Source organism: Pseudomonas sp. VD-NE ins (genome assembly GCF_031882575.1).
GTDB lineage: Bacteria > Pseudomonadota > Gammaproteobacteria > Pseudomonadales > Pseudomonadaceae > Aquipseudomonas > Aquipseudomonas fluorescens_BZ.
On sequence record NZ_CP134772.1, the window covers coordinates 1,916,319 to 1,973,563 of the forward strand.

The 57,245-nt window shown below is 59.2% G+C and carries 49 protein-coding genes and 4 tRNA genes (2 of these 53 cut by a window edge); 30 read left to right on the top strand and 23 right to left on the bottom strand.

Annotated features, from left to right (window positions below):
- The 10 genes from cobD to RMV17_RS08510 all read left to right on the top strand — a co-directional run.
- A protein-coding gene (gene cobD / locus RMV17_RS08465; RefSeq protein WP_311886247.1) for a threonine-phosphate decarboxylase CobD crosses the window boundary here: on the top strand, window positions 1–923 show its 3' portion. It extends 70 nt beyond the left edge of the window; the window shows 923 of its 993 coding nt (coding positions 71–993); the start codon falls outside the window, past its left edge; it ends in the stop codon at window positions 921–923.
- Window positions 920–2,371, top strand: a complete 1,452-nt coding sequence (locus RMV17_RS08470) for a cobyric acid synthase (RefSeq protein ID WP_311886248.1) — start codon at window positions 920–922, stop codon at window positions 2,369–2,371. Before cobD ends, RMV17_RS08470 begins: the two co-directional genes overlap by 4 nt.
- 147 nt (window positions 2,372–2,518) lie before the next feature.
- Window positions 2,519–3,040: a bifunctional adenosylcobinamide kinase/adenosylcobinamide-phosphate guanylyltransferase gene (cobU, locus tag RMV17_RS08475; RefSeq protein ID WP_311886249.1), complete on the top strand. Its 522-nt coding sequence runs from the start codon at window positions 2,519–2,521 to the stop codon at window positions 3,038–3,040.
- Window positions 3,037–4,092, top strand: a complete 1,056-nt coding sequence (gene cobT, locus RMV17_RS08480) for a nicotinate-nucleotide--dimethylbenzimidazole phosphoribosyltransferase (protein ID WP_311886250.1) — start codon at window positions 3,037–3,039, stop codon at window positions 4,090–4,092. The genes cobU and cobT overlap by 4 nt, the downstream gene beginning before the upstream one ends.
- Window positions 4,089–4,664, top strand: coding sequence for an alpha-ribazole phosphatase family protein (cobC, locus tag RMV17_RS08485; protein ID WP_108227179.1), 576 nt, complete (start codon window positions 4,089–4,091; stop codon window positions 4,662–4,664). Before cobT ends, cobC begins: the two co-directional genes overlap by 4 nt.
- A 1-nt stretch (window position 4,665) precedes the next feature.
- The gene (locus tag RMV17_RS08490) at window positions 4,666–5,397 is read left to right on the top strand and encodes an adenosylcobinamide-GDP ribazoletransferase (protein ID WP_311886251.1); all 732 of its coding nucleotides are present in this window, start codon (window positions 4,666–4,668) and stop codon (window positions 5,395–5,397) included.
- Window positions 5,398–5,596: 199 nt separating this feature from the next.
- Entirely contained in the window at window positions 5,597–6,001 is a 405-nt protein-coding gene (locus RMV17_RS08495) for a MarR family winged helix-turn-helix transcriptional regulator (protein ID WP_007919794.1), read from the top strand.
- A 53-nt stretch (window positions 6,002–6,054) separates the two neighbouring features.
- Complete coding sequence (locus RMV17_RS08500; RefSeq protein ID WP_311886252.1) at window positions 6,055–7,263, top strand: MFS transporter; 1,209 nt, start codon at window positions 6,055–6,057, stop codon at window positions 7,261–7,263.
- The gene (locus RMV17_RS08505) at window positions 7,260–7,385 is read left to right on the top strand and encodes a hypothetical protein (protein WP_311886253.1); all 126 of its coding nucleotides are present in this window, start codon (window positions 7,260–7,262) and stop codon (window positions 7,383–7,385) included. The genes RMV17_RS08500 and RMV17_RS08505 overlap by 4 nt, the downstream gene beginning before the upstream one ends.
- 55 nt (window positions 7,386–7,440) lie before the next feature.
- Complete coding sequence (locus tag RMV17_RS08510) at window positions 7,441–8,001, top strand: glutathione peroxidase (protein ID WP_007919788.1); 561 nt, start codon at window positions 7,441–7,443, stop codon at window positions 7,999–8,001.
- Window positions 8,002–8,200: 199 nt separating this feature from the next.
- Here the strand turns inward: RMV17_RS08510 and RMV17_RS08515 are convergent, their stop codons facing one another.
- From RMV17_RS08515 to RMV17_RS08525, 3 genes are all read right to left on the bottom strand, one after another.
- Window positions 8,201–9,472, bottom strand: coding sequence for an OmpP1/FadL family transporter (locus tag RMV17_RS08515; protein ID WP_034156220.1), 1,272 nt, complete (start codon window positions 9,470–9,472; stop codon window positions 8,201–8,203).
- Window positions 9,473–9,618: 146 nt separating this feature from the next.
- Complete coding sequence (locus RMV17_RS08520) at window positions 9,619–10,101, bottom strand: hypothetical protein (RefSeq protein WP_034156219.1); 483 nt, start codon at window positions 10,099–10,101, stop codon at window positions 9,619–9,621.
- 274 nt (window positions 10,102–10,375) lie between these two features.
- Complete coding sequence (locus tag RMV17_RS08525) at window positions 10,376–10,600, bottom strand: hypothetical protein (protein WP_034156218.1); 225 nt, start codon at window positions 10,598–10,600, stop codon at window positions 10,376–10,378.
- Window positions 10,601–11,563: 963 nt separating this feature from the next.
- On the opposite strand from RMV17_RS08525, the gene RMV17_RS08530 reads away from it, so the two are divergent.
- Window positions 11,564–11,887 carry a sel1 repeat family protein gene (locus RMV17_RS08530; protein ID WP_108227177.1) on the top strand — a complete coding sequence of 108 codons (324 nt, stop codon included), beginning with the start codon at window positions 11,564–11,566 and terminating at the stop codon, window positions 11,885–11,887.
- Between the two features lie 175 nt (window positions 11,888–12,062).
- Window positions 12,063–13,427, top strand: a complete 1,365-nt coding sequence (rmuC, locus tag RMV17_RS08535; RefSeq protein ID WP_162483043.1) for a DNA recombination protein RmuC — start codon at window positions 12,063–12,065, stop codon at window positions 13,425–13,427.
- A gap of 110 nt (window positions 13,428–13,537) precedes the next feature.
- Here the strand turns inward: rmuC and RMV17_RS08540 are convergent, their stop codons facing one another.
- Complete coding sequence (locus RMV17_RS08540; protein WP_108227175.1) at window positions 13,538–17,008, bottom strand: PAS domain-containing hybrid sensor histidine kinase/response regulator; 3,471 nt, start codon at window positions 17,006–17,008, stop codon at window positions 13,538–13,540.
- A 247-nt stretch (window positions 17,009–17,255) separates the two neighbouring features.
- Entirely contained in the window at window positions 17,256–17,798 is a 543-nt protein-coding gene (locus tag RMV17_RS08545; RefSeq protein ID WP_311886254.1) for a TetR/AcrR family transcriptional regulator, read from the bottom strand.
- Window positions 17,799–17,889: 91 nt separating this feature from the next.
- Here RMV17_RS08545 and RMV17_RS08550 point away from each other — a divergent pair, with 91 nt between their 5' ends.
- From RMV17_RS08550 to RMV17_RS08565, 4 genes are all read left to right on the top strand, one after another.
- On the top strand, window positions 17,890–19,077 hold the full coding sequence (locus tag RMV17_RS08550) for an MFS transporter (protein WP_311886255.1): 1,188 nt from the start codon (window positions 17,890–17,892) through the stop codon (window positions 19,075–19,077).
- 51 nt (window positions 19,078–19,128) lie between these two features.
- On the top strand, window positions 19,129–19,440 hold the full coding sequence (locus tag RMV17_RS08555) for a cupin domain-containing protein (protein ID WP_108227172.1): 312 nt from the start codon (window positions 19,129–19,131) through the stop codon (window positions 19,438–19,440).
- A gap of 105 nt (window positions 19,441–19,545) precedes the next feature.
- Window positions 19,546–20,697: a TDT family transporter gene (locus RMV17_RS08560; protein ID WP_108227189.1), complete on the top strand. Its 1,152-nt coding sequence runs from the start codon at window positions 19,546–19,548 to the stop codon at window positions 20,695–20,697.
- 99 nt (window positions 20,698–20,796) lie between these two features.
- Window positions 20,797–22,671, top strand: a complete 1,875-nt coding sequence (locus RMV17_RS08565; RefSeq protein WP_311886256.1) for an MFS transporter — start codon at window positions 20,797–20,799, stop codon at window positions 22,669–22,671.
- A gap of 120 nt (window positions 22,672–22,791) precedes the next feature.
- On the opposite strand, the gene sugE is transcribed toward RMV17_RS08565, so the two are convergent.
- From sugE to rdgC, 3 genes are all read right to left on the bottom strand, one after another.
- Complete coding sequence (sugE, locus tag RMV17_RS08570) at window positions 22,792–23,106, bottom strand: quaternary ammonium compound efflux SMR transporter SugE (protein ID WP_003223093.1); 315 nt, start codon at window positions 23,104–23,106, stop codon at window positions 22,792–22,794.
- 119 nt (window positions 23,107–23,225) lie between these two features.
- Window positions 23,226–24,191, bottom strand: a complete 966-nt coding sequence (locus RMV17_RS08575) for a bile acid:sodium symporter family protein (protein ID WP_034156210.1) — start codon at window positions 24,189–24,191, stop codon at window positions 23,226–23,228.
- Window positions 24,192–24,352: 161 nt separating this feature from the next.
- Complete coding sequence (gene rdgC / locus RMV17_RS08580; protein WP_007919763.1) at window positions 24,353–25,273, bottom strand: recombination-associated protein RdgC; 921 nt, start codon at window positions 25,271–25,273, stop codon at window positions 24,353–24,355.
- Window positions 25,274–25,432: 159 nt separating this feature from the next.
- On the opposite strand from rdgC, the gene RMV17_RS08585 reads away from it, so the two are divergent.
- The 5 genes from RMV17_RS08585 (at window position 25,433) to RMV17_RS08605 (ending at window position 27,546) form a co-directional block, all read left to right on the top strand.
- Window positions 25,433–25,508 (top strand) — tRNA-Val (locus RMV17_RS08585).
- 19 nt (window positions 25,509–25,527) lie between these two features.
- A tRNA-Asp gene (locus RMV17_RS08590) sits at window positions 25,528–25,604 on the top strand.
- Window positions 25,605–25,795: 191 nt separating this feature from the next.
- Window positions 25,796–25,871, top strand: a tRNA-Val gene (locus tag RMV17_RS08595).
- Window positions 25,872–25,890: 19 nt separating this feature from the next.
- A tRNA-Asp gene (locus tag RMV17_RS08600) sits at window positions 25,891–25,967 on the top strand.
- A gap of 205 nt (window positions 25,968–26,172) precedes the next feature.
- Entirely contained in the window at window positions 26,173–27,546 is a 1,374-nt protein-coding gene (locus RMV17_RS08605; RefSeq protein WP_311886257.1) for a hypothetical protein, read from the top strand.
- Here the strand turns inward: RMV17_RS08605 and RMV17_RS08610 are convergent, their stop codons facing one another.
- Entirely contained in the window at window positions 27,547–28,710 is a 1,164-nt protein-coding gene (locus RMV17_RS08610; protein ID WP_311886258.1) for a catalase family protein, read from the bottom strand. It lies immediately after the preceding gene.
- A complete protein-coding gene (locus tag RMV17_RS08615; protein WP_311886259.1) occupies window positions 28,707–30,515 on the bottom strand; it encodes a di-heme-cytochrome C peroxidase in 1,809 nt (602 codons plus the stop codon). The genes RMV17_RS08610 and RMV17_RS08615 overlap by 4 nt, the downstream gene beginning before the upstream one ends.
- A 269-nt stretch (window positions 30,516–30,784) precedes the next feature.
- On the opposite strand from RMV17_RS08615, the gene RMV17_RS08620 reads away from it, so the two are divergent.
- From RMV17_RS08620 to RMV17_RS08650, 7 genes are all read left to right on the top strand, one after another.
- A complete protein-coding gene (locus RMV17_RS08620) occupies window positions 30,785–31,501 on the top strand; it encodes an FKBP-type peptidyl-prolyl cis-trans isomerase (protein WP_034156206.1) in 717 nt (238 codons plus the stop codon).
- 294 nt (window positions 31,502–31,795) lie between these two features.
- The gene (locus tag RMV17_RS08625; protein ID WP_007919749.1) at window positions 31,796–32,251 is read left to right on the top strand and encodes a YkvA family protein; all 456 of its coding nucleotides are present in this window, start codon (window positions 31,796–31,798) and stop codon (window positions 32,249–32,251) included.
- Between the two features lie 113 nt (window positions 32,252–32,364).
- Window positions 32,365–32,706: a helix-turn-helix transcriptional regulator gene (locus RMV17_RS08630; protein ID WP_311886260.1), complete on the top strand. Its 342-nt coding sequence runs from the start codon at window positions 32,365–32,367 to the stop codon at window positions 32,704–32,706.
- Entirely contained in the window at window positions 32,703–33,074 is a 372-nt protein-coding gene (locus tag RMV17_RS08635) for a hypothetical protein (RefSeq protein WP_003223109.1), read from the top strand. Before RMV17_RS08630 ends, RMV17_RS08635 begins: the two co-directional genes overlap by 4 nt.
- A complete protein-coding gene (locus tag RMV17_RS08640) occupies window positions 33,075–33,482 on the top strand; it encodes a sel1 repeat family protein (RefSeq protein WP_311886261.1) in 408 nt (135 codons plus the stop codon).
- 238 nt (window positions 33,483–33,720) lie between these two features.
- Window positions 33,721–38,490: an RHS repeat-associated core domain-containing protein gene (locus RMV17_RS08645; protein WP_311886262.1), complete on the top strand. Its 4,770-nt coding sequence runs from the start codon at window positions 33,721–33,723 to the stop codon at window positions 38,488–38,490.
- Window positions 38,487–38,846 carry a hypothetical protein gene (locus RMV17_RS08650; protein WP_311886263.1) on the top strand — a complete coding sequence of 120 codons (360 nt, stop codon included), beginning with the start codon at window positions 38,487–38,489 and terminating at the stop codon, window positions 38,844–38,846. The genes RMV17_RS08645 and RMV17_RS08650 overlap by 4 nt, the downstream gene beginning before the upstream one ends.
- Window positions 38,847–38,903: 57 nt before the next feature.
- On the opposite strand, the gene RMV17_RS08655 is transcribed toward RMV17_RS08650, so the two are convergent.
- Window positions 38,904–40,694 carry a bifunctional diguanylate cyclase/phosphodiesterase gene (locus RMV17_RS08655; protein WP_108226918.1) on the bottom strand — a complete coding sequence of 597 codons (1,791 nt, stop codon included), beginning with the start codon at window positions 40,692–40,694 and terminating at the stop codon, window positions 38,904–38,906.
- Window positions 40,695–40,828: 134 nt separating this feature from the next.
- The gene (locus tag RMV17_RS08660) at window positions 40,829–42,913 is read right to left on the bottom strand and encodes a carboxy terminal-processing peptidase (RefSeq protein WP_311886264.1); all 2,085 of its coding nucleotides are present in this window, start codon (window positions 42,911–42,913) and stop codon (window positions 40,829–40,831) included.
- Window positions 42,914–43,051: 138 nt separating this feature from the next.
- Here RMV17_RS08660 and RMV17_RS08665 point away from each other — a divergent pair, with 138 nt between their 5' ends.
- On the top strand, window positions 43,052–44,014 hold the full coding sequence (locus RMV17_RS08665) for a zinc-binding dehydrogenase (protein ID WP_311886265.1): 963 nt from the start codon (window positions 43,052–43,054) through the stop codon (window positions 44,012–44,014).
- 144 nt (window positions 44,015–44,158) lie between these two features.
- On the opposite strand, the gene RMV17_RS08670 is transcribed toward RMV17_RS08665, so the two are convergent.
- From RMV17_RS08670 to RMV17_RS08695, 6 genes are all read right to left on the bottom strand, one after another.
- Window positions 44,159–44,812, bottom strand: a complete 654-nt coding sequence (locus RMV17_RS08670) for an HAD family hydrolase (protein ID WP_311886266.1) — start codon at window positions 44,810–44,812, stop codon at window positions 44,159–44,161.
- 111 nt (window positions 44,813–44,923) lie between these two features.
- Window positions 44,924–45,913, bottom strand: a complete 990-nt coding sequence (locus RMV17_RS08675; RefSeq protein WP_007916331.1) for an ABC transporter ATP-binding protein — start codon at window positions 45,911–45,913, stop codon at window positions 44,924–44,926.
- A complete protein-coding gene (locus RMV17_RS08680; protein ID WP_108226914.1) occupies window positions 45,910–46,710 on the bottom strand; it encodes an ABC transporter permease in 801 nt (266 codons plus the stop codon). The genes RMV17_RS08675 and RMV17_RS08680 overlap by 4 nt, the downstream gene beginning before the upstream one ends.
- Window positions 46,697–47,533 carry an ABC transporter permease subunit gene (locus RMV17_RS08685; protein ID WP_172604543.1) on the bottom strand — a complete coding sequence of 279 codons (837 nt, stop codon included), beginning with the start codon at window positions 47,531–47,533 and terminating at the stop codon, window positions 46,697–46,699. The genes RMV17_RS08680 and RMV17_RS08685 overlap by 14 nt, the downstream gene beginning before the upstream one ends.
- Window positions 47,534–47,538: 5 nt before the next feature.
- Complete coding sequence (locus tag RMV17_RS08690) at window positions 47,539–48,345, bottom strand: alkaline phosphatase family protein (RefSeq protein WP_311886267.1); 807 nt, start codon at window positions 48,343–48,345, stop codon at window positions 47,539–47,541.
- Window positions 48,346–48,526: 181 nt separating this feature from the next.
- A complete protein-coding gene (locus tag RMV17_RS08695; protein ID WP_007916337.1) occupies window positions 48,527–49,594 on the bottom strand; it encodes an ABC transporter substrate-binding protein in 1,068 nt (355 codons plus the stop codon).
- 351 nt (window positions 49,595–49,945) lie between these two features.
- On the opposite strand from RMV17_RS08695, the gene RMV17_RS08700 reads away from it, so the two are divergent.
- On the top strand, window positions 49,946–50,659 hold the full coding sequence (locus RMV17_RS08700) for a UTRA domain-containing protein (protein ID WP_034156558.1): 714 nt from the start codon (window positions 49,946–49,948) through the stop codon (window positions 50,657–50,659).
- A 564-nt stretch (window positions 50,660–51,223) separates the two neighbouring features.
- Here RMV17_RS08700 and RMV17_RS08705 read toward each other — a convergent pair.
- From RMV17_RS08705 to RMV17_RS08725, 5 genes are all read right to left on the bottom strand, one after another.
- Complete coding sequence (locus tag RMV17_RS08705) at window positions 51,224–52,558, bottom strand: amidohydrolase (protein WP_311886268.1); 1,335 nt, start codon at window positions 52,556–52,558, stop codon at window positions 51,224–51,226.
- Window positions 52,559–52,622: 64 nt separating this feature from the next.
- A complete protein-coding gene (locus RMV17_RS08710; RefSeq protein WP_108226908.1) occupies window positions 52,623–54,776 on the bottom strand; it encodes a mechanosensitive ion channel family protein in 2,154 nt (717 codons plus the stop codon).
- Between the two features lie 77 nt (window positions 54,777–54,853).
- On the bottom strand, window positions 54,854–55,030 hold the full coding sequence (locus tag RMV17_RS08715; RefSeq protein ID WP_016982863.1) for a hypothetical protein: 177 nt from the start codon (window positions 55,028–55,030) through the stop codon (window positions 54,854–54,856).
- A 166-nt stretch (window positions 55,031–55,196) separates the two neighbouring features.
- Window positions 55,197–56,486, bottom strand: a complete 1,290-nt coding sequence (locus tag RMV17_RS08720; protein ID WP_311886269.1) for a M18 family aminopeptidase — start codon at window positions 56,484–56,486, stop codon at window positions 55,197–55,199.
- Between the two features lie 180 nt (window positions 56,487–56,666).
- Window positions 56,667–57,245 carry the 3' portion of an RluA family pseudouridine synthase gene (locus RMV17_RS08725; RefSeq protein ID WP_311886270.1) on the bottom strand. Its footprint extends 57 nt past the window's final position, so the window shows 579 of its 636 coding nt (coding positions 58–636); its start codon lies off the right edge, out of view; its stop codon occupies window positions 56,667–56,669.

A 57,245-nucleotide genomic window follows, 5' to 3' on the forward strand; every position in this document is an offset into this window, starting at 1 on the left:
ACCTGTCCAGCGGTCTGGCGCCGTGGCCATTCCCGATCCCGGACATCCCGCTGCGCGCCTGGGCGCGTTTGCCGGAAACCGATGACGGTCTGGAGCAAGCCGCGTGCGATTACTACGGTGCCGTGCAAGTGCTGCCGGTGGCCGGTTCGCAGATGGCCATCCAGTTGTTGCCGCGTTTGCGCCGGGCCGGCAAGGTCGGTGTGTTGTCGCCGTGTTATGCCGAACATGCCGAAGCGTGGCGCCGCAGTGGTTATATCGTGCGCGAGGTGCTGGAGCAGGAAGTCGAGTTCTTTCTCGACAGTCTCGACGTGCTGGTGGTGGTCAATCCGAACAATCCGACCGGCCTGAGCCTGACCCCGGCGCGCCTGCTTGACTGGCATGCGCGGCTCGCCCGGCGCGGTGGCTGGCTGGTGGTCGATGAAGCCTTTATGGACAACACGCCGCAACTGAGCCTGGCCCCGCATGCCCATCAAGTCGGGCTGATCGTGTTGCGTTCGTTCGGCAAGTTTTTCGGTCTGGCCGGGGTACGTCTGGGCTTTGTCCTGGCCGAGCGCAAGTTGCTCAAGCTGCTCGCCGAACAGGTCGGGCCTTGGGCGGTGAGCGGGCCGACGCGGGTGCTCGGGCAAGCGTGTCTGCAAGACACCGAAGGGCACACACGCCAACGGATTCGCAGCGATGAGGCCAGTGAACGGCTGGCAGCGTTGCTGGAACGCTACGGTTTCAAGCCGCAGGGCGGTTGCGCGCTGTTCCAGTGGCTGATCACCGAGCATGCCGAAACGCTGCACGCATTCATGGCCCGTCGCGGCATCCTCCTGCGCCTCTTCACCCACAACAGCAGTCTGCGCTTTGGCCTGCCTGCCGATGCCGCTGAAGAAGCGCGTCTCGAACGCGCTTTAAACGCTTTCGCCAAGGACCACCCATGACCACCCTGATGGTACAAGGCACCACTTCCGACGCCGGTAAAAGCACACTGGTGACGGCACTGTGCCGCTGGGCGACCCGCCAGGGCGTGGCGGTCGTACCGTTCAAACCGCAGAACATGGCGCTCAACAGCGCGGTGACCGCCGATGGCGGTGAGATCGGCCGTGCGCAAGCCGTGCAGGCGCAAGCGGCGTTTCTTGAACCGCACACTGACATGAACCCGGTGCTGCTCAAGCCCAACAGCGATACCGGCGCGCAAGTGATCATCCATGGTCGCGCGGTGACGTCGATGAATGCCGTGGCGTATCACGACTACAAAGCCATCGCGATGAAAGCGGTGCTCGCGTCCCACGAACGGCTCAGCGCGGCGTATCCGCTGGTGATGGTTGAAGGTGCAGGCTCGCCGGCCGAGATCAATCTGCGCGCCGGCGACATCGCCAACATGGGCTTTGCCGAAGCGGTGGATTGCCCGGTTTTGCTGATTGCCGACATCAATCGCGGCGGGGTTTTCGCGCATCTGGTCGGCACGCTGGAGTTGCTGTCGCCGAGTGAACAGGCGCGGGTAAAGGGTTTCATCATCAACCGTTTTCGCGGTGACATCGCCTTGCTGCAACCGGGCCTCGACTGGCTGGAACAACGTACCGGAAAACCGGTGGTGGGCGTGCTGCCGTACGTGATGGATCTGCATCTGGAGGCCGAGGACGGCATCGATCAGCGCCAGACCGACAAAGCCGAACAAGTTCTGAAAGTGGTGGTGCCGGTGCTGCCGCGCATCAGCAACCACACCGACTTCGATCCGCTGCGTTTACATCCGCAGGTCGATCTGCAATTTGTCGGCCCGGGGCAAGTGATTCCTGCTGCTGACCTGATCATCCTGCCGGGCTCGAAAAGCGTGCGCAGTGATCTGGCTTATCTGCGCGCCAATGGCTGGGATACGGCGATCTCTCGGCACTTGCGTTACGGCGGCAAAGTGCTGGGGATTTGCGGCGGTCTGCAGATGCTCGGCGAGCAGGTGCATGATCCGCTCGGTCTTGAAGGTGCGCCGGGCACGAGTGCCGGTTTGGGCTTGCTGGCGTTCGAAACAACGCTCGAAGCCGAGAAGCAGTTGCGCAATGTACGCGGACGGCTGGCGCTGGAAGATGCCGAGGTCAGCGGTTATGAAATTCATGCGGGCGTGACCAGCGGACCGGCGCTGGAGAATGCGGCGGTGCATCTGAATGATGGCCGTTGCGACGGTGCACAGAGTGCTGACGGACAAGTGTTCGGCACTTATCTGCATGGTCTGTTTGAATCGCCGGCGGCGAGTGCGGCGTTGCTGCGCTGGGCCGGGTTGAGCGATGTGCAGACGGTGGATTATCACGGCTTGCGCGAGCGCGATATCGAACGGCTGGCGGATCTGGTGGAGAAGCATCTGGATACTGATCTGTTGTGTCAGCTCTGTGGGATTTGAGGTGCCTGTGCTGGCCTCTTCGCGAGCAAGCTCGCTCCCACAATTACCGGTTGGCTTTAGATTCTGTTTACACCCCATAACCCTGTGGGAGCGAGCTTGCTCGCGAAGGGGCCAATTGCCTCAACACATAACTCTGTGGATAAACCCATGCTCCAACTGATCCTCGGCGGCGCCCGCTCCGGCAAAAGTCGTCTGGCCGAAAAGCTCGCCAGCGATAGCGGCCTGGCCGTGACCTACATCGCCACCAGCCAGCCCCTCGATGGCGAGATGAACGACCGCGTCGCCCACCACCGCGCCCGCCGTCCCGCGGACTGGGCACTCATCGAAGAACCCTTGGAACTTGCCCGCGTCCTGCGCGAAAGTGCCAGCGCCGAGTGTTGCCTGCTGGTTGATTGCCTGACCCTGTGGCTGACCAATCTGCTGATGCTCGATGACGCCGAGCGTCTCGCCGCCGAGCGCGAAGCCTTGCTCGAATGCCTGGCCTTGCTGCCGGGAGAAATCATTTTTGTCAGCAACGAGACCGGAATGGGTGTCGTGCCGCTGGGCGAATTGACTCGCCGCTACGTCGATGAAGCCGGTTGGCTGCATCAAGCTCTGGCCGAGCGCTGTCAGCGTGTTGTCCTGACCGTCGCCGGCCTGCCCCTGACTCTGAAAGGACCTGCGTTATGACTCAAACCTGGTGGCTGAACCCGTGCAAACCGGTCGATCTCAACGTCGTTGAACAAGCGGCGGCGCGGCAGCAGCAACTGACCAAGCCGGCCGGTTCGCTGGGGCGTCTGGAATCGGTCGCGGTGCAACTGGCCGGCCTGCAAGGCCAGGTCAAACCGACGCTCTCGCAAGTCTGGATCGCAATTTTTGCCGGTGATCACGGTGTGGTCGCGGAAGGTGTTTCGGCTTTCCCGCAGGAAGTCACCGGGCAGATGCTGCTCAACTTCGTCAGCGGCGGTGCGGCGATCAGCGTGCTGGCGCGGCAGCTCGGTGCACAACTGGAAGTGGTCGATCTGGGCACAGTAAATCCCTCGCTGAACCTGCCCGGTGTGCGCCACTTGAATATCGGCGCGGGCACGGCGAACTTTGCTCAGGGTGCGGCAATGTCTCAGGCCCAGGGCGAACTGGCGTTGCAGGGCGGTCGCGACAGTCTGTTGCGAGCGAAAGCGGCGGGCGCGCAGTTGTTCATCGGTGGCGAAATGGGCATTGGCAACACCACGGCCGCCAGTGCGCTGGCCTGCGCCTTGCTCGATTGCCCGGTGGCGCATCTGACCGGCCCCGGCACCGGGCTGAATGCCGAAGGTGTCAGCCATAAAGCGCAAGTGATCGAACGCGCGCTGGCATTGCACGCCGCACAGCGTGGCGATGTGTTGCAGACCCTGTTCAATCTGGGTGGTTTTGAAATCGCCGCGCTGGTCGGTGCGTATCTGGCAGCGGCGCAAGAAGGCGTTGCGGTGCTGGTCGACGGCTTTATCTGCACAGTCGCGGCGCTGGTTGCGGTGCGTTTGAATCCGGCATGTCGCGAGTGGCTGTTGTTCGGTCACCGTGGTGCCGAGCCGGGGCATCGCCATGTGCTGGAAACCCTGAATGCCGAGCCGTTGTTGGAGCTTGGCCTGCGTCTGGGCGAGGGCAGTGGCGCCGCGTTGGCGGTGCCGTTGTTGCGTCTGGCCTGTGATCTGCACGGGCAGATGGCGACATTCGCCGAAGCAGCGGTGGCGGATCGTCCGGCATGACCCTGCGCCTGGATTTGCTGCGCCATGGCGAAACTGAATTGGGCGGTGGCTTGCGTGGCAGCCTCGATGATGCGCTGACCGAAAACGGCTGGGCGCAGATGCGTGCGGCAGTGGTCGAGGGCGGGCCGTGGGATCGGATCGTCAGCTCGCCGTTGCAACGTTGCGCGCGGTTTGCCGCAGAGCTGGGTGAGCAACTGAGCCTGTCAGTGCATCTGGATAAGGATCTGCAGGAACTGCATTTCGGTGCGTGGGAAGGGCAGAGCGCGGCAGCGTTGATGGAGACCGATGCTGAAGCGCTGGGGTTGTTCTGGGCCGATCCGTATTCGTTTACGCCGCCGCAGGGTGAACCGCTCAGCGAGTTTTCTTCTCGAGTGCTGGCGGCCGTTGCGCGCCTGCACAGTGCTTACGCCGGTGAGCGGGTGTTGCTGATCAGTCATGGCGGCGTGATGCGTTTGTTGCTGGCGCAAGCACGCGGCTTGCCACGCGAGCAGTTGCTCAATGTCGAGGTCGCTCACGGCGCGCTGTTTGCACTGACGGTCGATGCGGATGGTTCACTCAAGGAAGGTCACTGACATGTTGCCGCTGTGGATCGCCCTGCAATTTCTCAGCAGCCTGCCGATTCGTTTGCCGGGGATGCCCGAGCCGGAACAGCTGGGGCGGTCACTGCTGTTTTATCCGTTGGTGGGGCTGCTGTTTGGCTTGATCCTGTGGGCGTTGAATCTGGCGTTGGCGGGCGCGCCGTTGTTGCTGCATGCGGCGCTGTTGCTGACGGTGTGGGTGTTGCTCAGCGGCGCACTTCACCTGGATGGTCTTGCCGACAGCGCCGATGCCTGGCTCGGCGGTTTTGGTGATCGCGAGCGTACGCTGACGATCATGAAGGACCCGCGCAGTGGGCCGATTGCGGTGGTCACGCTGGTGTTGGTGTTGTTGCTCAAGTTTGCTGCGTTGTTGGCGTTGATCGAGCAGGGACATGGGCTGGCGTTGATCATCGTGCCATTGCTCGGGCGGGCGGCGTTGCTCGGGTTGTTTCTGACCACGCCGTATGTGCGGGCTGGTGGGTTGGGGCAGGCGTTGGCGGATCATTTGCCGCGCAAGGCTGGATGGTGGGTCTTGGGCGTCAGTGCATTGGTCTGCTTGCTGATTGCCGGGTTCAGTGCCGTCGTTGCGCTGGTGATCGCTGTCGGTGTGTTTGTCTGGTTGCGGCAGGTGATGATGCGGCGGTTGGGCGGGACGACGGGCGATACGGCGGGGGCGTTGCTGGAATTGCTGGAGATGGTGGTGCTGGTTGGATTGGTTTTGGTCTGAGAGATTGTCGCTGGATGCTGGCCCTATCGCTGGCAAGCCAGCTCCCACAGGTTTTGCAGTGGATCGTAGATTTTTTGGGCGTTATTGAACCCTGTGGGAGCTGGCTTGCCAGCGATGGCGGTGTATCAGGCGCCACAAATGTTATGGGTAAACCCATCTGTAACTTGATTTAACACAGTCGCGGGTATATACACGCATCATGCTTCCTTCTCAGTGTTTGTGCACTAACCTGCGTCGTGCCGCTCGTGGCGTCAGCAGGCATTACGACGGCGCTCTCGACGGCTTCGGGATCAACGTTGCCCAGTATTCTTTGCTGTGCAATCTGCAGCGTCTGGATCAACCGAGCATTTCTGAACTGGCCGAAGCCATGGGCCTGGACCGCAGCACCCTCGGGCGCAACTTGCGGGTGCTGGAAGGTGAGGGGCTGGTGGCGCTGGCCGAGGGCGAGGACATGCGTAACCGCATCGTCAAGCTTACCGAGACTGGCGTGCAACGCCTGGCAGCAGCACTGCCAGCCTGGGAAGCGGCGCAGCAGCGGTTGATTGACCGACTGGGTGCCGAGAAGCGTGAAACCTTGCTCAGATTGCTGGATGAACTGGCCTGAGGCCGGTTTTTTCCAAACTCAAGCGGGTATATACCCGCAAGCGGAGAATAACAATGACATCGATGTGGCGTACGTGCGGTTGGGTGTTGGTCGGAAGTGCGCTGATTTTGGCATTGTCATTGGGTGTGCGGCACGGTTTCGGCTTGTTCCTGTCACCGATGAGTGCGCAGTTCGGCTGGGGACGTGAGGTGTTCGCCTTTGCCATTGCCTTGCAGAACCTGATCTGGGGCCTGGCGCAGCCGTTTACCGGCGCATTGGCTGACCGCTTCGGCGCGGCAAAAGTAGTACTCGTCGGTGGGGTGCTCTACGCGGTGGGTCTGGTGTGTATGGGCCTGTCTGATTCGGCGGTGACGCTGTCGCTGAGCGCTGGTCTGCTGATCGGTATCGGACTTTCCGGTACTTCGTTCTCGGTGATCCTTGGCGTCGTCGGGCGTGCGGTGCCGCCAGAGAAACGCAGCATGGGCATGGGCATTGCCAGCGCCGCCGGTTCGTTCGGTCAGTTCGCCATGTTGCCGGGCACTCTCGGCCTGATCGGCTGGCTTGGCTGGTCGGCGGCGTTGCTGGTGTTGGGCTTGCTGGTGGCGCTGATCGTGCCGCTGGTGAGCATGCTCAAAGACAAGCCGTTACCGTTGCTTGGCCATGAACAAACCCTGTCCGAAGCCCTGCGCGAAGCTTGCTCGCATTCCGGCTTCTGGTTGTTGGCGTTCGGCTTTTTCGTTTGCGGTTTTCAAGTGGTGTTTATCGGCGTTCACTTGCCGGCCTATCTGGTCGATCAGCATCTTCCCGCCAGTGTTGGCACTACGGTGCTGGCGTTGATCGGGCTGTTCAATATCTTCGGCACCTACACCGCCGGCTGGCTCGGCGGGCGAATGTCCAAGCCACGCTTGCTGACCGCGTTGTATCTGCTACGCGCAGTGGTGATCGTGCTGTTCCTGTGGCTGCCGGTGACGACTACCTCGGCGTACCTGTTCGGCATGGCCATGGGGTTCCTGTGGCTGTCGACGGTGCCGTTGACCAACGGTACGGTGGCGACCTTGTTCGGGGTGCGAAACCTGTCCATGCTCGGTGGCATCGTGTTCCTCTTCCATCAGTTGGGATCGTTCCTTGGTGGCTGGCTGGGCGGGGTGGTGTATGACCGAACCGGGAGTTACGACTTGATCTGGCAAGTGGCTGTTCTTTTGAGTCTGCTGGCGGCGGCGTTGAACTGGCCGGTGCGCGAGCGCCCGGTCGCGCGTCTGCAGGCCGCAGCGGGCGCCGCATGAGCCGATTCTGGCCACGATTGGCCATCACCGCACTCGGCGGCGCCGCCTTGCTGGCGCTGGTGTGGTGGGGCTGGCAGCAGGGCGGCCTGGCCTTGATGCAGTTGGGCATGAGCATTTGCTAGAAGCGGGCATGACGAGTAACGTCGAATTCTGAACGACTGCTCAAGGATGCTCGACATGCTGATGCGCTGGTGTGCTGTTCCCGCGTTGCTGATGGCGTTGACTGGTTTGGCCCAGGCCGCCGACTGTCCCGAATTGCTGCAAGGCTCGCTGCCCAAGTTGCGAGCCAAGGAATCCATCGATCTGTGCAAACAGTACGCCGATAAACCGTTGGTGGTGGTCAACACCGCAAGCTTTTGCGGTTTTGCCCCTCAGTTCGAGGGCCTTGAGGCGCTGCATAAGCGCTACGAAGGGCAAGGGCTGGAAATGCTCGGAGTGCCTTCCAATGACTTCAAGCAAGAGTCCAAGGACAGCGCCGAAACCGCCAAGGTCTGTTACGCCAATTACGGCGTGACGTTCGCCATGACCGAGCCGCAGAAAGTCCGTGGCGATGACGCGACGCATCTGTTCCAGGTGCTGGCCGCGCAGAGCAGCGCGCCGAAGTGGAATTTCTACAAGTATGTGGTTGATCGCCAGGGCAAGGTCATCGCCAATTTCTCCAGCCTGACCAAGCCGGATGATCCGGAGTTTATCGCTGCGATTGAAAAGGCTATTGCCTCGAAACCGCTGAAGCCTTGAATCCGTAGGCCGGCGATGATTTTGTAGGAGCTGCGGCACGCTGCGATCTTTTGATTTGAAAAAACAAGATCAAAAGATCGCAGCCTCGTTGCACTCGACAGCTCCTACAGGTCGCACAAATTTCAGGCACAAAAAAGCCCCGCCTCTGTAAAGAGAGCGGGGCTTTTTGTGGGCGAGGGGTTTGCCTCGCCATGCAGCATCAGAAGCGGTAGGTCGCGCCGACACCGAAACCGTTTGCCGAGTTTTCATACTTGGCGTCGTAGGTCTGGCCGCGATCGTTTTCGTTGCGGATCTTCACCGACTCTTCTTTCAGGTACGAGTAAGCGACGTCGATGGTCAGGTCTTCGGTCGGGCTCCAGCCGGCACCGATGCTGAAGATGGTCCGGTCGCCGGTAGGAATACGTGGCGAGCGGTCGACGTTGTTGGTCGGCGACTGGTCGAAGGTCAGACCGGTACGCAGTACCCATTCCTTGTTCAACTGATACGAAGTACCCACGGCGTAAGCCCAGGAGTCGTGCCAGTTCTGGTCTTCGGTGATTTCACCGAACTGACCGGCCAGCAAAGGCTGCACACCAGAGTTCTTGACGGTGATTTTTTCCAGCTGGCTCCAGCGGGTCCAGGTCGAACCGGCATACACGTTCCAGCGATCGTTGATCGCCTGGGTGACCGAGAAGTCGATGGATTCAGGCGTGGTGATCTTCAGCGAAGCGTCGTACTTCTGGTTGGCGCCCAGACCGATGGCACCGAGCACACCGTAGTTGACCTTGGTGTTGCCTTCGAGCTTGTAGTCGACTTTCGAGTGGTAAGTCAGACCCAGGCGTGTGGTGTCAGTGGCTTGTACCAGCACACCGATGTTGTAGCCCAGCGCGGTGTCGTCACCCTTGATCTTGACCTTGCCATCCGGCGCGGCCTGAGTGATCGACAGGTTGGATTCCAGCGTACCGTCGATGCGGTTGATGGTCGGACCAAAACCGATCGACACCTTGTCGTTGAAGGCGTAACTGACGGTTGGCTGGAAGGTGATCACTTGTACTTCGGACTTGCTACCGAAGTAACGGCCGGCAAAACCTTTTTCGTAGTCGGTAATCAGGCCGAACGGCACGTAGACGCCGAGGCCGAATGCCCAATGATCATCGATTGGTTTGACGTAGAAGCCCATAGGTACGGAGGTGAAGGGCACCATGTCGCCTTTGTTGCTGCCGCCGTTAGGGCTGGAGCTGGCATCGCTGATATCGGTTTTTGCATCGAGGAATGCAACACCGCCAGTGACTTGTTCGCGCTTGAGGCGCGACATGCCGGCAGGGTTGCCATAAACAGTGCTTGCGTCGTCGGCAGAAGAAGATCGCCCAGCGTAACCAGTGCCCATCCCGCTGATACTGTGTTCGTTGATGGCAAAGCCAGCTGCGAAGATCTGGGTGGATGCCATGGTAACGGCGAGGCTAAGGGTGGTTTTGAGCATGACTTTTTTCATTATTAGAACTCCTGGTGATCACCGGGGCGAAAATTACCAACATTTTCGTCCCAGCGCTATAGTCCGTATGCCTTGAGTTAGAGCGGTTTTGTAGGACAATCCGACCAGAATCGCGACCTGTTGGCAGATCTTCTGAAACCAGTGGGTCAGCACGCGACCTGATTCACCGTTGAAACACAGGTGTGCCAGGCGTAAGTGAAGTCGCGCAGGCGACCTTGAGGTTGAAAGGTCTGACGCCAGATGCGCGCCATTCCCAGCAAATCGTTGCAATCGGGGAGGGTGGGGTTTTGTTCTTCTACCAGCAGCCACGCAATTGCCGTGGCGTAACGCAGATTGACCGTCAGTTCCAGGTGCGGACCAGTCAGGAAAGCATGCTGACTGGCAAGGCCGCGGACCAGGCTGGCACGTTCCGGATCGAGTGCCAGGTAATCATCCCAAAGGGCTTGATGGCGATGCTCGGCGATACGGTAGAGGCCATGGCCACGGCGGTCATGCAGGGCGGAACCCAGGGCTGACTGACTGGCGGCGATGCCCAGCAGCAGAGATTCGGCAGTCGCGCTGTGGCGTCCCAAGTAGATCAGCGTAGGACGGATCACGTAGCGGCACAGTTCGCTGGCAGCGATACCCATAAAACCCTCGGATCTTGTTATGAATGGCGAGTCCTGAAGGGGTGCTTGGCAGCTGTGGATCGGTTCAGGCTCGCCGCAAGCAGATCACGCCGCTTGAGTTGAAGTGTAGTGTCATATTCGCGACGTAAAGGCCTGTTTTTAAAATATTTCCGGCTTCGAGTTATAACCGTTATATCCGTTGGTACTTAAGCGCCAACGGCTAAAAGTGAAACATCAGGCAATAAAAAGCCCCGCATTTGGTGCGGGGCTTTTGCTTTTGCAGCCTTTTCGGCTCTCAGGCAATCAATGCCTGACGGGTACGGTCGATCACGGCCTGCAGCGGTTCGGCGCTGGAGTACTGATCGGGGTACAGACGCTCGCTGTGGCGGGCGATACCGTGTTCGTTGACCAGTGTGAAGCTGAAGCAGCCTTTGCGAGCGGCCATGATCAGGCAGTTCATTGGTGCAAAAGCGTTGGTTAGGGTGCGAATGGCATCCTGAGTATGGATTTGAGTAGACATAGTTATTAGGTGTTCCTACAAATGACACGGATAAGAACCGTGCAACGTTAAAACGTTCCAGTAACGTCGACCACCATTGGTCGAACGAAGAACCCGACTGGAACAAAGCAGCCAGTTTGAAGCGCTGATAATTTGGCGCGCTTGGGCTGGCAGGTAGGTACTTAGGAGGGCAGGCATCACAACGAGGGCAAAGGTTCTGGGCCCGGGGTGAAGATCCTGATCAATTTGCAGGTTGGTTCGGTCAGAGTAAGTGGTCTTCGCAACACCCTTCGCATCATTCGAAGGCAGTGTCGTCGCAAGGTTTACCTGGAAACCATCGAGGGGTCGTTCCCGCTTTTTTCGGTAGGGCTTCTTGGTAGAAGGCTGACCGTGGGGATGTGTTCGACCGGAATTGACTTTCAGCTTGGTACTAACGCCGCGGATAGTAACGGATCGAAATGGCTAAAGCAAACTTCGTGTAGAAAAAGATTGCAGTCAGAGATTGAGTCTGCTTGGCCTGTTTGCTCAATTGCCCACAATTGGCGCATTGTTCGACCGTCGGTCGGTGAGGATTTGCTTATCAAGCCCCGCGCCAGACCGGTTTATCCCCAGACCGGTTACCAAAATGACCCGAAAACGCGCATCGATATAACCAGGTAACAGGTACTTGTGCACATTAGTTGCGCAAGCTGTAACGGCACTGTCATATCAATCCTGACCCCGATGGCTGCCTGCATCGAAAGTTTAAGTCAATGAAAAACATCGCTTTTTTTTGTTGGTGAAAAAATCGTCAGTTTGACTGCGGGCCCCATTCCATAAGGCTTTGCGAGGGTTGGAGGACGGTTGTCCACTGAGTTATCCACAGCTTCTGTGGATTGTCCCGAGCGCTTGCTCTAGGACGGGCGTGCCGGGTTGTTTTTCGACTTTACCTGTAAGAAAAAGAGAGTAGAGTGGCGCGCCTTCCGATTCGTCCCACAGTGCTTTATGAAGTTTCGCTCAGTATCAGACTCTGTTACCTCACAACCTTCTCCTGTTACCCCGCCCAAGCGATTTACCGTTCGCGTCGCCGAGTGGTTGCTCGACAGCCCGCGCCTGAGCGACAGTCATAATGCCAAGCACCTCGCTGGGCGCCTGCTCAAACAGCCGGCGCGTGATGGCGTCGTGGCTGCACAAAGCCGTCTCGGCCAATTGATGTGCCGCGAGTGCGGTAACGCACGGGATCGTCGCATCGGTCAGGATCTGCTGCGCCAGGCCGCCCGTGCCGGCGATCGTCGTGCGCAGCGGGAACTCGGTCTGCTCGAAGACTGAGCTGTCCAAGACCTGACACCTTGGTTAACCTTCAGGCTTTATAAGATCGGCGGGAGTGGCTATGGCGATGGACTTGACCAGCGTATTGCTGGGGCTTGCAGGGGCGGGATTGCCACTGCTGGCGCTGGCCTGGCAACTGCAACGCCGGGCGAGCAACAACCAGGCCGAGGTCGCCCTGCTCGAAGAGCGGCTGGCCATGGCCCAACTGGCGCAGGACGGGCTCAACGCGCAGCTTGATGCCAGCCGCGACGAAATCGCCGACCTCGGTCAGGCCAATGCCGCGAAGCAGGCTGATCTTGCCGCCCTGCGCCGCGAAGTCGAGTTGCTGCAAATCGAGCGCGACGACGCCCGCGATGCCTCCCACGCCTGGAACCTCGAACGCGCAAACAAAGAAGCCGAACTGCGCCGCCTCGATGCTCAGGCGGCCTCGCTGAACGCGGAGTTACGCGAGCAACAGGAAAGCCATCAGCAGCGCCTCAACGACCTGCAAGGCTCGCGCGATGAACTGCGTGCGCAGTTTGCCGAACTCGCCGGGAAGATCTTCGATGAGCGCGAGCAGCGCTTTGCCGAGACCAGTCAGCAACGTCTTGGGCAGTTGCTCGACCCGCTCAAGGAACGTATTCAGTCCTTCGAAAAACGTGTCGAAGAAAGTTATCAGGCCGAGGCCCGTGAGCGTTTCTCGCTGGCCAAGGAGCTGGAGCGCTTGCAGGCGCTCAATCTGCGTCTGAGCGACGAAGCCACTAACCTGACCCGAGCCCTCAAAGGCCAGAAAACCCAAGGCAACTGGGGCGAGCTGATTCTCGAGCGAGTGCTTGAGCATGCCGGTCTGGAGAAGGGCCGCGAGTACCAGACGCAGGTCAACCTCAAAGGCCCGGACGGCGAGCGCTTCCAGCCTGACGTGATCATTTACCTGCCGGGCGACAAGCAAGTGGTGGTGGACTCCAAGGTGAGTCTCACCGCCTATCAGCAATACGTGGCTGCCGACGACGACACCCTCGGACAGATCGCGATCAAGCAGCATGTGCTGTCATTGCGCAATCACGTCAAAGGCCTGGCCGGCAAGGATTACAAGCGCCTGGAAGGCCTGCACAGCCTCGATTTCGTTTTGCTGTTTGTGCCGATCGAAGCGGCGTTTTCGGCGGCATTGCAGGCTGAGCCATCACTGTTTCAGGACGCCTTCGACCGCAATATCGTCATCGTCAGCCCGACCACGTTGCTGGCGACTTTGCGCGTGATCGACAGCCTGTGGAAGCAGGAACGCCAAAGCCAGAACGCCCGGGAAATCGCCGAGCGCGCTGGCTGGCTGTACGACAAGTTCGTGCTGTTCATTCAGGATCTGGACGAGGTCGGCAATCGCCTGCAGCAACTGGATAAAGCCTACAGCTCAGCGCGTAACAAGCTGACAGAGGGGCGCGGTAATCTGGTCAGTCGCAGTGAACAGCTCAAGTTGCTCGGTGCTCGGGCGAGCAAGAGTTTGCCAGCGGACTTGCTGGAGCGGGCGATGACCGATGTCGATGGGTTGGTCGAGCTGCCGGAATAACCCGAAAAGCTTCGTCGGATCGCCGCCCGGAGCAAGCTCGCTCCCACATTGGAATGCATTTCAAACTGTGGGAGCGAGCTTGCTCGCGAAGGCGCCAGTGACGTCACCACCTACAACGGCAAATACCGACTCAACAACGCCCGCAACGCCGCCGGCTTCACCGGTTTCGGCAGATAATCCAGCCCCGCCGCATGCACCTGCGCAACCATCTCCGGTCGCCCGTCAGCACTGATCACCACCCCTGGCACCGGCTCGCCCAGGCTTGTACGCAACCACGCCATCAGCTCAGTCCCGGTATCGCCGTGGTCGAGGTGATAGTCGACCAACGCCAGTTGCGGTCGCACGCCGTCACTTAACAGCGCTGCACATTCTTCGCGATTGCGCGCTGTCCATACCTGACAACCCCAGCGACTGAGCAGGCTGTTCATGCCGATCAGAATGCTGTCTTCATTGTCGATGCACAGCACCCGCGCGCCGCTTGGCAACTTGCCATTTATTTCGGCGGCAGCACTTGCCGGCTGAGCCTGCGAGCGGGCCAACGGTACGCTGACGCTGAACACGCTGCCGCGCCCGGGCCATGAGCGCACGCGCAGCGTATGACCCAGCACGCGACACAGACCATCGGCAATCGCTAAACCCAGGCCAAGGCCTTTTTCAGCACGGGTCTGATGACTGTCGAGGCGCTTGAACTCCTCGAAAATCACCTGTTGTTTGTCTTCTGGAATACCCGGCCCGCGATCCCACACCTCCAGACACAATTCGCCGCCGCGTCGCCGCACGCCCAACAGCACCGGGCCTTTGGCGTAGCGAAAAGCGTTAGTCAGGAAGTTCTGCAAAATGCGCCGGAGCAATTTGATGTCGCTGTCGATGCGCAGATGGCTGCCGCGCACACGGAAGGTCAAACCCTGTTCCTGCGCCAGTGCCTTGAATTCCGCGCCGAGTGTGTCAAACAGTTCATTGACCGCAAACGCCTTGCGATCCGGGTTGATCTTGCCGTTTTCCAGGCGGGAAATGTCCAGCAGATCGCTGATCAGATCCTCGGCCGAGCGCAGCGAACTGTCGAGGTGTTGCACCAGTTTCTGCGCTTCGCTGCTCAGGCCGTCGTCCTGATGCGAGAGGGCAGCGGAGAACAGGCGCGCGGCGTTCAGCGGTTGCATCAAGTCATGGCTGACCGCCGCGAGGAAACGGGTTTTCGACTGGTTGGCAGCTTCGGCGGTGCCCTTGGCTTCGGTCAGGGCGACGTTGAGTTGCGACAACTCCTGAGTGCGCTCGCTGACCCGTTGTTCCAGGCCTTCGTTGGCCTCGGTCAGCGCTTGTTCGGCTTCGCGGAACGCGGTGATGTCGGTGAAACTCATGACGAAGCCGCCGCCGGGCATCGGATTGCCGATCAACTCGATCACCCGGCCATTGGGGAACAGCCGTTCAGAGGTGTGCGCGCGGCCCTGGCGCATCCAGTGCAAACGGCGGGCGACGTGGACTTCGGCTTCGCCGGGCCCGCACAAGCCGCGCTCGGCGTTGTAGCGAATGATGTCGGCAATCGGCCGGCCGACGCTGATCAAACCGTCCGGGTAGTTGAACAGTTCCAGATAGCGACGGTTCCAGGCCACCAGTTTCAGCGACTGGTCGACCACGCTGATGCCCTGGGTGATGTTCTCGATAGCGCCTTGCAAAAGGGCGCGGTTGAACTGCAGCACTTCCGAAGCTTCGTCAGCGATTCGGACTACATCCTCCAGTTGCATTTCCCGACCTTCGATGGCGGCTTTTACTACAGCACGCGTCGAAGATGCGCCGAGCACACCGGCCAACAAACGCTCGGTGTGGGCGATCCATTCGCCGTCGGCATTCTGGTTCGGGTTAAAGCCCTTGCCCTGACGATAAGCGAAACGGATAAAGCTCTGGCGCGCACGTTCCTCACCGACAAAGCGCGCGGCCAGTTGCAGCAAATCGTCGATCTGCACCGCAAGCATCGAGCGCGCGCTCGGCCGTGCACTGATTTCCTGACCGATAAAACGCCCGGCCTGCCAGTGTTCCGACACCCGCGTGCGCGACAGCACCGAGACCCAGGCGAACAGTGTGAAATTACCGGCCAGCGACAGCACCACACCTTGGGTCAGTGGGGTAATCGGCAGGTTCAGCGGATTGCTGTGCAGCCACGCCAGCCCCGGAAAACTGCTCAGCGACCAACCGAGACTGTGCGCGGCAATCGGTAGGATCAGCGTGTAGAACCAGAGGAAAGTGCCCGCAGCCAAACCGGCGAAAACACCACGGCGGTTGGCCTGTTTCCAGTACAAGGCGCCGAGCATGGCCGGTGCCAGTTGGGTCACCGCCGCAAAGGCAATCTGGCCGATGGTCGCCAGGCTAGCGGTCGAGCCGAGCAAGCGATAGCTGACGTACGCCAGTAACAGAATCACCACGATGCTGACGCGGCGCACCGAGAGCATCCACTGGCGGAACACTTCGAACGGACGCTCGGCGTTATTGCGCCGCAGCAGCCACGGCAACAGCATGTCGTTGGAGACCATGGTCGATAACGCCACGCTGGCAACAATCACCATGCCGGTCGCCGCGGAGGCGCCACCGATAAAGGCCAGCACCGCCAGCGCCGGATGCGCTTGGGCCAACGGCAGGCTGATCACGAACGAGTCGGGCAAGACGTCGCTTGGCAGCATCATCTGACCAGCCAGCGCGATGGGCACGACAAACAGTGCGGCCAGCGCCAGATAGGCGGGAAACACCCATTTGGCCAGACGCAGATCCTGCGGATCGATGTTCTCCACCACCGTCACATGGAACTGTCGTGGCAGGCAGATGATCGCCATCATCGCCACGCCGGTCTGCACCACCATCGACGGCCAGTTAATGGTTTCTTTCCAGTACTCTTCAAGCCGCGGCGCGAGCATCGCCTGATTGAACAGGTCATCGAAACCGTCATACAGGCCAAACGTCACGAAGGCGCCGACGGCGAGAAAGGCAAACAGTTTGACCAGTGATTCGAAGGCAATCGCCAGCACCATGCCACGGTGATGCTCGGTGGCGTCGAGATTGCGCGTGCCGAAGACGATGGTGAACAGCGCCAGCACCAGTGACACGATCAGCGCGGTGTCTTGGGCACGGGTGCCCATGGCGTCGGCGCCGGCGCCGATCAGCAGGTTTACGCCAAGGACAATGCCTTTGAGTTGCAGGGCGATGTAGGGCAGGACGCCGACCAGACAGATCAGCGCAACGACCACCGCCAGCGATTGCGATTTGCCGTAGCGCGCGGCGATAAAGTCAGCGATGGAGGTGATGTTCTCCTGTTTGCTGATCATCACCATTTTCTGTAGGACCCACGGCGCGCCCACCAGCAGCAGGATCGGCCCGAGGTAAATTGGCAGGAATGACCACAGTTGTTCCGCTGCCTGGCCAACGGCGCCGAAGAACGTCCAGCTGGTGCAGTAAACCGCCAGCGACAGGCTGTACACCCAGGCACGCATGCGCGGCGGCAACGGCGCGCTGCGCCGGTCGCCGTAGAAGGCGATGGCGAACATGATGGCCATATAGGCCAGGGCGACGGCGGCGATCAGCCCGGTGGACAACGACATGCAACACTCCCGACAGAAGACTCCCCGGCACTCCTGCCCGGGCGGACAGTCTCGCATGCGCGGGGCGGTTAGTCAGTGTCGACCAAGGTCGTGGCGTGGCGGGGTGTCGCAGGAGGGGAACCGGGTGGTTTCTGGGGTGACCGGTCGGGCCTCATCGCTGGCAAGCCAGCTCTCACATTATTCACGGCGCCCACAAAATTTGGGTTCACTGGAGATCATTGTGGGAGCTGGCTTGCCAGCGATGGCGTCAGTCCTGCTGCAACGCGATATCAATCAACCTGTGCAATTCTTCCACTTCCAGTGCCGCCGCCGAAAACAGAATCCGAAACACCACCGGCGCGACCACCAGATTGATCAACCGATCGACACTCGGCGCCGTCTCATCAGGATGCCGCTCAATGATCGTCTGCAACTGCGCACCAATGATCGTCACGCAATACCCCGGCGTAGCACTGGCCTGCACGTCGCGCATCATGTTGCGCCCAGGCTCCGAGCTCATTTCATCGAGATATTGCTCGGCCCACGCACGAATATCGCTGCGCAAACTGCCGGTTTGCGCCGGCTCGCTGTCCGGTCGCATGCGGGCGAGGGCGACGTCGGCCAATAACGCCGAAAGATCACCCCAACGCCGATAAATCGTCGACGGCGTCACCCCTGCACGCGCGGCGATTTGCGGGACGGTCACGCTCGAGCGCTCCTGTTCCTGCAAAAGCGCGCGGACTGCCGAATGAATTGCATCTTGCACCCGGGCACTGCGGCCGCCGGGGCGTAAACCTTCTTTAATAGCCATGGCGCAGACCTTAACACAAAGAATTTGCTTTAAGCGCGAGGCGGTAGCACACTCCGCAAAAGCAAAAAATTAGCTTTTGCGGAGTGTGCACATGACCAGCCTTGCTTCCAACCGATCCGGCCTGTGGTTTCTGGCGATCACCTTACTCGGTTTTCTCGCTGCATCCACAGCGCCGACGCCTTTGTATCACCTGTATCAGGATCAACTGCACTTCTCGGCTGCGGTGCTGACGCTGATCTTCGGTGTCTACGCCCTCAGCCTGTTGGCGGCGCTATTAACCGTCGGCTCGCTGTCCGATCACCTCGGACGCAAGCCGGTGATCTTCACCGCCGTGCTGCTCAACGCGTTGGCGATGCTGCTGTTTATCTACGCCGACAGCGTGGCGTGGCTGATCAGCGCGCGTGTTCTGCAAGGGTTTGCTACCGGCATGGCCACCGCTGTTTTAAGCGCGACGTTGCTCGACACTGATCGTCAGCAAGGGCCGTTGATCAACAGTGTGGCGCCGTTGCTCGGCATGGCATTGGGCGGCATGGGTTGCGGTTTGTTGGCCGAATTTGCGCCAGCACCGTTGCGGCTGACCTATTGGCTGCTGCTCGCACTGTTTGTATTGCAGGGCATTTATGTATGGCGCTTGCCGGAAAGCGTTACGCCGCAAGCCGGAGCGTGGGCATCGTTGCGGCCGACTTTGCATGTGCCGGTGCAGGCCCGATCTACGCTGTGGCGAGTGTTGCCGCTGAACACCGCAACCTGGGCGCTCGGTGGTTTCTATGCCTCCCTCGCGCCATCGCTGGTGCGCACCGCCACCGGTTCGACTTCCAATCTGATCGGCGGCGCAACCGTGGCAGCCTTGACGGTGACCGGAGCATTGATGATTTTCACGCTGCGCAATCGTCCCGCGACAAGGGCATTGCAGTTAGGCGCGAGCCTGTTGCCTATCGGTCTTGTGCTGATTCTGCTGGGGGTGCATAGCGCCAGTCTGCCGCTGTTTTTCCTCGGTACGCTGGTGGCCGGTTGCGGCTTTGGTTCGGGATTTCTCGGCGCCGTGCGCAGCCTCGTGCCGCTGGCTTTGCCTCACGAGCGGGCGGGGTTGATGGCGGCGTATTACGTGCTCAGTTATCTGGCGTTCTGCCTGCCGGCGTTGCTCGCCGGGCACTTGTCGCGCAGCTACGGTTTGTTGGCAACCACTGATGGTTACGGAGCGATTTTGATCGTGCTGGCCGTCGGCGCGTTGTTGCTCAGCCTGCGTCCTGCGCCGGCCAAAGTGTGCAGCGCTCCATAATCGCAGCTGTTTCGGTTAGCCTTGGCCAGCCTTCTTTTCACGGATCGACTCATGAAGATTATTCGCAGCAAGACCTTCACCGCCGAGCGCGCCTGGGGTGCGCTGGACATCGCCAACATGAACGGCATCACCACGCGCCTGCACTGGACGGATCAGCCGTACAAATGGCACATCAACGACGGCGAGGAAGTGTTTGTGGTGCTGGATGGTCAAGTGCTGATGCATTATCGCGAGCAGGGCGAAGAAAAACAGGTGCAGCTTGATGTCGGCGACATCTTCTATGCGAGCGTCGGCACCGAGCATGTCGCCCATCCACAAGGCGCGGCGCGGATTCTGGTGATCGAGAGTGAGGGCAGTGTCTGACTGCTTATTGGTAAAACAGATAACAGTTAGAGATATTACCCGTTATATAGATATTCGATTCGGTTCTACCATGGACTCAACCTCACCAGAGGAGAGGAGTTCATGATGACTTGCCCCAACAGCGCCAAACCCGGCATCAAGCCGTTCAGCCAGCTTCAGCATCCGCGCGAAGTGATCCGCCAATTCACCCCGAACTGGTTCGCCGCGACCATGGGCACCGGGGTGCTGGCGTTGGCGCTCGCACAATTGCCGCTGGCCATTCCAGGCCTGCACGCCATCGCTGAAGGTTTGTGGTTGTTCAACATTCTGTTGTTCAGCCTGTTTACCGCTGCCTACGCTGCGCGCTGGATCTTGTTCTTCGATGAAGCGCGGCGGATTTTCGGCCACTCCACGGTATCGATGTTCTTCGGCACCATTCCCATGGGGCTGGCGACGATCATCAACGGCTTTCTGCTGTTTGGTCTGCCACGCTGGGGCGACGGCGTGATCCACCTCGCCGAAGTGCTGTGGTGGATCGACGTGGCCATGTCGCTGGCCTGTGGTGTGTTGATTCCGTACATGATGTTTACCCGTCAGGAACACAGCATCGACCAGATGACTGCGGTTTGGCTGTTACCGGTAGTCGCCGCCGAAGTGGCGGCGGCCAGTGGAGGTTTGCTCGCGCCGCATCTCAGCGATGCTCACTCGCAACTGGTGGTGCTGACGACGAGCTACGTGCTCTGGGCCTTTTCCCTGCCGGTGGCGTTCAGCATTCTGACGATCCTGCTGCTGCGCATGGCCCTGCATAAACTGCCCCACGAAAACATGGCCGCCTCGAGCTGGCTGGCCCTCGGCCCGATCGGCACCGGCGCGCTGGGCATGTTGCTGCTCGGCGGAGATGCGCCTGCGATCTTCGCGGCGAATGGTCTGCCGGGTATCGGTGAAATCGCCTCGGGTCTTGGGCTTATTGCGGGGATTACCCTGTGGGGTTTCGGGCTGTGGTGGATGTTGATGGCGCTGCTGATCACCGTGCGTTACTTGCGTGACGGCATCCCGTTCAACCTCGGCTGGTGGGGGTTCACCTTCCCGTTAGGCGTGTATTCGTTGGCAACCTTGAAACTGGCGAGCACCCTGAACCTGACGTTTTTCAGCGTCTTCGGTACCGCGCTGGTGCTGTTGCTGGCGGTGATGTGGCTGATTGTCGGTAAACGCACCGTGCAAGGCGCGTGGCGTGGCGAGCTGTTTGTCTCGCCATGCATTGCAGGTTTGAAGAAATAACCTGAAAGTTTTAGGTAAGGTGTGGCCTGGATCGCGGTTCGAGATTCCAATAAGCAGTACCCAGGCCTCGCTACCCTCAACATCAGGAAAACACGGAAGATGAGTCACCCCTCACAGTTCAACCTGCTGCGCACGCGGCGCTTCTTGCCGTTTTTCATCACGCAGTCGCTTGGTGCGTTCAACGACAACGTGTTCAAGCAGTCACTGATTCTCGCCATTCTCTATCGCTTGACCATCGAGGGTGACCGCTCGATTTGGGTCAATCTGTGCGCGCTGCTGTTTATTCTGCCGTTCTTTTTGTTCTCGGCATTGGCCGGGCAGTTCGGGGAGAAGTTCGCCAAAGACGCGCTGATCCGTCTGATCAAACTCGCGGAAATCGCGATCATGGCCGTAGGATCAATCGGTTTCCTCTTTGATCACTTGTCGCTGATGCTGGTGGCACTGTTCGCCATGGGCACGCACTCGGCGCTGTTTGGACCGGTGAAATATTCGATCCTGCCGCAGGCCTTGCGCGAGGATGAGCTGGTGGGTGGTAACGGCCTGGTGGAGATGGGTACGTTTCTGGCGATTCTCGCCGGGACGATTGGTGCCGGGGTCATTATGTCGTCGACCCATTACGCGCCGCTGGTCTCGACTGCCATTGTCGGCATTGCCGTGCTGGGCTATCTGGCCAGTCGCAGCATTCCGCGCGCAGCGGCTTCCTCTCCGGAGATGCGCCTGAACTGGAACATCTTCAGTCAATCCTGGGCCACCCTGAAGCTCGGTCTGGGCCAGACGCCAGCGGTGTCGCGTTCGATAGTCGGCAACTCGTGGTTCTGGTTTGTCGGGGCGATTTACCTGACGCAGATTCCGGCCTACGCCAAGGAATGGATGCACGGCGATGAGACCGTGGTCACGCTGATCCTCACGGTGTTCTCGGTGGGTATTGCGTTGGGTTCGATGCTTTGCGAAAAGCTGTCCGGGCGCAAGGTCGAGATCGGTCTGGTGCCGTTCGGCTCGTTTGGTTTGACGGTATTCGGTCTGTTGTTGTGGTGGCATTCCGGCGGAATTCCTGACAGCGTCACCGGCCACAGCTGGATTGAAGTGCTGGGCTTCGTGCACACCTGGGCGGTGTTGGTCGACATTCTCGGTCTCGGCATCTTTGGTGGTTTTTACATCGTGCCGCTGTATGCCTTGATCCAGTCGCGAACCGCCGAAAACGAGCGGGCGCGGGTGATTGCCGCCAACAACATTCTCAACGCGTTGTTTATGGTGGTGTCGGCCATCGTCTCGATTGTGTTGTTGAGTGTGGCCAAGCTGTCGATCCCGCAGTTGTTTCTCGTGGTGTCGCTGCTGAACATCGGCGTCAACGCTTACATCTTCAAGATCGTCCCCGAATTCAGCATGCGCTTCATGATCTGGCTGCTCAGCCATTCCATGTACCGCGTCGAGCACCGCAACCTTGAGGCGATTCCCGATGAGGGCGCCGCGCTGTTAGTGTGCAATCACGTGTCGTTCGTCGATGCGTTGCTGATTGGTGGTGCAGTGCGTCGGCCGATTCGCTTTGTCATGTACTACAAAATCTACAACCTGCCGGTGCTGAACTTTATCTTCCGCACGGCGGGGACAATCCCGATTGCCGGACGTAATGAAGACATCCAGATTTACGAAAAGGCCTTCACCCGTATTGCTCAGTATCTGAAGGACGGAGAGTTGGTGTGCATCTTCCCGGAGGGCAAGTTGACGGCGGATGGCGAGATGAACGAGTTCAGAGGCGGGCTGACGCGGATTCTCGAGGAGACGCCGGTACCGGTGATTCCGTTGGCATTGCGGGGGTTGTGGGGGAGTTTCTTCAGTCGCGATCCGAACAAGGGCTTGTTTCACCGGTTGTGGTCGCGGGTGACGTTGGTGGCGGGTTCGCCGGTGGACGTTGATGCGGCTGAGCCGGCGAAGTTGCAGGCGTTGGTCGGGGAGTTGCGCGGGACAGTCAGATAGTTGGTGTCTGTACTGGCTCATCGCTGGCAAGCCAGCTCCCACAAAGATCTTCAGTGAACACCTGTTTGTGTACAGCATTGAACCTGTGGGAGCTGGCTTGCCAGCGATGGGGCCAGTGGCTTAAGCGCTGACCTTAAGGCCAATCAGCCCGGTAATGATCAACGCCACACTGGCCAGACGAATCAACGCCATCGACTCGCCGAACAGAATGATTCCGGCAATCACCGTGCCCACGGCACCGACACCGGTCCAGATCGCATAGGCCGTGCCCAGCGGCAATTCCTTCATCGCAAGGCCCAACAGGCCAAGGCTGATGGCCATGGCCGCAACGGTCAGAACGGTGGGGAGTGGGCGGGTGAAGCCGTCGGTGTATTTCAGGCCGACGGCCCAGCCGACTTCGAACAGGCCGGCGAAAAACAGAATGATCCAGGACATGAGAGACCTCCATCGATTGACGGGGTCGTCCCCAGATTAATAACTCGATCGAGCCGCAGGGTCGTCCCCGCGTTGCGCGATAGTTTGACCAGCATTAACCCGGGGATCAAGTTTCGAGGTCAGTCGGCCGCTTGCTGCGACAGTGCCTCGCGATCTTGCTTTTCACTCATGCGTCGGAAGTAAGTCGACAGCAGTGCGCCGGAGATATTGTGCCAGACGCTGAACAGCGCACTCGGCACCGCCGCCAACGGCGAAAAATGTGCACTGGCCAATGCCGCGCCCAACCCCGAATTCTGCATGCCCACTTCCAGCGCCAGCGACTTGCGCTGGGCCAACGGCAACTTGAACAGGCGTCCGGTGAAGTAGCCCAGCAAATAACCGAAGCTGTTGTGCAGCATTACTACAGCCATGATCAGCAGACCGGACTCAGCGATTTTTGCCTGACTGGCAGCCACTACGGCAGTCACGATGATCACGATGCTGACCACCGACACCAGTGGCAACACATCGACGGCGTGACGAACCTTGTCGCCAAGCAAGCGCTGGGCAACCACGCCAAGAATGATCGGCAACAACACCACTTGCAGGATCGACCAGAACAGCTCCATGAACGACACCGGCAACCACGCCGAAGCCAGCAGCCAGATCAGCGCCGGGGTCAGCAGCGGGGCGAGGAGGGTGGTGACGGCGGCAATGGCCACCGACAACGCCAGATCACCACGGGCCAGCCAGGTCATCACGTTGGACGAGGTGCCGCTCGGGCAGCAACCGACCAGAATCACCCCGACGGCGATTTCCGGCGGCAGGTGAAATATCTGGCAGAGCAACCACGCCACACCGGGCATGATCACGAAATGTGCAACCACGCCCAGCGCCACGCGCCATGGATGGCGGGCAACGGCAGCGAAGTCGTCGAGTTTGAGGGTCAGGCCCATGCCGAACATCACCAGGCCCAGCAACGGTACGATCGCACTTTTCAGGCCGAGGAACCACGCCGGTTGCAGGAACGCAATCACCGCGAAAATCAGAACCCAGTAAGCGAATGTGTTGCCGACAAAGCGGCTGAGTGCAGCCAGTGCGCGCATGGCTTGATCCTTATTATTGGTTACACCAACAAACACTGTGGGAGCTGGCTTGCCAGCGATGGCGGCGTGTCAGACTCCATATAAGCCATCTGTAACACCGCTATCGCTGGCAAGCCAGCTCCCACATTTGAACCGATTCCTTCACCAGGAACTGGTTGGCTTTAGATTCCTTGCGGAGTCTCTTCACCGCCCAATGCTTCAACCAGCGCCGGCAGGAAATCACCGAAAGTCAGCATCATCAGGGTGAAGCTGGCATCCAGTTGACCCAGCGCTTCATCACCACCGTCCTGCTCTGCCTGATCCTGCAACAGATCTTCGAACTTCAGACGCTTGACGGTCATCTTGTCATCGAGCATGAACGACAGTTTGTCCTGCCAGGCCAACGACAATTGAGTCACGACCTTGCCAGTGCTCAGGTGCAGCTGGATTTCTTCGCTGGTCAGGTCCTGACGCTTGCAACGGACGATACCGCCGTCTTCGTGGGTGTCGCGCAGTTCGCACTCGTCGAGTACATAGAAGTCGTCGGCGGCTTTTTGCGTGGTGACCCATTCGGTCATGGTCGCGGTTGGCGACATTTTTACCGTCAGTGGACGGACGGGCAGGGTGCCGATCACTTCACGCAGGGTCGACAGCAGGTCTTCAGCGCGTTTCGGGCTGGCCGAGTTGACCAGGATCAGGCCCTGTTTTGGCGCGATGGCGGCGAAGGTCGACGAGCGACGGATAAAGGCGCGCGGCAGGAACGCCTGGATGATTTCATCCTTGATCTGGTCGCGTTCCTTCTTATAGACCTTGCGCATCTGCTCGGCTTCGATCTCCTCGACCTTTTCCTTGACCGCGTCACGCACGACGCTGCCCGGCAGAATGCGTTCTTCTTTACGCGCGGAGATCAGCAGGAAGTCACCGCTGACGTGCACCAATGGAGCATCTTCGCCTTTGCCGAACGGCGCGACGAAACCGTAGGTGGTCAACTCCTGGCTTGCACATGGACGCGCCAGTTTGGTGGCCAGTGCAGTTTCCAGCGCCTCGGCATCGACAGGCAGGTCTTGGGTCAGGCGATAGATAAGCAGGTTTTTGAACCACATGGGGTGAGTCTCTCCTTTATACAAAGGGGGGCATTATTGTCTTCGCCGTCTCATAGGCCAACCCTTCTCTAAGCCTTTGGAAGGCCTGAGAAAATTATTTAAAAAAGTGCTTGCCAGAGGTTGGGTCGCTCCGTAGAATGCGCGCCACACCGAAGCGAAGGGTGATTAGCTCAGCTGGGAGAGCGTCTGCCTTACAAGCAGAATGTCGGCGGTTCGATCCCGTCATCACCCACCATTCGTTTCAAGTGTTTAGCGCAGCGGTAGTTCAGTCGGTTAGAATACCGGCCTGTCACGCCGGGGGTCGCGGGTTCGAGTCCCGTCCGCTGCGCCATATTCGGTAACCTGGACCACTGAACGCCAGGTCACCACGGAAAAACCCGCCAAGGCGGGTTTTTTTCTGCTCCAAGGTTGTACCCGCGGGATGTGTCGTTTCACTGGTTTTCGGATTTATTTGAAAAAAACTTCAATTAAATCAACACATTACGAAAACTTGTGGCATAATGCGTCCCGTAACGAAGCGAAGGGTGATTAGCTCAGCTGGGAGAGCGTCTGCCTTACAAGCAGAATGTCGGCGGTTCGATCCCGTCATCACCCACCATTCGTTTCAAGCGTTTCGCGCAGCGGTAGTTCAGTCGGTTAGAATACCGGCCTGTCACGCCGGGGGTCGCGGGTTCGAGTCCCGTCCGCTGCGCCATATTCGGAATCTGGAACACTGAACGCCAGATTCCACAGAAAGCCCGCCTAGTGCGGGCTTTTTGCTGTCTGGCGTTTGAGTATTTTTCGCTGCATATATCTATGTAGTGCCTGCCAGCCAAGCCGCTTTCGGACAATGGGCAACGTTGTTCATGACTCATTTCGCGTCATGAATTGGTTCAATTGCCTACCGAGAGACTGAGTTCATGAGTGATTCCCTTCAAGCAGAAGCTGCCCAAAAATTGTTGGACCTAGCATTTTTGGCCAGCAAACCGTCATTCCTTGAGTGTGATGACGCCGCCGCCTTTCTCCATGGCATGAAGTGGGAGGCAAAAACCGAGGTTCTCTGGTTTATCCTGGAAAATAGCCGAGGACGGTATCTTTGTGCCGAGTTCGTAGAACCCGGTGCACTGAAAGTGCGTAACGACAGCAAACCCAACGACGATTCACTCTTTGTATCCAAGTGTGTAAGGGGCCAACTGTGCGTCCCTACCGGGTATACCGTCGCCGCCAGTTTTCATTTACGTCCATTTGCAGCCAAGGGGGCGTCAGAAAGCCAAGAGGATTTTGAATACCGTGTTCGCTTTTTTTCGTTTTCCGATCTGTGGAAAGTCATGAACCCACGTCGCCATTATTCCAAGTGTTATCTGTCCATAGGTCAAGACGGTCTTATCTCATACGCTTCAACTGCATCAGACTTTGAGCTTGAGTTGGCCAGCCAAATTGCAAAAAAAGAGGAAGGAGGCTCTCAGCTGTTTGAGAGTTTGTATGAAAGAGGGACTACTCTGGCCAGCACCTGGATTTTGTTGGCTGTCGGGGCTGGTGAACTCAACATTGTTGTCAAAGCCATTGTAAAAAAACCGAAGTGGTCTCACCGAGGCGCATTGAAAGCGAGTTGGAAACGGGACAATAGCTCGGAAAACCAGACAAAAAAATTCTCGGTCGAATTGATGCCGATTTTCAGCCCCGTGTTCCATGATGTCGCAGGCGTTGCGTCCTATTGGCGTATCAGGCAGCCCAATTCATCCGAGGGGCAAACAGTGGGTGTGATTCTTAAACACAACCACCGGGATGAGTTTATTGCCACCGCTGCCGAGTTCGGTGATTACATAAACTTTGACGTGTCTACAATTTTTCCCAAAGATCAGCATGGCAATGTCCAGCTTCCCGAGGGATTCCGGGTTTACGGTTTCTACCATTCGAGCAAGCCGTCGTCTCCAAACCTGTTGCCCGCAGCGGACACCGAACGCTTCAAGAACTTTTTTTCCCCTTCCGATATGAAAGTCGGACTGGATCGGCTGGTCGCCGCCCCTCAGCACCACTTGTTCATGATCACACCAGATGAGGCGGTCTTAAGCTTTTCGCAACCCGATATTCCAGTCAGATCGTTGATTGTCGAGTTGACGGCGGACTTTGAACGGAAGTTGATCTCGGGTGAAATCACCACACAGATGTTTGTCGACAAAATAGCGGCGGCCGGAAACCTGAGCGTGCTCTCGCCGAGCAAGACATGGCCGACTGTCGGTAGGGTCAGGCCGTCTGCCGAGTTGATAGCGCGGATTCCCGAGCCTGCAGAGTAATCAATCGCCATTACGCTGGTGACGATAGTCGCTGATCGCTTCGTACACAGCCTTGCGCAACCGATTGATCCCACCGATTGGTCGATGCGCCTCAATCCCGAACCACGGATTGAACGACAGATTGTCGCATTGCAGATTCAGTGCCGGAGTATCGAAATCCTGCGGCGGCAGGGTGATCCGCGCGACGGTTTCGAAGGGTGAATCCTGCTCGCGCCATTCGATGCTGGTGTCCTCGATCGGCATGTATTCATGGGCATCCTGACGCTGGATCTGCAGCACGAAACAGGCTGGCACCCGGTCCGTCGACAACTGTTGATGCAACGCGCTGCGCAGGAAGTTCGGCAGGTCGTGATTCTGTTTAGGCAATGTGTAAGCAGGGCAGTTAGCCGGGTCCGGTGCGACGCGAAACTTTGCATTGGCCTCACCGAATTTGTAGGGCGAAACCGAAAAGTATGTGGTCGCCGTCGGGCTATCCGGCGGCGGCGACAATGTTGCTAGCGCAATAAACAAATGGCGGATCTGCCAGGTGCGCGGATCCCACCCGGGGAAAAACGCCATGACCTTCTTGCCATCAGCCTGCGCCGCCACATTCTGACGGTACTCGGCGACATCGCTGACAAAGAAACTCGGGTGGCTGAACATCACGAAATCCTGCTCAGGCTGTGCCTGGCGGTTGCCGAGTAGCTGTTTTCCGGAAACGTCGAGCAGCTTGATCGCCATACCCCTGGCGTCGCGAATGCTGTCGAACTGCGGGTAGGCATTGCCGTTGGACAGACGAATCATCGCTTGCCAGGTTTTGCCTGGCTCACTGAACACGCCCTGTCGCAACGGCTGCGCAAGTTCCGGCAGCACCTGCACTTGCGCCTTCACACAGCCATGGGCCTTGGCATGGGCGTCGCGAAGATACCGTGTGCTTTCGCGATGCTGATCGACGATGCGCACGGCGGTCTGGATCACGTCCTGGGTCATTGCCGCTTCGCCGGGTGGAATCTGTTCCAGCGCCGACACCGGGCCGCGGTGTTGCCAGGCAAACCATGCTGTGGCGATGGCCCAGCCGAGCAGGCCAATGGCGAGCGCTATCAGCAGTGCTTTGCCAAGCAGACGCCCAAGCCATAACCAGATTCTGGCCAACAGCGGCAACTCTTTCTTGAAGGTCGAAATCATGGCAGTTGCGTCTCCAGTGGACCGCCGAGGACTTTCAGGTACTCCAGCAACGCCCAGCGCTCTTCGGGCTGCAACAGCCGGCCAATCACGCCGTTGCCACGTTCGCCGGCACGGAATTCATGTCCGCTGTTGTGATTGCCGGTGATGCGCGTGTCGAAAAGGAAGCCGTTGGTAAACGCTTCGGTGCGATAACCCAGGTGCCGTGGATCGTATTCGAAACTGCCTTTGAAGAAGGTTGTGGCGCGTTCATCCTGCGGCGACAGCAACTGATAAATGCTCGGCACCGAACCGTTGTGCAGAAACGGCGCAGTGGCCCAGGCACCCGCAAGCGGGCGGGCTTTGTAAGCGATTTTTTCGCGCACGCCGATCGGCAGGCCGAAGCCGTCCAGACGGGGTTTCTCCTGCGGCGTGACGTTGGCTTCGCGGTAGGCGCGGTCTTCGACGAAAGCGGTGACGTAGGCCAGGCCCTTGGCCACCGACAACTGGCTCAGATCCAGCGGTGCCTTGGGCGCCGGATGCAGTTTGACGTCCATGGTTTCGAGTTCCTTCACATCCCATTGCAGGGCAGTCAGATCGAAACGGTGACTGGCAATATTGTTGGCAGCGTTCGGGTCCGTGCCGATGACATCGACCGGCAACATGTGCAAATGCTGCACCCAGCGCTCACCTTCCTGAGTCTGGCGCGGCACGTGGCAACCGGCGCAATTCTCGGCAAACAACGAGCGCCCTTTAGCCGCCAGGGGCTTGTCGATGGCGCCAAACAGGTCCTCTGGCCAAGCGGGTGGCTTGAGCTTTTGCAGGGTTTCTTCGATCTTGTGCAGATCACGCACGCGCACGCTCGAGGCATAGCGTGCTTCGCCTTGCAGTGGCTGACCGTTGCCATCAAAAAAATTCAGGGTGGCGCCGACGCCCAAGGCTTCGCCGATGTTGCGCGCCATCGGCTGCTGCGCCGAGCCGTTCCACTGCACCCAATCGAATGTCCACATGTCCCACAGTTGTGGGTAATCCACCGGGGCATTGGCCACGCGATAGTTGGCGGGGGATATCGCATCGCCGAATGTCGCATTGGCAATGCGGCCAAAGGCATCGGTGCGACCGGGGCCTTCTTCGGTCGGGTAGAGGCCGCGATGGGTGTCGTTCCAGGCGACTTTGAGAAATGTATTCAGAGAGGTTTTGAAGTCTTTGCGCAATTGCTCGTGGCGCGCGTCGTATTCGTCGCCCAATACCGTTCTGGCGAAACGTTCGAATTTCCATGGGTTGTAGTAAGTCGCGGTCAGACTTGCCACCAATGCCTGTCCGAAACTGCCACCGCGCAAAGTAGGAACACTGGAAGGCAGCACATGTTGCGCAGCACCTCCGTCAATTCGCACGGCCTGACCTTTGAATCGCAATTCGCCGGTGTGGCAAGCGGCGCAAGTGATGTCCAGATATTGCTCGGAGCTGCCGGGATTCTGATGTCGGGCAAAACCGACGGGGAGGTTGCCGGGGTTGTTCGGCGTGGCTTTCTGCTGCGGATCGATCAGAAAACCAAAACGCGCCAGGTAATCGGGTGAGGCGAAACGTTGCGCCGAGAAGGGCAGTTCCAGCGCCCCGAACCACTCATAGCGCAGGCCTTTGACCTGCGTACCCTGAGGCGTGAAATAGTAGGTTTGCCGGTCTTCGTCACTCCACTGATTGAGGTAATGCACCTGCTCGGTGGGCGTGTAGAAGGGTAGTTTCGGGTTGGCGACGTAATACAGCACTACAGCAAGGGCGAGTCCCAGCAGCACGACGATCAGGGTCAGCACACGGAATAGAAGGCGCAAGATAAACATCCTTGTCAAATTGTGCCGCTGTTATGCCTGAGCCTGCCCTATGCGGCAAGTGGCCATTACGCCAGATGATGCGAGAAGAAACGACGCTGATTGTCGGGACAAGATGACAGAAGCTTCATCGTCGCTTCGCCTCAATGCGTTTTAATCCCTGAACTTATCGGAAGTTTCCTGCTCTCATGCCGGTAGCCATTGGTCGTGGCGGCCTGATAAGCTCGCGGCTTTACTCGATTGCCCTTTCGGCGCATGAACAAGGAAATAGCATGAAACAGCATCGGTTGGCGGCGGCGGTTGCCCTGGTTGGCCTGGTCCTCGCGGGTTGTGATTCGCAGACCAGCGTAGAGCTGAAAACCCCGGCGCAAAAAGCTTCCTACGGTATCGGCCTGAACATGGGCAAGAGCCTGGCTCAGGAAGGCATGGATGATCTGGACTCCAAAGCGGTAGCCCAGGGCATCGAAGATGCCGTCGGCAAGAAAGAACAGAAGCTGAAAGACGAAGAACTGGTCGAAGCCTTCGCCGCGCTGCAAAAGCGTGCTGAAGAGCGTATGGCCAAGATGAGCGAAGAGTCGGCAGCCGCTGGCAAGAAATTCCTCGAAGAAAATGGCAAGAAGGCAGGTGTGACTACCACCGCTTCCGGCCTGCAATACGAAGTGGTCAAGAAAGCCGACGGCCCACAGCCTAAACCGACTGACGTAGTGACTGTTCACTATACCGGCAAGCTGACCAACGGCACCGTATTCGACAGCTCCGTCGAGCGCGGCAGCCCGATCGATCTGCCGGTAAGCGGCGTGATTCCGGGTTGGGTTGAAGGTCTGCAACTGATGCACGTTGGCGAGAAGTACAAACTGTACATCCCTAGCGATCTGGCTTATGGCGCTCAGTCGCCAAGCCCGGCAATCCCGGCCAATTCGGTTCTGGTCTTCGACCTCGAACTGCTGGCCATCAAGGATCCAGCCAAAGAAGCCGCTGCTGCCAAGTAATTGGTAAAGGCTTCAACAACAACGCCTCGCTTATGCGGGGCGTTGTTGCATCTGGACCCTGGCAAGGGTAAACAGAGCGAACCGATGGCGGTCGGGAGAGTCATAGCCATTAAGGCTGCCATCGCTAGCCGGCCTGAGCAGCCAAGTCAATGAAATATTGGGGTTTTTTATGTGAGTAAAAAACGCCCGATCTGAGCGCAGCCCTTATGAAACGGGGCTTTCAGCGCTGAAATGCAGCTCTGTTCACAAGGTTATCCACAATTTGTGTGGATAACATTTCAACGGGAGGAATAGATGAAAGCTCCGTGGAATTTCGCTCGATTCCTACCCCTGGCCGGCCGCCTGCTGGCGCGGGGCCGGTTGCCGACCTTGCTGTTTGCGGTCGCCAGCAAAGGCGCCGCGCAAGGTAATCGTCTCGGTAAACTCAAGGACGATTTACGTTTGCTCCAGGCATTGTGCCTGGCCTATTGGCGCGGGGAGTACCGGGCCATCAGTGGCAAAGCACTGGTTTCGGTGGTGGCGGGTTTGATGTACTTCCTCAGCCCGGTGGATGCGATTCCGGATTTCATCCCTGTGTTCGGCATGCTTGACGACATCGCCGTCCTCGCCTGGCTGATGAAAACCCTCGACGATGAGCTCAATGCGTTTCGCCTGTGGCGCAACCGCCAGCAGCCGGAAAAGCTTGCGGTTGTCGAACGCCTGCCGGATACCCCCGAACAACTGCAACTTCAGGGGCCGAAAAAAACCTGATTCCTCAACACCCGCCTACAGATAGATACCCCCCGCGACCTTGGCCGCTGTTAGGATTACACTTCTAGGGAAAAGTGCCGACTCGCTAAGTGTTGTTGTCCTACGGGGTAGTCATGGATATTCAGATAATTGCACGCGATGGCGAACCCGAATACGCGGTTCTGCCGTGGGCTCAGTATCAGGCTCTACTAAAAGCAGCAGGCATCAATGAAACACCGTCGCGTCCGGCACCTACGCCGCTCGCGGCTTCACCAGACCCGATTCTTCCAGGTCTGGATCAACTACGCAGTTTGCGCGAAGGGAAGGGCATCGCCATTGAGGCGCTGGCCCGCACGGTAGGCATCAGCCCGTCTTATCTGGCCATGATCGAAAGTGGTGAGCGTCAGCCCGACGCCGCGATTCGCCGCAGTTTGGCCTGGGAACTGACGGTGCCAGGGTGGAGGGATGAATCGTGAGCGTACGCATCAGTCGTCAACATTGGGACGGATTGCTCGGAGAACTGGATCAGGCGCGCCGTCAGCGCCATCTGCTGACTTATCGCGCCTTGCTCGAGCGGTTGCAATTGCCGACACCGGCCATGCAAACCTTGACCGCCGCGCTTGAGCATCTGGCCGCGCTGGATGCCAAGGCCGAACAACCGTTGCGCAGTTCACTGGTGATCAGCCAGGGTGCCAGTCGCCTGCCGCGCACCGGTTTCTTTGAGTGCGTTGAACGTCTGGGGCGTTTTTCCGGGCCATCCGATGGCGTTGCCGCCGCCTCTTGGCATGCGTCGGAAGTAGTCAGGGTCTTCGAATACGAATACCCGGAATCGGCGGAGGCCTGAGTGTTTTTACGACTCAAGGCGCGGGCCAGTTACTGGCTGGCCCGTAGGCTGTTTCATTGGCCCTGGTTTGTCCGCCAACCGCGCGGCTGGCGTTGGCTTGAAGGACAGTTTGCGCGCATGGCCAACCTGGGCGATGTCAGTGCGCAAAGTTTTTACGGGCACATCCTGACCTTTCGTGGCGTCGGCCTCGGAGCACGTGAAGAAGGTGTGCGTCTGTTGCGGCTGGCGGCGCTCGCTGGCGATGGCAAGGCGGCTTATCAGGTCGGCGTGATCAGCCTCGCCGGAACCCCGAGCAAGCCCCCGGATCCTGTCGAAGCCGCACGCTGGTGGGGTATGGCTGCCAAGGCCGGACACCCGTTGGCTGAGCTCAAATTGAAAGAGCTGAGCGCTCGGGATTCAACGCAGTAAATCCAATTGTGTCCGTCCTGATAAACGCGGCGTGAGGTTTTCCTCACTTCGCGTTTGCGTTTTGCGTGCCTGTTTATCTATTGCTCATTTATTACAGACAAGTCCTACAGTCATCGCCTACTTGCCTGACTTCTTTCCTGATTGATCCCCCGCACAGTTCCCGCGCCTAATTTTTGCGCGAGGGAACGCTCATGTTTGATCCGCTTATTCAGTCCACTTCGCACACCCGCGTGCGCTGATGGAAGCCGTCACCCGCATCGAGCAAGCACTCGACAGCTTTCCCGCCACCCTCAGCCTTTACCGCGAGCAGCTCAAGCATTGGGCCAGTCGAGCGGCGGACAAGGTCAGCCACGCCGCAGATCTGCCGTCGCTGATGGGCATGGAGCGAATCATTCGCTTCGGCTCCGATAGCACTGCCGTCAGCAGCACCGACAACGAATTTTTCTCCGACGTCGTCCAGTGCCCGGAGAGCGGCCCGATGCTGATCGAAAGCAAATTCGAGTCGGTCTACGACATTCCCCTCGGCAACATCGTCGTCGATGTGATTGCCATGGACGGTGGCGAGATCACCCCCATCACCCTTGATGCGCAAGGCAAGGGCTCATTCAAAGGAATACCTGGCAAGTTCTACCGGGTGCAGGTGCACAGCGATGTCACTCCGGGTCAGGTCGAGGATCTTTTCAAAGCCTACGAAGGCCTGAGCGCTGAGTTGGATGGCTGGTTGCGCAGTGAATGGCAGGTTTTCAAACCGCAATGGTCGCAGTCGGTGGCGACGGCGGCGGGCAACGGCATGCTCGCCGGGAGTTGGGCCGCGATCGAGGGGGTGTGGGACAGCATCGGCATGCTCTCGGACATCCTCAAGGATCCCGGGGCGTTCGCCCAGCGGTTGGGGGACGGTGCTACGCAGTTGATCGAGCTGGCGGAAGCGGCTCCCGATCTCATGGAAAAGCTTCAGTTGCTGGTCAGTGACGAAGCGGCACTGTGTTTATTGCTGCGCACTGCCAGCCTTTGGCTGGAGATGCTGCCACCCAGTGAAATCGCCGGCAAAACTGCTGAAACGGCGTCGATGATGATGGTGCAGTTGCTCATCGATGTGCTGATCAGCGTCGTCTTGACGTTCGTCAGTGGTGGCGCAGGCATCGCTTATCTGACGCTGCGTCTGGCGGACCGCGCCGTGCAATTGCTGTCGGCGGTGAAGCGTTTGGTGAAGGCGATGTTCGGCATCGTCGAAGGGTTCATCAAATACGTCGATCAATACAAAACCGTTGCCGCCCGCGGCATCGCTGCCGGGGTGAAGAAGGGCCGGATGCAATTGCGCTGGAATGCGCAGCGCAACACCTTGTTGAAGAAAGACGAGCATCACGACGATTCGCCGGATCAGGCGAAAAACCCCAACGGCGACAGCGCCGATTGTGTGCCGCGCACCTGCACCAACGGTTGCCCGGTGTCGATGGTCACCGGTGAAGAACTGCTGACCCTGACTGATGCGGTGCTCGATGGCGTATTGCCGTTTGAGTTCTCGCGGTTGTATCGCAGCAGCGCGGCGGAGATCGATGTCGGGCTGGGGTTTGGCTGGAGTCATTCGCTGGCGCATCGGCTGGAATTTTTCGCCGATGAGGTTGTTTGGGTCGACCACGAAAACCGGCGCACCCGCTTTCCGCTGCCCAGTGCTGCACGACCGGCGATTCACAACAGTTTGTCGCGGGCGGCGATTTTTCTGGGCGATGAGCCGGAGGAACTGATCCTGGCGCTGGCCGGGGAAACGGCGCGGTTCTATCACTTTCGCGCAGGACGGCTGACGGCGATCAGCGATGCCTATGGCAATCGTCTGACGGTGCAGCGCGATCGGTCTGACCGGGTGCAGCGCCTGGACAACGGCGCCGGGCGTTCGCTGTTGTTGCGCTATGACCGGGCGCAGTTGCTTGGTGTTGATTACCAGGTGTTTCGCGACGGTGCCTGGAGCACCGAACAGGCGCTGGTCAGCTACCGCTACGACGCCTACCGGCACCTGATAGAAGCCAGCAACGCCGTCGGCGACAGCGAGCGTTACGACTACGACGACGCTCACGTGATCCTGCAGCGGCAACTGGCCGGCGGCGCGAGTTTCTTCTGGGAGTGGGAGCGGTCGGGGAAAGCCGCTCGGTGTGTCAGGCACTGGGCATCGTTCTCGCAGATGGACACGCGCTACGTCTGGAGCGACGACGGCAGCGTGGCGGTGCATTACGTCGACGGCACCGAAGAGACGTACGTCCACGACGAGCGTGCGCGGCTGGTGCGCAAGGTCGAGGCCGACGGTGGTGAGCAGCTCAAGGCTTATGACGATGCCGGGCGGTTGATTGCCGAGCAGGATGCCTTGGGCGCGGTCACCGAATACCGCTACGACGAGGTTGGACGGCTGATCGCGCTGATTCCGCCGGACGAGGCGCCCACGTCCTACGAGTATCGCAACGGTTTCCTGCATCGGCGTTCGCGCGGCGATGCCGTGTGGATCTACCGGCGCAATGCCGAGGGCGATGTCACCGAAGCGGTCGACCCCGACGGTCAGGTCACCCATTACTACTACGACACCCGTGGCCAGTTGCTGTCGATCCGCTACCCGGACAGCAGTCGCCATCGCTTGGTCTGGAATGCCCTCGGCCAACTCATCGAAGAGACCTTGCCCGACGGTGGCGTGCGGCGTTTTTCCTACGACGCACTGGGGCGGCGGACCACCACCGCAGACGAACACGGTGCGGTCACTCGGCAACATTGGGACGCGGTTGGCCGACTGATTCAGACGACATTTCCTACCGGCAGCAGCCGTGCCTACAGCTACGGCGCCTACGGTCAGGTCACCGCCGAGCGCGATGAACTGGGGCGCATTACCCGCTACGAATACGACGACGATCTGCACCTGGTTTCGCGGCGGATCAACCCCGACGGCACGCGGGTGCAGTACCGCTACGACCATGCGCAACTGCTGCTCACCGAGATTGAAAACGAATCGGGGGAAAAGTACCGGCTGGACTACACGCCGATGGGCCTGATTCGTCAGGAAAGCGGTTTTGACGGTCGCCGCACGGCGTACGCCTATGACCTCAACGGCCATCTGCTGGAAAAGACCGAGTTCGGCGATGACGGCTCGCAGTTAGTCACGGCGTATGCGCGCGATGCGGCCGGGCGCCTGCTGCTCAAAACTTTGCCCGACGGCATCAAGGTCAGTTACCAATACGACCGACTCGGTCGTTTGATTGGGGTCGACGACGGCCAGAACCATCCGCTGGCCTTCGAGTACGACCGTCAGGACCGCTTGATCACCGAGCATCAAGGCTGGGGCACCCTGCGCTATAGCTACGACGCCTGCGGCCAGCTCAAGCGCATGCGCCTGCCGGACAACAGCGTGCTCGACTACCGCCACGCCAAGGGTGGCGCGCTGACCGACATCAACCTCAACGGCACGCCGCTGACCCGCCACGTCTACCAGTCCGGTCGTGAACTGCAACGCCAGCAGGGCCTGCTGCTCAGCGAATACTCCTACGACGATCAGGGACGCTTACTCGCCCACGCCGTAGGCCATCAGCGCGATGCGCTGTACCGCCGCGATTATGCCTACAGCGCCAACGGCAATCTCGCGCACATCGCCGACAGCCGCCACGGCCAGCGCACCTACGGCTACGACGCCCTCGACCGCCTCATCCGCGTACGCCACTCACGCGACGAACTGCCGGAAAGCTTCGCCCACGACCCGGCCGGCAACCTGCTGATGCAGGACCGCCCCGGCCCCAGCCAGATCCAAGGCAATCGCCTGCTGATGCAGGGCGACCGTCATTACGACTATGACGCCTTCGGCAACCTGATCCGCGAACGTCGTGGCCGCGCACAGACACTCGTCACCGAATACCGCTACGACAGCCAGCACCGCCTGATCGGCCTGACCCGCCCCGACGGCCAGACCGCCAGTTACCGCTACGATGCCTTCGGCCGACGCATCAGCAAAACCGTCAACGGCGAGACCACCGAGTTCTTCTGGCAAGGCGATCACCTCGTCGCCGAAAGCAGCGAAAGCGAATACCGCAGCTACGTCTACGAACCCGGCACCTTCCGCCCCCTCGCGCTGCTCGACGGCAAAGGCCCGAAAAAAGCCTGCCCGTTCTACTACCAACTCGACCACCTCGGCACCCCGCAGGAACTCACCGACTACAGCGGCGACATCGTCTGGTCCGCGCAATACGACGCCTACGGCAAAGTCGCCGCACTGACCCTGGCCGGCGAGGACTACCTGAACCAACCGCTGCGTTTTCAGGGGCAATACTTCGACGGCGAAAGCGGCCTGCATTACAACCGCCATCGGTACTACGACCCGAGGCTGGGACGGTATCTGACGCCGGATCCGATCAAGTTGGCCGGTGGGCTGAATCAGTACCAGTACGTGCCGAATCCGACGGGGTGGGTGGATCCGTTGGGGTTGAGTTCGAACTGCCCGCCACCGAATAAGCCTGGGTGTGAGGCGCCGGGTGGGATTGGTGGCGCTAAGGTAGATGAGGGTGAGCCAGCGCTGCCGAAGATGACGGCGCAGGAGCGGCGAGCGAGGATTGATGACTTGGCGGAGGCAAATGCTTTTAGGCGTTTGGATGAAATGGAGAAAGCCACACCAGGCGCACACTTCGTAGAAAAACATGGAAAACAAACCACATTGGCCTCTCAGCAAGAACGTTCAGTGACGGGAAGAAATCCATCGACCGGAGTCATAGAGCTTTACACCAACGGAAGGCGAGCAGGGCAGCCAAAAATTCCCAGTGCAGCCACTCACTTTTTTAGTAATCGAGACCAACTGAACGCCATACATCGTGCCCAGCTTATTTTTAGGCGGAACGGACAAATCGCGTCGAAGGAGCCAATGAATATGGGCAAAATTGTAGGTGAAGGATACAAGAGGGGGGGCGTCATTTACGGACAGCAAACACATGCGGTAGTAATTCTTGATAGAGCCGGCAAGCCGATAACCTCTTATACGGAATTTATGGAATGAAACGTAAACCTGAGTATTTTGTTTTGCGTGGTCTGCTGTTTCTATTTGATATAGAAAATACTGACGACGACGCTCGTGAAAAAATCATTGTTTCAAAGAACGTGAATGATAAGAAGGAGCTTGCCGAGCTATTCGATATTCTTATGAAGCCTGAGTTTCTCTCTTATAGCGTTGAAGAGCGCAAGTGGTGTGTTGAAACGTTGAAACACTATTTGGACGTCGATGATGACTTTGATGCGGTATTCACGAAAATCACCACCTATTTCGATGATGATGTAGAGGATCAACGGCAGTTTATGCAGGTTTTGTTAAGTTGTTTATTGAGGTATCAAATCGAAGACCTACAGATTAACTAAAAAAATTGGTTGAGCGGCATCTTCGTACGATCGTAGTTTTTGGCGTTTGTGCAGGAATTAGCGTTGGCCGATTATCTGTGAGTGATGGAGGCTAGACAGGGAAAGACTATCAATCACATGCACGCTATACCCCGGAACATTCTTCGCATGATGCTTCGCCTGCGAAGCCATTTCCGCAAGCTGACTGGCGTCGAGTTGCGCGCACGCTTCGGGGTGCAAATGCACCACGCCAATGGAAAGCGACAGCAACGGAAACTCCTGCCGCACCCCTTGGCGATTCGGTGCAATAAAACATCCCGCCTCAAGGTGTTCAGGCCGGTAGAAGCGCCGGCACTGACTCTGGAAGTCATCAAGCAGCTGATTGAGTCGTTTGCGCCAATCTTCCGGGCCAAGGACCAGGAGGAAGTCGTCACCGCCGATATGGCCAACGAAGTCGCGGCTCGGGTCTACCCGCTCGTTGAGGCATTGCGCCAGACACAGCAGAACTTCATCACCCCGTCCGTAGCCATAGATGTCATTGAAGGGTTTAAAGCTATCGATGTCGACGTAGCAAATAACTGACTCGCGCCCCTGCTGCAGCAATCGCGTCAGGCATTGCTGAATCGGCACGTTGCCGGGCAGCAAGGTCAGCGGATTAGCGTAGCGCGCTTGTTGGATCTTCAGTTCGGTAATCAGTTTGAGCACGTCGATCACCCGGCCAAGGCCGAGGTAGCTGCCGTTGAGGGTGATGATGAAGTCCTCTTCGATGCGCTGGCGGGCGCGGCTGGTGATCAGGCGGCTGACCTGTTGCAGCGACTGACTCATTTCCACGGCGAGAAAATCGTCGTTCATCAGACGGCTGATCGGTTTGCGCGCGAACAGGTCGGTGGCGAAGGGTTTGAGCAGGGCATCTGATAACGAGTGGCGGTGGACGATGCCGCAGGGTTGGCCTTGTTCGTCGAGTACTGCCAGTGAGTTGAGGTTGGCTTGGCGGCGGAAGGCTTCCAGTACGTTGGCGGTGGGTGTGTCGCGATGCACGGCCGGTTGGTCGTTGAGCAGGGCGCTGAGGTCGCTGCCTTCGTCGTTCAGCGCAACGCTGCTGCTGTCGTGTTTGGGCATCAAGGCGCGGGCATCGCGCGGCGGATGTTCCTGAGGGCGGCCGAGCAGGTAGCCCTGCACCAGATCGACGCCCATTTCAGTCAGTACCGCGAGTTCTTCTGGCAGTTCGATGCCTTCGGCGATGACCTGCGCGCGGGAGGCTTTGGCGATTTGCAGGATCGAGCCGACGAACTCACGCTTCAACGCGTCCTGATGAATGCCATCGATGAAGTGCCGATCAATCTTCACGTAGTCCGGGCGCAGTTCCGACCACAGGCGCAGGCTCGAATAGCCGGCACCGAGATCATCCAGTGCAATGGAAAACCCCATGGCCCGGTAGTGATGAAGGGCGGTTTGCAGCAACTGAAAATCGTCGATGGGTGTCTGTTCGGTCAGCTCGATGACCACCTGACTCGGCGGTATGCCGAAATCTTGCAGCAACTGCAACGTGCGCCCCGGTTGATGCGCGGCTTCGAGCAAGGATTCCGGTGAGACGTTGAGAAACAGCTTACCCGGCAGTTGCTGCTCGTTGAAGCGACGACAAGCGCTTTGCCGGCAGGCGATTTCCAGCTCGCTCAAACGTCCGGCCTGACGCGCTACGGCGAACAATGCGATGGGCGAGTGAAGAGGGCTGTTGGACGGGCCACGGGTGAGGGCTTCGTAGCCGAGAATGCGGCGTTCCGAGAGAGAGATGATCGGTTGGAACAGGCTGTGTAAACCGCTTTGAGTCAGGATCGAGCTCAAGGCACTCAGCTGTTCGGTCGTGGTCATGGCAATCTCTGGCGATAAAAAAAGGACTGGGAGCGCTCTCGATGAAGAGAGTGGCTCCCAGTCCTTTATTGCACGACAGAATGATGACTGTTTGATGACGATCCGGGGATCGTCAGCGTTAAATTGCCATCATCTTACTTCTTGGCCACCTGATTGCTCAGCTTCAGGTAATCCAGCAATACGCGCCCGGTTTCGCTCAGGTAGGCATCGTCTTCTGGTTTGACCTTGTCCGGGTCGGCCGCCGCGAGGGCGTCTTCATCTTCCTTCTTCAGCTCTTTGAGCGGCTCTTCGCCTTTGGCCTTGCGACGGATGTTCTCCATCGTCAGCTGTTTGGCGTCGATGTCGGCGTGCTGGGCACGGCGCTCGGCTTCGTTGAGGCTGACGGTTTTTTCTTCCATCAGTTTCTGCGCCAGAGCCAGCTTGTCACGGATGAACACGAACTCGGCATCCTTGGCGGTGCGCGTGTCATGTTCGGACTTGAGCTGGGCCAGGAATGGCTTGAACGGATCGGCCGCCGGTTTGATTGCTGCGCGGATGGTGTCCCACGGCATGGCTTCCGGCAGGGCGCTCTCGCCGATTTCCTTGGTGTCGATCAGCGACGGATAGTCGATGTCCGGCAGCACGCCCTGATGTTGAGTGCTCTGCCCGGAGACCCGGTAGAACTTGGCCAGCGTCAGTTTCAGTTCGCCATGGTTCAGCGGTTGAATGGTCTGCACGGTGCCTTTACCGAATGTCTGGCCACCGATGATCAGCGCGCGGTGGTAGTCCTGCATGGCGCCGGCGAAAATCTCCGAAGCAGAGGCGGACAAGCGGTTGACCAGCAGCGCCATCGGCCCTTTGTAGAACGCGCCCGGGTTTTCATCTTCGAGTACGTCGACACGGCCATCGGCGTTACGCACGAGTACGGTCGGGCCTTTGTCGATGAACAGACTGGTCAGCTCGGTGGCTTCCTGCAGGGAGCCGCCGCCGTTGTTGCGCAGGTCGATGACCACGCCGTCGACTTTGTCTTTCTGTAGTTCGGTGAGCAGCTTCTTGACGTCGCGGGTGGTGCTCTTGTAGTCCGGATCACCGGCGCGGAACGCCTTGAAGTCGAGGTAGAAGGCTGGAATCTCGATGACGCCGAGTTTGTAGTCCTTGCCGTCCTGTTTCAGGTTGAGCACGGACTTCTTCACGGCCTGGTCTTCGAGCTTCACCGCTTCACGGGTGATCGGCACGATCTTGGTGGTCTGGTCGTTCGGCGCATTGCTGGCCGGAATCACTTCCAGACGCACCACGGTGCCTTTCGGACCACGGATCAGTTTGACCACTTCGTCCAGGCGCCAGCCGACCACGTCGACCATTTCCTTGTTGCCTTGGGCAACGCCGATGATCTTGTCGGCCGGGGCGACCTGTTTGGTCTTGTCGGCCGGGCCAGCCGGCACCAGACGCACGACTTTCACCTGGTCGTTGTCGCTCTGCAACACGGCACCGATGCCCTCGAGGGACAGGCTCATGTTGATGTCGAAGTTTTCCGCGTTATCCGGCGACAGATAGTTGGTGTGCGGATCGTACGACATGGCGAAGGTGTTGATGTACGCCTGGAAGATGTCTTCCGGACGGGTCTGGTCCAGGCGCGCCAACTGGTTCTTGTAGCGCTTGGTCAGGGTTTCCTGGATCTGCTTCGGCTCTTTGCCGGCGATCTTCATCCGCAGCACTTCGTCCTTGACGCGTTTGCGCCACAGGTCATCCAGCTCTGCGGTGGATTTCAGCCAAGGGGCGTCCTTGCGATCGATCAGCAAGGTCTCCTTGGTGTTGAAATCCATCTTGTCGACGCCTTTGTTCAGCTCGGCAAGGGCGAAGTCCAGACGCGCCTTGACGCGGTCCAGATAGCGCTTGTAGATGGTGAACCCGGCATTGAGGTCGCCGCTTTTGAGGAAGTCGTCGAACTGGGTCTTCCACTTGTCGAATTCGGTGATATCGCTGGCCATGAAGTAGCTGCGCGACGGATCCAGCAGCTTGAGGTAGCTGTCGTAGATGATCACCGAGCGCGCATCGTCGAGCGGCGGCTTGCTGTAGTGGTGACGCTTGAGCAACTCGACGACGTTCAGGCTGGCGATGACTTCATCGCGATCAGGCTGCAACTTGTCCCAGCTGTTGGCTGCGAATGTATTGCCCGACACCGGCAACAAACCGATACCGATGAAAAGAGCGAGGGCGGTGCTGGGGAGCAAATGCTTCATGCTGATTCGACGCGGGGACAATTGATAACGCATATTAGGCCGTCTTTGAAGTCGCCGGTTCTACGAGAGCCGGTCGCATAATGCAAAAAGCCCGGCGCTACAGCTTCGGGCTCAGTCCAGACTCACTATGGAGGCACTGTGAAGGCATTGCAAGGCGTTGACGGTCAAGTGGCATGGGTTGAAGAGTCGAGTCCTACGTGCGATGTAGGACAAGTCCGCATTCGAGTGGCGGCAGCCGGCCTCAATCGCGCCGATTTATTACAGAAAGCAGGGCTCTATCCGCCACCGCCTGGGGCCAGCCAAGTGCTCGGTCTTGAGTGTTCCGGGGTCATCAGCGAGGTCGGCGCCGGCAGTGCATGGCAGGTCGGCGATCGGGTTTGCGCCTTGCTGGCCGGGGGTGGCATGGCCGAAGAGGTAGTCGTCGACGGGCGGCACGTGCTGCCGGTTCCCGAAGGCGTCTCGCTGATCGAGGCCGCGGCATTGCCCGAGGTTTATGCAACAGTCTGGCTGAATGTGTTTCAACTTGCTGCGCTCAAACCGGGTGAGAAAGTTCTCTTGCACGCTGGCGCAAGTGGAATCGGTTCAGCCGCCATTCAGTTGTGCAAGGCGTTCGGTAATCCGTGCTGGGTCAGCGTCGGTTCAGCCGAGCGTTTGGCTTACTGCGAAGCACTCGGCGCGCAGGGCGGGGTGCTGCGCACCGATGATCTGGAGAGCCTGCGTGATTTCGGGCCGTTCAATGTGATTCTTGACCCGGTCGGCGGCAATTATTCGGCGCTGAACCTCAAGCTGATGGCGCTGGACGGGCGTTGGGTGTTGATCGGTTTGATGGGCGGCCGTGAGGCGAAACTGGATCTGGCGCAGGTGTTGGCCAAGCGTGTGCAACTGCTGGGCTCGACGTTGCGTAGTCGTGACGATCAGTTCAAGGCGGATCTGTTGAGTGATCTGGGGCAGCAGGTTTGGCCGCTGTTTGCTGAAGGGCGGTTGAGTCCGCAGTTGGCCAAGGCGTTTGCGGTGAAGGATGCCGAGGCGGCGTTTGCGGAGTTGGCGAGTAATACGGTGGCGGGCAAACTGGTGTTGGTGATTGACGACAGTCTGAGTTAGGAACCGAAAAAAAGCCCCTCACCCTAACCCTCTCCCGTAGGGAGAGGGGACTGACCGAGTTGTTTTGTCGGGGTACATCGACCTGACACATGGTGTCGAACTCGGGTTCGGAATGTCAGCCTGCAATTGCAGATTAAATCTTTGTCATTTCCACAGGTGGATTGGCCAGCCAGCTTTTTCGGCGTGCTCCAGAAGCACTGGATCCGGATTCACCGCATGCGGGAAATCCACCTTCAGCAACAACGGCAGGTCATTGCGTGAGTCGGAATAGAAACTCGCGCCCTCCAGGTTCTCTTCTTCAGCATCCAGCCATTCCAGCAAGCGCGTGATCTTGCCTTCGCGGTAGGTCAGGGTGCCGACGGTGTGGCCGCTGTACACGCCGTGGGCGACTTCCAGTTCAATCCCCAGAACTTCATCAATGCCCAATCGGTCGGCAATCGGTCTGACCAGGTGCGTGCCCGACGCCGAGATCACCAGAATCCGGTCGCCGGCCTTGCGATGGGCGGCGATGGTTTTGGTCGCATCGCTGAAGATGATCGGTTCGATGAAGTCTTCCACCCACGGGCCAACCAGATGATCGACTTCTTCCGGTGTGCGCCCGATCAGCGGTTCGAGGCTGAACTCCATGTACTCTTCCATGCGCAATTTGCCATGGCTGTAGGCGTCCATCAGTTCGTTGTTCTTGCGCATGAACGACTCGGGATCGACCCAGCCGAGGCGCCCCATCTGCTCGCTCCAGAGGGTGGCGCAGTCGCCGTGGATCAACGTTTCGTCCAGATCAAAAATTGCCAGGGCCATCAGTTCTCTCCGAGAACAGCTGCGAGCTACAAGCTTCGAGCTGCAAGAATTGGAATCAGCTGCGCCGCAGTCTACAACTTGAAGCTTGTAGCTCGAAGCTTGCAGCTGCTTTTAAGCTACTTCACACAGGGCCGTCGGATCGATGGAAAGTGCCAGTCGCTGACCGTCGGGGTGCAGATCGGCCGCCGAGCGGTTGAGCACATCCACCACCAGTTCCACGCCGCGCGCTTCGATGCGGTAGCGGATCACGTTGCCGAGCAGGCTGTGGCTGCGGATCTGCGCGTCGAGTTCGCCTTCCAGGCTCAGTTCGATGGCTTCCGGGCGAATGGCGATGCGGTGGTTGATCGGGCGCTGCAACAGCTTCGATGCATCGTCGGCATCGAGCAGGTTGTAGTTGCCGATGAAGCCAGCGGCGAACACATCGACCGGCGCGGTGTAGAGGGTTTCGGCGTCGCCGCTCTGGACGATTTTTCCCTGATTCATCAGGAAAATCCGGTCGGACATGGTCAGCGCTTCTTCCTGATCGTGGGTGACGAAAATCGTCGTCAGGCCGAGTTCGCGTTGAATCTGCCGGATCTGTTCGCGCAGGTGCTTACGAATGCGCGCATCGAGCGCCGACAGCGGCTCATCCAGCAACAGCAAACGTGGGCGCGTCACCAGCGAACGGGCGAGGGCGACACGCTGACATTGGCCACCGGACAACTGATGCGGATAGCGACTGGCGAAGTCGTTCAGTTCAACGAGTTTCAACACCTCGGAAACGCGTTTATGACTGTCATCGGCGTTGACCTTCTGCATGCGCAAACCGAAGGCAACGTTCTGTTCCACGGTCATGTTGGGGAACAGCGCATAGCTCTGAAACACCATGCCGATCCCGCGTTTCTGCGGACTCAATGGCACGATATCGACGCCATCGAGGAGGATCTTGCCGCCATCGACCGGTGTCAGGCCGGCGATGCAACGCAGCAGGGTCGACTTTCCGCAGCCGGAGGGGCCGAGCAGGGTGACAAACTCGCCCTTGTTGATTTCGCAGTCGATGTCGCTGAACACGGTCGTGCCGGCGTAGCTTTTCTGCAGGTGTTGGACGCTGACATAGCTCATTCGCTTTTGTCCTTGTTCAAGATGTTGGCGATCCAGGTCAGGACCAGCACGAAAAAGAAATACGAAATAACTAGCGCACTGGTGAAGTGACCGCTGCTGTTGCGCATGTTGTTCAGATAAACCTGCAGGGTTTCGTAGCGCGTGCCGACCAGAATATTGGCGAAGACGAACTCGCCAAACAGGAACGAGAACGACAGCAGCAACGCGACCATCAGGCCTTTGCGCAGGTTCGGCAGCACCACCAGAATCGCTGCCTGAAAGGTGCTGGCGCCGAGCAGTTGCGCGGCGTCCATCAGGTCGCGCAGGTTGATCGCCTGCAGGTTGTTGGTGATCGCCCGGTACATGAACGGCAGGGCCACGGTGAAGTAGCAACCGATGAGGATCCACGGTGTGCCGACCATCGCCATCGGCCCGGAACCATACAGCTGCAGCAGACCCACGGAAGACACCACTGGCGGCACGGCGAAGGGCAACAGGATGAGGATGTTCATCAACGCATCGAGTTTCGGGAAGTGGTAATGCACCACGAACAGCAGCGGCAGGATCAGCACCACCGACAACACCAGCGCACCGACGCACACCAGCAGCGACTGGCCGAACGCATGAAGGAACCGCGGATCGCTCCACAGCTGGATGTACCACTTGAAGGTGAAACCGCTGGGCAGGATGGTCGCCGACCAACTGCTGGCGATCGAATAAATCAGCGTGCCCACGAGTGGCAGCAAGAGGATCGCGAACAGCAGATAAACCACGACGCGGTGGTAGAGGCCGGCCGGGCCGGATTCAGCGCGAGACATGGTAGCTCCTCTTCAACAGCAGTTGATGCACGACGGTGACGATGGTCATCAGTGCCACCAGCACCACGGCCAAAGCGCTGGCCAGATTCGGGTCGAGGGAAATGTCACCGGAGACCATTGCTGCAATGCGGATCGGCAGGACGTTGAAGTTGCCCGTCGTCAACGCGTACACCGTGGCGTAGGCGCCGAGGGCGTTGGCCAGCAGGATTACAAACGTCCCGAGCAGCGCCGGGGTCAGCACCGGCAAACCGATGTGCCGCCAGAACTGCCAGCCATTGGCGCCGAGCAGTGCGGCGGATTCGCGCCAGTCTTCACGCAAGGCGTCGAAGGCCGGGTAAAGCAGCAGCACGCCGAGGGGAATCTGGAAGTAGGTGTAGAGGATGATCAGGCCGGTTTTCGAGTACAGGTTGAAGTCCTGAATGATCCCCGACTGCTTGAGCATGATGGTGATGCTGCCGTTGAAACCGAGCAGGATGATGAACGCGAAAGCCAGAGGCACCCCGGCGAAGTTGCTGGTCATGTTGGCGAAGGCATTCACGAAGTTGCGCAGTTTCGAATCGACCCGGCGCAAGGAATATGCACCGAGTACGGCAATGATGATGCCGAATACGCTCGACCAGAAACTGATCTCGAGACTGTACTGGATCGCCTGCAAATAAAACTTCGAACTGAAGATTTTGCTGAAGTTGGCGAAGCCCCAGCCGAACTCTTCCGATTGCAGGCTGTTGATCATCACCCATACCAGAGGGGCGATTTCAAAGACGATAAAAAACAGCGCGAAGGGCACCAGGCACAGCGCCGCCAACCATTTGCCGCGAGTCATCGAGTTCACTTGAGCAGCTCCCGGCACACTGGTTTGTCGTGGGGCACGCCGAGCAACTCGCAGACGGTGCCGCAGATTTCCGTCTGCTTGGGTGCGGCGCTCGCGTCGAGGCTGAACGCGTCACCGAGGACAAACAGCGGCACCTGACGTTCTTCCGGCAGCAGGCCGTTGTGCGAGCGGTCGTTGTTCATGCCGTGGTCGGCAGTCACCAATACCTGATAGCCAGCGTCGACCCAGCTCTGCAGATAATCGGCGAGGATGATGTCGGCGAAGCGCGCGCTGTTGCGGTATTGCGAAGAGTCGAGGCCATGCTTGTGCCCGGCGTCGTCGATGTTCATCGGGTGAATCAGCAGGAAGTTCGGATCATGGCGCAGGCGCAGGTTTTCGGCGTCGGCGAACAGGTGCGAATCCGGGTAGTGATCGCTCCAGTAGAAATGCCCGTGCTGGATCGGCAGCGACAGATTGTCGGTGTGGCGGTCGCGGGCGGCTACGAACGGCGAGCGGTTGTACAACTCGCTGACCCAGTGATACGCCGCCGCAGCGGTTTTCAAACCGGCATCGCGGGCGTAATGATAAATGCTGCGCTGATTGGACAGGCGCGAGACGTTGTTGTGGACGATGCCGCTGTCGATCGGCGGCACGCCGGTGAGGATGCATTCGTAGAGCGGTCGGGACAGGGCCGGCAGTTCGCACTCCAACTGGTAGAGCGCGGCGCGTCCTGCGCCAACATAAGCCTGCAGATGCCCCATGGCGTGACGCGCGACCTCGTAGTTGAGGCCGTCGAGCACGACAAGGATGACGTTGTGCTTCATAGGGGCAAAAACTCCGCGAAACAGGAAATTTCAGATTCAGCCGAGATCCCCTGTGGGAGCGAGCCTGCTCGCGAATGCGGCAGATCATTCAACATTGATGTCGACTGACACGACGCCTTCGCGAGCAGGCTCGCTCCCACATTTGGATCTTCAACAGATCACGCAGTAGTGATCAGCCGCTTTATTTCATCTCGACGATGACTTCTTCGTTCCACTGCTGTGGCAGGGCTTTCGAAGTCTTTTCCCACGCATCGGCGTCTTTGATCGGGGTGACCTTTTTGTACTGCTCGTTCGGCAGCAGTTTGGCCTTCACGTCTTCCGGCAGTTGCAGGTGCTCGGCGCGGATCGGGCGGGCGTTGCCGCGCGCGAGGTTGGTCTGGCCGGCGTCGCTGAAGATGTATTCGCGGGTCAGCTTGGCGGCGTTGGGGTTTTTCGCGTACTTGTTGATGATCGTGGTGTAGCCGGAAATCACCGAACCGTCGGACGGGATCAGCACCACGTAGTCATCCGGGTTGGCCATCTTGGCCTTGTAGCTGAGGCCGTTGAAGTCCCAGACCACGCCGACTTCGATCTCGCCTTTTTCCATGGTGGCGATGGTCGGGTTGGCCATCGACAGGCGACCCTGTTTGGCGATGTCGGCGAACAGCAGCAGTGCAGGCTTGATGTTTTTCTCGTCGCCACCGTTGGCCAGTGCGGCAGCCAGAACGCCGTTGGCGGCTTGGGCGGCGGTGCTCACGTCACCAATGGAGACCTTGTATTTGCCGCCCTTGAGGTCAGCCCATTTGGTCGGCACTTCGGAGCCGTGCAGCAGCTTCTTGTTGACGATGAACGCGATGGTGCCGGTGTAGGCCAGTGCCCAGTTGCCATCCTTGTCCTTGGCCCAGTCCGGGACTTGATCCCAGGTGCTTGGCTTGTACGGTTGCACCACACCTTGCTTGACCGCGATCGGACCGAAGGCCGCACCTACATCGCCGATGTCGGCGGTGGCGTTGTCTTTTTCGGCGGCGAACTTGGCGATTTCCTGGGCCGAGCTCATGTCGGTGTCGATGTGCTTGAGGCCGTAGGTTTTGGCCAGGTCTTCCCAGGTGCCTTTCCAGTTGGCCCAGTCATCGGGCATGCCGACGCTGTTGACGGCGCCTTCCGCTTTCGCAGCGGCTTCGAGGGTTTTCAGGTCGGTGCCGGCCGCCATGGCGGAGGTGCACATTGCAATGGTCGAGCCTAACAGTGTTGCCAGGAAAAGCTGTTTCATTCCGAAGCTCCTTGGTCGTGTTCAACGCTGCGATTGCGGTGTGTGTTGGTCTAGGTCAGCAATACCTGAGCCAATTTAAGGGGGCTGGATGACACTTTGATGTCGGCAGCCCTGCGGGAGGCCGTTTATTTGCCCGGTATTGGCGGCTGCCAGATAAGCGTAGACCATGCCCAAAGGCCCGGAGAGCAAGGGACTTGGCCGATGTATTGCAAGTCATTAAGACGACCGTTCGGTAGTTTTGTCATCTCTCGGTCATCTGCACTGCCTAGGCTTGCAACATCAGAAATCGGCTTGATCGCCGTGCGGTTTTGCCCCGAAACAGTGCTGGTCTAGTCCAGATAGGTAACGTTGATGCGCGATGAGGCAACAAAAGCGGTGACAGCGATTGGCCAGGTGCTGCAGGAGCAGCTCGATCATGGTCTGTTGGCGGCGGGCAGCAAGTTGCCGGCCGAGCGCAAGCTCAGTGAGTTGTTCGGCACGACGCGGATTACTGTGCGAGAGGCGTTGTTGCAACTGGAGGCGCAGGGGCAGATTTATCGTGAGGAGCGCCGTGGCTGGTTCGTTTCGCCGCCGCGTCTGGCCTATAACCTGATGCAGCGCAGTCACTTTCACGCGATGGTCAGTGCGCAGGGGCGGGTGCCGTCGACCGAGGTGATTTCGGCGCGGTTGCAGCCGGCTTCGGCGGCGGTGTGTGCTTGGTTGCAACTGCCGGCGTTGTCGAGCGTGATTCAGATTTGTCGGTCACGGCGCATTGATGGGCGGTTGGTGCTTTATGTTGAGCATTATTTGAATCCGCAGTTTTTTCCGGGGATTCTTGAGTTTGATTTGAATCAGTCGATGACTGAGTTGTATGCGCGGCATTTCGATTTGCACTATGGGCGGGTGCGCTTTGAGATTGTGCCTACGTCATTGTCGGTGGATGCGGCGGCGGCTTTAAGGGTGTCGGTGGGGAGTCCGGGGTTGCGGATTGCTCGGGTTAATTATGATCAGCATGAGCGGTTGATTGATTGTGATCTGGAGTTTTGGCGGCATGATGCGATTCACGTTGGGGTTGATGTGGTTTGATCGTTTTGGGGGTGTATCCGTTGCTGCGGTAACGGCGGCTTAGGGTTTCGCCCTTACGGCGACTCACTTTTTTTACAAACGCCTAAAAAAAGTAAGCAAAAAAACGCTTGCTCCTACGTGCGGCCCGCTCGCTGGGGCTCGGGGTTCCTTCGCTACGGAATCGATCCGGGCGCAGCGCCTCCGGTTTGCTTCGCTGCACCTCCTCTCGCTGTGTTTGGCTGCGCCACCACCCCCGGATCAATCCCTCCACTCAGCCTTCCGACGTCGCCCGTGGATCAAGATCAAAAGCGGTACTCGAGCTAACGCTCATTGTGTTGAGTGGGGCGGCTTTGCCGCATGGGTGTTCACAAATTAAAACTGTGGGCGCTGCGGTGCGACGGTTCAACCTGCCAGCGATGACGGCCTGACAGCCGACCTGTTTCTGACAGGCTGCACAGGGTCCAAATGTGGGAGCGAGCTTGCTCGCGAAAGCGGCCGACAGCCGACCCATTTCTTGCAGGCTGCACACAATCCAAATGTGGGAGCGAGCCTGCTCGCGAAAGCGCCCCCACAGTCACCTAATCTCTACTTGCCTGCCCCGGCATTCGTATACAAATAATCCGTCGCCAGCGACGCCAATGTCCTCACGCCCACCACCAGCGCCGACTCATCCACAAAGAATCCCGGATTATGATTCGGTGCGGCTTTGCTCATGTCTTGGTCTCGTGGTGTCACGCCGAGAAAGACAAACAACCCCGGCACTTCCTTGGCATAGAACGAAAAGTCTTCCGCGCCGCCCACCAGCGGTGCATTCACCACATCGTCCTTGGCCGCCCACTTCAAGGTCGGCAGCATCTTTTCCGTCAGTGCCGGGTTGTTGATGGTCGGGTCGTATTTTTCGATGATGGTCACGTCGGCTTTTGCACCGCCACTTTCGGCGATTTTTTCCACGGTCTGGCGGACGTCGGCGTGCAGTTTCTGGCGGATGCCGTAGTCGTAGGAGCGGATCGTGCCGGTCATGTCGACGGATTCGGGAATGATGTTGTAGCGCGTGCCGCCGTTGATGGTGCCGATGCTGACCACTGACGGGTAAGAGGAGATATCGGTGCGGCGGCTGACTACGGTTTGCAGGCCGACGATGGTTTGCGCGCCGACGGTGATCGGGTCGATGCCGTCCCATGGGCGGCCGGCGTGGGTCTGTTTGCCGAGGATTTTGATGCGCAGGTCGTCGGAGCTGGCGAGGGTGGCGCCTGGGCGGTAAGCGATCTGGCCGGCGGGGATGCCGGCCCAGACGTGCAGGCCGAAGACCGCATCGGGTTTTGGTGATTTCATCACGCCTTCCTCGACCATCATTTTTGCGCCCCAGGTGTTTTTGCCGTCGGGGATGAAGTCGCTCGGGCCTTCTTCGGCGGGCTGGAAGTAGAACACCACGGTGCCGGGCAGGGTGTCGCGCATGCCCGTGAGGATTTTCGCTGTGCTGAGCAGGATCGCGGTGTGGGCGTCGTGGCCGCAGGCGTGCATGACGTCGACTTCTTTGTCGAGATAGGTGCCTTTGGCTTTTGAGGCGAAGGGCAGGTCGGAGACTTCCTTGACCGGCAGCGCGTCCATGTCGGCGCGCAGAGCCACGGTCGGGCCGGGCAGGGCACCTTTGAGGACGGCAACTACACCGGTGCGAGCCATGCCGGTTTTGACTTCGAGGCCCAGGGCTTTGAGTTGTTTGGCGACCAGGTCTGCGGTGCGTTTTTCCGTGTTGCCGAGTTCCGGGTGGGCGTGGATGTCGCGGCGGGTTTCCAGCAGTTCCGGTTCGAGTTTTTGCGCCTGTTCGGCGATCGTTGTGCGGGTGCTTTCCAACGTCGCGGCGCCAGCGTGGCTGGCGAACAGGGTGAGTAGAACGGCTTGGGCAATGCGCGTCAGTTGCATCGGGTTCTCCTTGATTATTGTTGTCGGGCTTCCCTGCCTGTGACTGCAACCGCGCGCCTGAGTGCTATTCCTTCGGCTGACCGCCACCGGCAGTGATCACTTGCACGCTCATGCGCGGCGTTGCCAGATCGAGTCCGGCTTCATCGAGATGGCGTTTGAGCGACAGGTTGAAGGCTCGGGACACTTCCCATTGTTTGATCGGCGCGGTCTTGAACCGTGCGCGCAGGATTGCGCTGCCGGACTCGAAACTCTCGACGCCCTGAATCTCCAGCGGCGACCAGATATTGCGGCGTTGCAGTGGGTCGGTGCGCATCTTCTGCCCGACTTCGCGCATCAGTTTGATCGCGTCGTCGATTTCCATGTTGTACGGCACCGCGACGCGGAAGATCGCGTAGCCGAATTCCCGCGAGTAGTTCTTGATGCTTTTGATTTCGCTGAACGGGATGGTGTGGACGATGCCGTCGATGTCGCGCAGGCGCACGGTGCGGATGGTCAGGCCTTCGACGGTGCCGAGGTGGCCGCCGACGTCGACGTAGTCATCAATGGCCAGTGAGTCTTCGATGATGATGAACAGGCCGGTGATCAGGTCCGCGACCAGCGACTGCGCACCGAAACCGATGGCCAGACCGATCACACCGGCACCGGCCAGCAGTGGCGTGACGTTCATGCCCATGTTCGCCAGGGCGACGATCAGCGCGATGATGAAGATCGCCACGAACAGCACGTTGCGGATCAGCGGCATCATCGTTTGCGCACGGGCATTCGCCAGGCCTTTGCGCGAGCGGGTGAGGGCGTGGTGCACGGCGGTGTCGGCGAGGATCCAGATCAGCCAGGAGAAAATCAGTGTGCCGATCAGGCTGAACAGTTTGACGCTGACGTCGTGCCCTTCGCCCTCGGCGAACCCGATCAGCGACTGGCCCCAGACGCGCAGGCCGAGTTCGATAAACACCAGCCAGACCACCAGGTGCGCGAGGGTGTAGAAGAAGCTTTTCAGGCGTTCGGAGTACAGCGCGTGGCGTTTCGGCCCGCGTTGCGGTTTCAAGGAGTGGCGGCGTACGAGGCCGTTGATCACCATGCACAACACCAGCAGCACGGTGCAGATCAGCGACTGGCGCAAGGCGGTACTGGTGTCGCCGGCGGAAACGAAGGTGGCGAACAGCGAGATGCCGACCAGCACCAGCGCTGGCACGTACCAGAAGGTGCCGAGGATTTCGATGGTGTCGCTGAGAGCGCGGCGGGTCAGGCGTCTTGACAGTGGCTGGTTGCGGATCAGGTGTGCAATCGGTCGGCGGAAACGCAGGATGAACAGACCGGTCGACAGCGCCGCGAGAACATTGGCGATGGTCGCGGCGGAGTGGGCCAGGTGCACACCCAGGCTTTCGATCAGGCGCGGATCATTCAGCGCTTCACCAAACGCGGCGAAGCTGCCGATCAGCCACAACGGCCGGAACGCCTGATGGCGCAAGATATACAGCGCGCGATGGCGGTGCGGGCCGTCGAGCAGGGAAAACGCGATCACGCAAATCGCCGAGAAACAGGTGCCGACCACCAGCGCATAGGCCAGCACCATCGCCAGGCTTTTGCCCAGTGACGACGGCAGCGCGTAGCTCATGTAGACCGTCATCACCAACGCGATCAGCCATGGCCCGAGCTTGCGTAACGCAAAGCGCAACATGTCGAGGGCTTTGGGGTGTTGCGGCAGTTCTTCGGTGAGGCCGAAGCGCATGCGCACACGATGGCTGAGCCAGATCAGTGCGGCGGCGAGCAGGCTCCACACCGCGAGGATCATGGCGAAGCCGAAGATGATCGGCAGCCACTCGTTGGCCGGCAGCATCATCGCGCTCAGTTCGTCCTTGGCCAGATCGAACTCGTTGCCCCAGCGGTTGAGCGGGCTGTCGGCGCCGGTGAATTGTTTTTCGAAGTTGGACAGAGTGCCGCCGATCAAGCCGAGCACGCCTTCTTCAGGGCTGGCCTGAGCCTTTTTGGTGGCGTCGCGCAGCTTCTTCAGATCGGTCAGCAACTGTGCACGTTGCTTGTCGTTTTCCAGCGACTTGATGACTTCGTCGAGGGACTGGCCGAGCGGTTCCTGCGCTTCGGGCTGCGCCTTGTTGGTGTTGAGCAGACCGGGCAAACCGACCGCGTGGGCGGGCGCCAGCGGCAACAGCGTCATCAGGCAGACGAGGAACAGACTGGGCAAAGCAAAAAGACGAGCGAACACTAGGCGGTCAACCTCGCAAGGGGCGGATTCGCTGGAGTGTACGAGGCCCACTAAAGCAATGCGAGCCGGGCGCGGATTTATTCGTTGAGTTTGGCGAGGATCTTGTAGACCACGGTGGCGAGGATTGTCAGCATGCCGACCCACATGGCGAACACGCCGGCATTCTTGTCACGGAAGTTGAAACCGATCGCCAGCAGGATCATTCCGCACAGGATGGGAATGAGCATGGCGTGGAACGAAGACATCGAGATCATGGAGACTGCCTTGTCGAAATGAATGATGTAAGTCTAGGTCGGTTTCTGCCGACCGGTATTGATCTGAGTAGGAGCTGCCGAAGGCTGCGATCTTTTGATCTTAAAAACAGAATCAAAAGATCGCAGCCTTCGGCAGCTCCTACAGCGAACAAGTGGTCCCGAATGGTTACGGCAATTCGCGGCAGGCGTAGAACGCGCTCAGCACTTTGACCAGATGCGCCAGGTCATGGCTGCCGCACAGTTCGCGGATCGAGTGCATGGCGAAGGTCGGCAGGCCGATGTCGACAGTGCGCACACCGAGGTGGCTGGCGGTGATCGGGCCGATGGTCGAGCCACAGCCCATGTCGCTGCGCACCACGAAGCTTTGCACCGGCACTTCTTCGGCCATGCACAGATGGCGGAAGAACCCGGCGGTTTCGCTGTTGGTGGCGTAGCGCTGGTTGCTGTTGACCTTGATCACCGGGCCGGCGTTGAGTTTCGGGCCGTGGTTGGCGTCGTGCTTTTCTGCGTAGTTGGGGTGCACACCGTGGGCGTTGTCGGCCGAGACCAGCAGGGATTTCTGGATGGTGCGGACGAATTCGTCACCTTCCGGCAGCAGACGGCGCAGGGTCTGTTCGAGCATCGGGCCATCGGCACCGCAGGCCGAGCAGGAGCCGACTTCTTCGTGGTCGTTGCACACCAATACGCAGGTTTCGTCAGTTTCGGCGGTGAGCAAGGCTTGCAGACCGGCGTAGCACGACAGCAGGTTGTCGAGGCGCGCGCCGGCAATGAAGTCGCCATTGAGGCCAATCACTGCAGCACTTTGCGTGTCGTAGAAACTCAGCTCGTAATCCAGCACGACGTCGGCGTTCAAACCATGTTCGCGGGCCAGTTGATCGGTGAGCACGGCGCGGAAATCAACACGTTCGTCACCGGCAAATTGCGCGAGGATCGGCGGCAGTTCGGTCTGCGCGTTGATCGCCCAGCCCTGATTGGCTTCACGGTTGAGGTGAATCGCCAGGTTGGGAATGATCGCGATCGGTGCCTTGAAATCGATCAATTGGCTTTCGACTTTGCCGTCGCGGCGGAAGGTTACGCGGCCGGCCAGCGACAGATCGCGGTCGAACCACGGTGCCAGCAGCGCGCCGCCATAGACTTCAACGCCCAGTTGCCAGAAGCCCTGACGCTGCAGTTCCGGTTGCGGCTTGACCCGCAGGCACGGGCTGTCGGTGTGTGCGCCAACCAGGCGGATGCCGCCGTGCAGGGGTGAGTTGCGGCCCATTTTGATTGCGACAATCGAGGAGTCGTTACGGGTGACGTAATAGCGGCCGTTCGGCTCGGTGGTCCATGGCTCGCGCTCGTCGAGGCGCACGTAACCGGCGGCCTCCAGACGCTGCACCAGACTGGCGGTGGCGTGGAACGGGGTAGGGGAGGCCTTGAGAAAGTCGATCAGGCCTTGGTTCAACTCTTCGCGCATAAGAAACTCCAGACAGCAATGGGCGGGAGTTTAACGCATCGGCCGGGGAATTGAATCTGCACCGGATCCCTGTAGGAGCTGCCGAAGGCTGCGATCTTTTGATCTTGCTTTTGATTTATGAAACACCAGATCAAAAGATCGCAGCCTTCGGCAGCTCCTACATGGTTTCGGCGGTGTCCGTCAGAACGGTGCGGGGCACTCGAAGCGCAGGCGTTCGCCGGTTTGCGGGTGGGTGAAGCTGAGCATGCTCGCGTGCAGGCACAGGCGTGGCCATGCCGCCAGCGCCTGCTCGTGGGCGTAGAGCCCGTCACCAAGCAGCGGATGCCCGATCGACAGCATGTGCACACGCAACTGATGTGAACGGCCGGTGATCGGCGTCAACTCAACGCGACACCAGTCACCGCAACGTTCCAGTACGCGCCAGAAGGTCAGCGCGTGTTTGCCGAATTCGTGATCAACCACGTGGCGCGGTTTGGTCGGCGGGTCGTAACGCAGTGGCAAGTCGATGCTGCCGCTGTCGAGTTCCGGCTGACCCCAGGCCAAAGCGGTGTAGGCCTTTTCGGTTTCGCGGTCGTGAAACTGCCGCGATAGTTCGCGATGCGTATCGGCATCACGCGCCAGCAAAATGATGCCGGAGGTTTCCCAGTCCAGGCGATGGACGATGCGCGCTTCCGGGTAGCCGTTTTCCTGCAGGCGGGTAATCAGGCAATCCTTGTTGTCATCGGCGCGACCGGGCACCGAGAGCAACAACGTCGGCTT

What these genes read in the sequence shown, in the direction of transcription:
- RMV17_RS08470 (WP_311886248.1), top strand. Translation starts at nt 920, where the DNA reads ATGACCACCCTGATGGTACAAGGCACCACTTCCGACGCCGGTAAAAGC.
- cobU (WP_311886249.1), top strand. Translation starts at nt 2,519, where the DNA reads ATGCTCCAACTGATCCTCGGCGGCGCCCGCTCCGGCAAAAGTCGTCTG.
- cobT (WP_311886250.1), top strand. Translation starts at nt 3,037, where the DNA reads ATGACTCAAACCTGGTGGCTGAACCCGTGCAAACCGGTCGATCTCAAC.
- cobC (WP_108227179.1), top strand. Translation starts at nt 4,089, where the DNA reads ATGACCCTGCGCCTGGATTTGCTGCGCCATGGCGAAACTGAATTGGGC.
- RMV17_RS08490 (WP_311886251.1), top strand. Translation starts at nt 4,666, where the DNA reads ATGTTGCCGCTGTGGATCGCCCTGCAATTTCTCAGCAGCCTGCCGATT.
- RMV17_RS08495 (WP_007919794.1), top strand. Translation starts at nt 5,597, where the DNA reads ATGCTTCCTTCTCAGTGTTTGTGCACTAACCTGCGTCGTGCCGCTCGT.
- RMV17_RS08500 (WP_311886252.1), top strand. Translation starts at nt 6,055, where the DNA reads ATGACATCGATGTGGCGTACGTGCGGTTGGGTGTTGGTCGGAAGTGCG.
- RMV17_RS08505 (WP_311886253.1), top strand. Translation starts at nt 7,260, where the DNA reads ATGAGCCGATTCTGGCCACGATTGGCCATCACCGCACTCGGCGGCGCC.
- RMV17_RS08510 (WP_007919788.1), top strand. Translation starts at nt 7,441, where the DNA reads ATGCTGATGCGCTGGTGTGCTGTTCCCGCGTTGCTGATGGCGTTGACT.
- RMV17_RS08515 (WP_034156220.1), bottom strand. Translation starts at nt 9,472, where the DNA reads ATGAAAAAAGTCATGCTCAAAACCACCCTTAGCCTCGCCGTTACCATG.
- RMV17_RS08520 (WP_034156219.1), bottom strand. Translation starts at nt 10,101, where the DNA reads ATGGGTATCGCTGCCAGCGAACTGTGCCGCTACGTGATCCGTCCTACG.
- RMV17_RS08525 (WP_034156218.1), bottom strand. Translation starts at nt 10,600, where the DNA reads ATGTCTACTCAAATCCATACTCAGGATGCCATTCGCACCCTAACCAAC.
- RMV17_RS08530 (WP_108227177.1), top strand. Translation starts at nt 11,564, where the DNA reads ATGAAGTTTCGCTCAGTATCAGACTCTGTTACCTCACAACCTTCTCCT.
- RMV17_RS08540 (WP_108227175.1), bottom strand. Translation starts at nt 17,008, where the DNA reads ATGTCGTTGTCCACCGGGCTGATCGCCGCCGTCGCCCTGGCCTATATG.
- RMV17_RS08545 (WP_311886254.1), bottom strand. Translation starts at nt 17,798, where the DNA reads ATGGCTATTAAAGAAGGTTTACGCCCCGGCGGCCGCAGTGCCCGGGTG.
- RMV17_RS08550 (WP_311886255.1), top strand. Translation starts at nt 17,890, where the DNA reads ATGACCAGCCTTGCTTCCAACCGATCCGGCCTGTGGTTTCTGGCGATC.
- RMV17_RS08555 (WP_108227172.1), top strand. Translation starts at nt 19,129, where the DNA reads ATGAAGATTATTCGCAGCAAGACCTTCACCGCCGAGCGCGCCTGGGGT.
- RMV17_RS08560 (WP_108227189.1), top strand. Translation starts at nt 19,546, where the DNA reads ATGACTTGCCCCAACAGCGCCAAACCCGGCATCAAGCCGTTCAGCCAG.
- RMV17_RS08565 (WP_311886256.1), top strand. Translation starts at nt 20,797, where the DNA reads ATGAGTCACCCCTCACAGTTCAACCTGCTGCGCACGCGGCGCTTCTTG.
- sugE (WP_003223093.1), bottom strand. Translation starts at nt 23,106, where the DNA reads ATGTCCTGGATCATTCTGTTTTTCGCCGGCCTGTTCGAAGTCGGCTGG.
- RMV17_RS08575 (WP_034156210.1), bottom strand. Translation starts at nt 24,191, where the DNA reads ATGCGCGCACTGGCTGCACTCAGCCGCTTTGTCGGCAACACATTCGCT.
- rdgC (WP_007919763.1), bottom strand. Translation starts at nt 25,273, where the DNA reads ATGTGGTTCAAAAACCTGCTTATCTATCGCCTGACCCAAGACCTGCCT.
- RMV17_RS08605 (WP_311886257.1), top strand. Translation starts at nt 26,173, where the DNA reads ATGAGTGATTCCCTTCAAGCAGAAGCTGCCCAAAAATTGTTGGACCTA.
- RMV17_RS08610 (WP_311886258.1), bottom strand. Translation starts at nt 28,710, where the DNA reads ATGATTTCGACCTTCAAGAAAGAGTTGCCGCTGTTGGCCAGAATCTGG.
- RMV17_RS08620 (WP_034156206.1), top strand. Translation starts at nt 30,785, where the DNA reads ATGAAACAGCATCGGTTGGCGGCGGCGGTTGCCCTGGTTGGCCTGGTC.
- RMV17_RS08625 (WP_007919749.1), top strand. Translation starts at nt 31,796, where the DNA reads ATGAAAGCTCCGTGGAATTTCGCTCGATTCCTACCCCTGGCCGGCCGC.
- RMV17_RS08630 (WP_311886260.1), top strand. Translation starts at nt 32,365, where the DNA reads ATGGATATTCAGATAATTGCACGCGATGGCGAACCCGAATACGCGGTT.
- RMV17_RS08645 (WP_311886262.1), top strand. Translation starts at nt 33,721, where the DNA reads ATGGAAGCCGTCACCCGCATCGAGCAAGCACTCGACAGCTTTCCCGCC.
- RMV17_RS08650 (WP_311886263.1), top strand. Translation starts at nt 38,487, where the DNA reads ATGAAACGTAAACCTGAGTATTTTGTTTTGCGTGGTCTGCTGTTTCTA.
- RMV17_RS08655 (WP_108226918.1), bottom strand. Translation starts at nt 40,694, where the DNA reads ATGACCACGACCGAACAGCTGAGTGCCTTGAGCTCGATCCTGACTCAA.
- RMV17_RS08660 (WP_311886264.1), bottom strand. Translation starts at nt 42,913, where the DNA reads ATGAAGCATTTGCTCCCCAGCACCGCCCTCGCTCTTTTCATCGGTATC.
- RMV17_RS08670 (WP_311886266.1), bottom strand. Translation starts at nt 44,812, where the DNA reads ATGGCCCTGGCAATTTTTGATCTGGACGAAACGTTGATCCACGGCGAC.
- RMV17_RS08675 (WP_007916331.1), bottom strand. Translation starts at nt 45,913, where the DNA reads ATGAGCTATGTCAGCGTCCAACACCTGCAGAAAAGCTACGCCGGCACG.
- RMV17_RS08680 (WP_108226914.1), bottom strand. Translation starts at nt 46,710, where the DNA reads ATGTCTCGCGCTGAATCCGGCCCGGCCGGCCTCTACCACCGCGTCGTG.
- RMV17_RS08685 (WP_172604543.1), bottom strand. Translation starts at nt 47,533, where the DNA reads ATGACTCGCGGCAAATGGTTGGCGGCGCTGTGCCTGGTGCCCTTCGCG.
- RMV17_RS08690 (WP_311886267.1), bottom strand. Translation starts at nt 48,345, where the DNA reads ATGAAGCACAACGTCATCCTTGTCGTGCTCGACGGCCTCAACTACGAG.
- RMV17_RS08695 (WP_007916337.1), bottom strand. Translation starts at nt 49,594, where the DNA reads ATGAAACAGCTTTTCCTGGCAACACTGTTAGGCTCGACCATTGCAATG.
- RMV17_RS08700 (WP_034156558.1), top strand. Translation starts at nt 49,946, where the DNA reads ATGCGCGATGAGGCAACAAAAGCGGTGACAGCGATTGGCCAGGTGCTG.
- RMV17_RS08705 (WP_311886268.1), bottom strand. Translation starts at nt 52,558, where the DNA reads ATGCAACTGACGCGCATTGCCCAAGCCGTTCTACTCACCCTGTTCGCC.
- RMV17_RS08715 (WP_016982863.1), bottom strand. Translation starts at nt 55,030, where the DNA reads ATGATCTCGATGTCTTCGTTCCACGCCATGCTCATTCCCATCCTGTGC.
- RMV17_RS08720 (WP_311886269.1), bottom strand. Translation starts at nt 56,486, where the DNA reads ATGCGCGAAGAGTTGAACCAAGGCCTGATCGACTTTCTCAAGGCCTCC.